The 57,474-nt window shown below is 68.3% G+C and carries 49 protein-coding genes and 1 pseudogene (1 of these 50 cut by a window edge); 23 read left to right on the forward strand and 27 right to left on the reverse strand.

What is annotated here, in order from left to right; genetic code table 11:
- Window positions 1-321: 321 nt before the first annotated feature.
- From ACFE6Z_RS07290 to ACFE6Z_RS07315, 6 genes are all read right to left on the reverse strand, one after another.
- Complete coding sequence (locus ACFE6Z_RS07290) at window positions 322-1,329, reverse strand: putative zinc-binding metallopeptidase (RefSeq protein WP_375385059.1); 1,008 nt, start codon at window positions 1,327-1,329, stop codon at window positions 322-324.
- Between the two features lie 33 nt (window positions 1,330-1,362).
- Window positions 1,363-2,286: a transglutaminase N-terminal domain-containing protein gene (locus tag ACFE6Z_RS07295; RefSeq protein WP_375385060.1), complete on the reverse strand. Its 924-nt coding sequence runs from the start codon at window positions 2,284-2,286 to the stop codon at window positions 1,363-1,365.
- Between the two features lie 40 nt (window positions 2,287-2,326).
- On the reverse strand, window positions 2,327-4,873 hold the full coding sequence (locus ACFE6Z_RS07300; RefSeq protein ID WP_375385061.1) for a circularly permuted type 2 ATP-grasp protein: 2,547 nt from the start codon (window positions 4,871-4,873) through the stop codon (window positions 2,327-2,329).
- Window positions 4,870-8,298 carry a DUF2126 domain-containing protein gene (locus tag ACFE6Z_RS07305; RefSeq protein ID WP_375385062.1) on the reverse strand — a complete coding sequence of 1,143 codons (3,429 nt, stop codon included), beginning with the start codon at window positions 8,296-8,298 and terminating at the stop codon, window positions 4,870-4,872. Before ACFE6Z_RS07305 ends, ACFE6Z_RS07300 begins: the two co-directional genes overlap by 4 nt.
- A 34-nt stretch (window positions 8,299-8,332) precedes the next feature.
- A complete protein-coding gene (locus ACFE6Z_RS07310; protein WP_375385063.1) occupies window positions 8,333-9,397 on the reverse strand; it encodes a GNAT family N-acetyltransferase in 1,065 nt (354 codons plus the stop codon).
- A gap of 358 nt (window positions 9,398-9,755) precedes the next feature.
- Window positions 9,756-10,427 carry a VOC family protein gene (locus tag ACFE6Z_RS07315; protein ID WP_375385064.1) on the reverse strand — a complete coding sequence of 224 codons (672 nt, stop codon included), beginning with the start codon at window positions 10,425-10,427 and terminating at the stop codon, window positions 9,756-9,758.
- 62 nt (window positions 10,428-10,489) lie between these two features.
- Between ACFE6Z_RS07315 and soxR the strand changes: the two genes are divergently transcribed.
- A complete protein-coding gene (gene soxR / locus ACFE6Z_RS07320; protein WP_375385065.1) occupies window positions 10,490-10,963 on the forward strand; it encodes a redox-sensitive transcriptional activator SoxR in 474 nt (157 codons plus the stop codon).
- Window positions 10,964-11,006: 43 nt separating this feature from the next.
- Here the strand turns inward: soxR and ACFE6Z_RS07325 are convergent, their stop codons facing one another.
- Window positions 11,007-11,546, reverse strand: coding sequence for a TnsA-like heteromeric transposase endonuclease subunit (locus ACFE6Z_RS07325; RefSeq protein WP_375385066.1), 540 nt, complete (start codon window positions 11,544-11,546; stop codon window positions 11,007-11,009).
- Between the two features lie 416 nt (window positions 11,547-11,962).
- On the opposite strand from ACFE6Z_RS07325, the gene ACFE6Z_RS07330 reads away from it, so the two are divergent.
- Complete coding sequence (locus ACFE6Z_RS07330; RefSeq protein WP_375385067.1) at window positions 11,963-12,385, forward strand: DUF488 family protein; 423 nt, start codon at window positions 11,963-11,965, stop codon at window positions 12,383-12,385.
- On the opposite strand, the gene ACFE6Z_RS07335 is transcribed toward ACFE6Z_RS07330, so the two are convergent.
- Complete coding sequence (locus tag ACFE6Z_RS07335; protein ID WP_375385068.1) at window positions 12,371-13,189, reverse strand: hypothetical protein; 819 nt, start codon at window positions 13,187-13,189, stop codon at window positions 12,371-12,373. The two genes, ACFE6Z_RS07330 and ACFE6Z_RS07335, sit on opposite strands and share 15 nt — an antisense overlap.
- A gap of 382 nt (window positions 13,190-13,571) precedes the next feature.
- Here ACFE6Z_RS07335 and ACFE6Z_RS07340 point away from each other — a divergent pair, with 382 nt between their 5' ends.
- The gene (locus ACFE6Z_RS07340; protein WP_375385069.1) at window positions 13,572-14,237 is read left to right on the forward strand and encodes an SDR family oxidoreductase; all 666 of its coding nucleotides are present in this window, start codon (window positions 13,572-13,574) and stop codon (window positions 14,235-14,237) included.
- 193 nt (window positions 14,238-14,430) lie between these two features.
- Here the strand turns inward: ACFE6Z_RS07340 and ACFE6Z_RS07345 are convergent, their stop codons facing one another.
- Both ACFE6Z_RS07345 and ACFE6Z_RS07350 read right to left on the reverse strand, forming a co-directional pair.
- On the reverse strand, window positions 14,431-15,054 hold the full coding sequence (locus tag ACFE6Z_RS07345; RefSeq protein WP_375385070.1) for a DUF1684 domain-containing protein: 624 nt from the start codon (window positions 15,052-15,054) through the stop codon (window positions 14,431-14,433).
- A gap of 35 nt (window positions 15,055-15,089) precedes the next feature.
- Entirely contained in the window at window positions 15,090-16,910 is a 1,821-nt protein-coding gene (locus ACFE6Z_RS07350) for a DUF2207 domain-containing protein (protein ID WP_375385071.1), read from the reverse strand.
- Between the two features lie 44 nt (window positions 16,911-16,954).
- Here ACFE6Z_RS07350 and ACFE6Z_RS07355 point away from each other — a divergent pair, with 44 nt between their 5' ends.
- The gene (locus ACFE6Z_RS07355) at window positions 16,955-17,395 is read left to right on the forward strand and encodes a MarR family winged helix-turn-helix transcriptional regulator (RefSeq protein ID WP_375385072.1); all 441 of its coding nucleotides are present in this window, start codon (window positions 16,955-16,957) and stop codon (window positions 17,393-17,395) included.
- Window positions 17,396-17,438: 43 nt separating this feature from the next.
- Here the strand turns inward: ACFE6Z_RS07355 and ACFE6Z_RS07360 are convergent, their stop codons facing one another.
- Window positions 17,439-17,729, reverse strand: a complete 291-nt coding sequence (locus ACFE6Z_RS07360) for a DUF4287 domain-containing protein (protein ID WP_375385073.1) — start codon at window positions 17,727-17,729, stop codon at window positions 17,439-17,441.
- A gap of 304 nt (window positions 17,730-18,033) precedes the next feature.
- Here ACFE6Z_RS07360 and ACFE6Z_RS07365 point away from each other — a divergent pair, with 304 nt between their 5' ends.
- The 6 genes from ACFE6Z_RS07365 to coaA all read left to right on the forward strand — a co-directional run bounded on the left by ACFE6Z_RS07365 (window position 18,034) and on the right by coaA (window position 26,841).
- Window positions 18,034-19,140, forward strand: coding sequence for a hypothetical protein (locus ACFE6Z_RS07365; protein ID WP_375385074.1), 1,107 nt, complete (start codon window positions 18,034-18,036; stop codon window positions 19,138-19,140).
- 310 nt (window positions 19,141-19,450) lie between these two features.
- Complete coding sequence (locus ACFE6Z_RS07370) at window positions 19,451-21,553, forward strand: prolyl oligopeptidase family protein (protein WP_375385075.1); 2,103 nt, start codon at window positions 19,451-19,453, stop codon at window positions 21,551-21,553.
- Entirely contained in the window at window positions 21,550-23,442 is a 1,893-nt protein-coding gene (locus ACFE6Z_RS07375; protein ID WP_375385076.1) for an alpha-amylase family protein, read from the forward strand. Before ACFE6Z_RS07370 ends, ACFE6Z_RS07375 begins: the two co-directional genes overlap by 4 nt.
- A 33-nt stretch (window positions 23,443-23,475) precedes the next feature.
- Window positions 23,476-24,606, forward strand: a complete 1,131-nt coding sequence (locus tag ACFE6Z_RS07380; RefSeq protein ID WP_375385077.1) for a P1 family peptidase — start codon at window positions 23,476-23,478, stop codon at window positions 24,604-24,606.
- Window positions 24,603-25,868, forward strand: coding sequence for a bifunctional phosphopantothenoylcysteine decarboxylase/phosphopantothenate--cysteine ligase CoaBC (gene coaBC / locus ACFE6Z_RS07385; protein ID WP_375385078.1), 1,266 nt, complete (start codon window positions 24,603-24,605; stop codon window positions 25,866-25,868). The genes ACFE6Z_RS07380 and coaBC overlap by 4 nt, the downstream gene beginning before the upstream one ends.
- A gap of 22 nt (window positions 25,869-25,890) precedes the next feature.
- The gene (gene coaA / locus ACFE6Z_RS07390; RefSeq protein WP_375385079.1) at window positions 25,891-26,841 is read left to right on the forward strand and encodes a type I pantothenate kinase; all 951 of its coding nucleotides are present in this window, start codon (window positions 25,891-25,893) and stop codon (window positions 26,839-26,841) included.
- 70 nt (window positions 26,842-26,911) lie between these two features.
- Here the strand turns inward: coaA and ppk2 are convergent, their stop codons facing one another.
- The 12 genes from ppk2 to ACFE6Z_RS07450 form a co-directional block, all read right to left on the reverse strand.
- Window positions 26,912-27,817, reverse strand: a complete 906-nt coding sequence (gene ppk2, locus ACFE6Z_RS07395; RefSeq protein WP_375385080.1) for a polyphosphate kinase 2 — start codon at window positions 27,815-27,817, stop codon at window positions 26,912-26,914.
- 104 nt (window positions 27,818-27,921) lie between these two features.
- Window positions 27,922-29,490, reverse strand: a complete 1,569-nt coding sequence (locus tag ACFE6Z_RS07400; protein WP_375385081.1) for a CoA-acylating methylmalonate-semialdehyde dehydrogenase — start codon at window positions 29,488-29,490, stop codon at window positions 27,922-27,924.
- 350 nt (window positions 29,491-29,840) lie between these two features.
- Window positions 29,841-30,641 (reverse strand): SDR family NAD(P)-dependent oxidoreductase, encoded by an 801-nt coding sequence (locus ACFE6Z_RS07405; protein ID WP_375385082.1) that lies wholly within the window; start codon window positions 30,639-30,641, stop codon window positions 29,841-29,843.
- 25 nt (window positions 30,642-30,666) lie between these two features.
- Entirely contained in the window at window positions 30,667-32,475 is a 1,809-nt protein-coding gene (locus ACFE6Z_RS07410; protein WP_375385083.1) for a glycoside hydrolase family 15 protein, read from the reverse strand.
- Window positions 32,476-32,545: 70 nt separating this feature from the next.
- Window positions 32,546-33,349 carry an enoyl-CoA hydratase/isomerase family protein gene (locus tag ACFE6Z_RS07415; protein ID WP_375385084.1) on the reverse strand — a complete coding sequence of 268 codons (804 nt, stop codon included), beginning with the start codon at window positions 33,347-33,349 and terminating at the stop codon, window positions 32,546-32,548.
- Between the two features lie 42 nt (window positions 33,350-33,391).
- Window positions 33,392-34,531: an acyl-CoA dehydrogenase family protein gene (locus ACFE6Z_RS07420; protein WP_375385085.1), complete on the reverse strand. Its 1,140-nt coding sequence runs from the start codon at window positions 34,529-34,531 to the stop codon at window positions 33,392-33,394.
- A 3-nt stretch (window positions 34,532-34,534) separates the two neighbouring features.
- Window positions 34,535-35,326: a crotonase/enoyl-CoA hydratase family protein gene (locus ACFE6Z_RS07425; protein ID WP_375385086.1), complete on the reverse strand. Its 792-nt coding sequence runs from the start codon at window positions 35,324-35,326 to the stop codon at window positions 34,535-34,537.
- On the reverse strand, window positions 35,323-36,516 hold the full coding sequence (locus ACFE6Z_RS07430; RefSeq protein ID WP_375385087.1) for a thiolase family protein: 1,194 nt from the start codon (window positions 36,514-36,516) through the stop codon (window positions 35,323-35,325). Before ACFE6Z_RS07430 ends, ACFE6Z_RS07425 begins: the two co-directional genes overlap by 4 nt.
- Complete coding sequence (locus ACFE6Z_RS07435) at window positions 36,509-37,483, reverse strand: NAD(P)H-dependent flavin oxidoreductase (protein ID WP_375385088.1); 975 nt, start codon at window positions 37,481-37,483, stop codon at window positions 36,509-36,511. The genes ACFE6Z_RS07430 and ACFE6Z_RS07435 overlap by 8 nt, the downstream gene beginning before the upstream one ends.
- A gap of 19 nt (window positions 37,484-37,502) precedes the next feature.
- Entirely contained in the window at window positions 37,503-38,267 is a 765-nt protein-coding gene (locus ACFE6Z_RS07440) for a 3-hydroxyacyl-CoA dehydrogenase (protein ID WP_375385089.1), read from the reverse strand.
- Between the two features lie 113 nt (window positions 38,268-38,380).
- Entirely contained in the window at window positions 38,381-38,983 is a 603-nt protein-coding gene (locus ACFE6Z_RS07445) for a TetR/AcrR family transcriptional regulator (protein WP_375385090.1), read from the reverse strand.
- 109 nt (window positions 38,984-39,092) lie between these two features.
- Entirely contained in the window at window positions 39,093-40,850 is a 1,758-nt protein-coding gene (locus ACFE6Z_RS07450; protein WP_375385091.1) for a PEP-utilizing enzyme, read from the reverse strand.
- Between the two features lie 246 nt (window positions 40,851-41,096).
- On the opposite strand from ACFE6Z_RS07450, the gene surE reads away from it, so the two are divergent.
- Both surE and ACFE6Z_RS07460 read left to right on the forward strand, forming a co-directional pair.
- Window positions 41,097-41,918, forward strand: coding sequence for a 5'/3'-nucleotidase SurE (gene surE, locus ACFE6Z_RS07455; protein ID WP_375385092.1), 822 nt, complete (start codon window positions 41,097-41,099; stop codon window positions 41,916-41,918).
- Window positions 41,915-43,339 (forward strand): 4-hydroxyphenylacetate 3-hydroxylase N-terminal domain-containing protein, encoded by a 1,425-nt coding sequence (locus ACFE6Z_RS07460; RefSeq protein ID WP_375385093.1) that lies wholly within the window; start codon window positions 41,915-41,917, stop codon window positions 43,337-43,339. The genes surE and ACFE6Z_RS07460 overlap by 4 nt, the downstream gene beginning before the upstream one ends.
- A gap of 39 nt (window positions 43,340-43,378) precedes the next feature.
- Here ACFE6Z_RS07460 and ACFE6Z_RS07465 read toward each other — a convergent pair whose 3' ends face one another.
- On the reverse strand, window positions 43,379-44,008 hold the full coding sequence (locus tag ACFE6Z_RS07465) for a hypothetical protein (RefSeq protein WP_375385094.1): 630 nt from the start codon (window positions 44,006-44,008) through the stop codon (window positions 43,379-43,381).
- 33 nt (window positions 44,009-44,041) lie between these two features.
- Entirely contained in the window at window positions 44,042-45,562 is a 1,521-nt protein-coding gene (locus tag ACFE6Z_RS07470; protein ID WP_375385095.1) for an AMP-binding protein, read from the reverse strand.
- A gap of 234 nt (window positions 45,563-45,796) precedes the next feature.
- On the opposite strand from ACFE6Z_RS07470, the gene ACFE6Z_RS07475 reads away from it, so the two are divergent.
- From ACFE6Z_RS07475 to ACFE6Z_RS07500, 6 genes are read left to right on the forward strand one after another with little or no spacing between them, the layout of a single operon-like run.
- Window positions 45,797-46,996 (forward strand): cytochrome P450, encoded by a 1,200-nt coding sequence (locus tag ACFE6Z_RS07475; protein WP_375385096.1) that lies wholly within the window; start codon window positions 45,797-45,799, stop codon window positions 46,994-46,996.
- Window positions 46,989-48,422: an aldehyde dehydrogenase family protein gene (locus ACFE6Z_RS07480; protein WP_375385097.1), complete on the forward strand. Its 1,434-nt coding sequence runs from the start codon at window positions 46,989-46,991 to the stop codon at window positions 48,420-48,422. The genes ACFE6Z_RS07475 and ACFE6Z_RS07480 overlap by 8 nt, the downstream gene beginning before the upstream one ends.
- On the forward strand, window positions 48,419-49,210 hold the full coding sequence (locus ACFE6Z_RS07485) for an SDR family oxidoreductase (RefSeq protein ID WP_375385098.1): 792 nt from the start codon (window positions 48,419-48,421) through the stop codon (window positions 49,208-49,210). The genes ACFE6Z_RS07480 and ACFE6Z_RS07485 overlap by 4 nt, the downstream gene beginning before the upstream one ends.
- Entirely contained in the window at window positions 49,207-50,688 is a 1,482-nt protein-coding gene (locus ACFE6Z_RS07490) for a pyruvate, phosphate dikinase (protein ID WP_375385099.1), read from the forward strand. The genes ACFE6Z_RS07485 and ACFE6Z_RS07490 overlap by 4 nt, the downstream gene beginning before the upstream one ends.
- Window positions 50,685-51,416, forward strand: coding sequence for a TetR/AcrR family transcriptional regulator (locus tag ACFE6Z_RS07495; protein WP_375385100.1), 732 nt, complete (start codon window positions 50,685-50,687; stop codon window positions 51,414-51,416). Before ACFE6Z_RS07490 ends, ACFE6Z_RS07495 begins: the two co-directional genes overlap by 4 nt.
- Window positions 51,413-52,459 (forward strand): 2Fe-2S iron-sulfur cluster-binding protein, encoded by a 1,047-nt coding sequence (locus ACFE6Z_RS07500; protein ID WP_375385101.1) that lies wholly within the window; start codon window positions 51,413-51,415, stop codon window positions 52,457-52,459. The genes ACFE6Z_RS07495 and ACFE6Z_RS07500 overlap by 4 nt, the downstream gene beginning before the upstream one ends.
- Window positions 52,460-52,466: 7 nt before the next feature.
- Here ACFE6Z_RS07500 and ACFE6Z_RS07505 read toward each other — a convergent pair whose 3' ends face one another.
- Window positions 52,467-52,907 carry an HtaA domain-containing protein gene (locus ACFE6Z_RS07505; protein WP_375385102.1) on the reverse strand — a complete coding sequence of 147 codons (441 nt, stop codon included), beginning with the start codon at window positions 52,905-52,907 and terminating at the stop codon, window positions 52,467-52,469.
- 239 nt (window positions 52,908-53,146) lie between these two features.
- Between ACFE6Z_RS07505 and ACFE6Z_RS07510 the strand changes: the two are divergent.
- The 3 genes and pseudogenes from ACFE6Z_RS07510 (at window position 53,147) to ACFE6Z_RS07520 (ending at window position 54,720) form a co-directional block, all read left to right on the forward strand.
- Window positions 53,147-54,038: pseudogene (locus tag ACFE6Z_RS07510) on the forward strand (SDR family oxidoreductase).
- A 63-nt stretch (window positions 54,039-54,101) separates the two neighbouring features.
- Entirely contained in the window at window positions 54,102-54,431 is a 330-nt protein-coding gene (locus tag ACFE6Z_RS07515) for an ATP-dependent DNA ligase (RefSeq protein WP_375385103.1), read from the forward strand.
- Between the two features lie 31 nt (window positions 54,432-54,462).
- A complete protein-coding gene (locus ACFE6Z_RS07520; RefSeq protein WP_375385104.1) occupies window positions 54,463-54,720 on the forward strand; it encodes a hypothetical protein in 258 nt (85 codons plus the stop codon).
- A gap of 1 nt (window position 54,721) precedes the next feature.
- On the opposite strand, the gene ACFE6Z_RS07525 is transcribed toward ACFE6Z_RS07520, so the two are convergent.
- Window positions 54,722-55,483, reverse strand: a complete 762-nt coding sequence (locus tag ACFE6Z_RS07525; protein WP_375385105.1) for an EAL domain-containing protein — start codon at window positions 55,481-55,483, stop codon at window positions 54,722-54,724.
- Window positions 55,484-55,650: 167 nt separating this feature from the next.
- Here ACFE6Z_RS07525 and ACFE6Z_RS07530 point away from each other — a divergent pair, with 167 nt between their 5' ends.
- Both ACFE6Z_RS07530 and ACFE6Z_RS07535 read left to right on the forward strand, forming a co-directional pair.
- The gene (locus ACFE6Z_RS07530; RefSeq protein ID WP_375385106.1) at window positions 55,651-56,463 is read left to right on the forward strand and encodes an alpha/beta fold hydrolase; all 813 of its coding nucleotides are present in this window, start codon (window positions 55,651-55,653) and stop codon (window positions 56,461-56,463) included.
- Window positions 56,460-57,474, forward strand: the 5' portion of a protein-coding gene (locus ACFE6Z_RS07535; RefSeq protein ID WP_375385107.1) for a diguanylate cyclase. It continues 374 nt past the right edge of the window; only the first 1,015 of its 1,389 coding nucleotides appear in the window; it begins with the start codon at window positions 56,460-56,462; its stop codon lies off the right edge, out of view. Before ACFE6Z_RS07530 ends, ACFE6Z_RS07535 begins: the two co-directional genes overlap by 4 nt.

Consider the following 57,474-nt stretch of genomic DNA (forward strand, 5'->3'; position numbering starts at 1 on the left):
CATGTCCGCCAGCTGGCGGACACGGACGCCCGACCCACCGGCGACGGCGAACCCCCTGTCCGACAGATGGTCGCCGGGGCAGCGCATGTCCGCCAGCTGGCGGACACGGACGCCCGACCCACCGGCGACGGCGAACCCCGCGTCCGACAGATGGTCGCCGGGGCAGCGCATGTCCGCCAGCTTGCGGACACGCGCGCACGATCGACCCGGCGCCGGGCGCACCCCCTGTCCGACAGATGGTCGCCGCGGCGGCGCATGTCCGCCAGCTGGCGGACACGGACACGGAGACCGACACGGAGACTGACCCGGACACCCCCCGAGTCAGGCAGGGGGCCGCAGCGAGGCGACGAAGTCGAGCTTGTCGAGCACCGGCACCGGGATCACGAACGGGTAGAGGTCTTCCTTGCCCATCGAACGGTTGATCATGTTCAGCGCCGTCGACAGGGGCACCCAGACGCCGGTCACGAGGTCGCGGAAGCGGGTGAACCCCGCGACGGCCACCGCGGTCAACCCGTACTCGGCCGCGGTCTCTACCGTGTCGCAGATGTGGAGGTAGTGCGCCCAGGTCTCGGCGAAGTCCTCGTACGGGTGCATCGTCGCGTAGTTGGTGAGGTACGACTGCGCCCACCCGGCCGGCGCGCCGTCGGCGTAATGCCGGTCGACGGCCGCCTGGTAGTCGGCCCGCTCGTCACCGAACAGCTCGCGCGCCTGTTCGAGAAGCTCGGGATGCTCCGCCACCTCGAGCAGCTGCCACTCGTAGTAGTGGCCGATCTCATGGCGGAAATGCCCGAGCATCGTGCGGTACGGCTCGTCGAGCTCGCCGCGCACGCGCTCGCGATACGCGGGATTGCTCTCCGCGAGGTCGATCGTGATCACGCCGTCCTCGTGGCCGATCATCACCCTCTCGTGCGTGCTCGAAAGCAGGTCGAAGGCCAGTCCGTTGACCGGGTCGCCTCCCGTCCCAGGATTGCGCCCGACGAGCGGGAATCCGAGCGAGTCGAGCTCGGCGATCAGGTGCCGCTTCGCCCGCTCCGCGATCGGGTAGTTCTCCAGGCCCACCAGGTCGGCGTCGTTCGGCCGGGTGCGCGTGAGGTCGCAGCTGAAGCACTGGCCGCCTGCGAGCGGGGCGAGCCACGTGCACCCCGACAGGTTCAGGTTGCGGCAGACGTGCCACACCAGCCCCGACGTGTCGACGTACTGGCCGGTCGAGTCGAGCGGGACGATCTCGCGCTCACCCCGCGAGTACCCGAGCGCAGTCCCGCACAACACGCAGACCGAGTTCTCGAAGAAGAGCGGGTTGCTGCAGACGCGACATCGATAGGCCTTCACGTGTGAATGCTCGCATGTGCGTCATGATCACGCTCAGGGTTGCGCATACTCCTCGAGGGGAGCTACGTCGACCGACACCCGCAGCGTCGACTTCTTCGCCTCGGTGAAGATGATGCCCTTCACCGGCGACACGTCGCCGTAATCGCGCCCCCACGCCACGGTGACATGCCGATCCGCGATCCACTGGTCGTTCGTCGGGTCGAACGCGAGCCACTGCCCCGAACCGGCCTGCCCGCGCCCCGAACCCGCCTTACCGTGCCCCGAACCAGGCAGCCACGCCGCGACCCACGCGTGCGATGCGTCCGCGCCGACGACCCGCTCCCGGCCGGGCAGCGGACGGGTGGCCAGATACCCGCTGACGTAGCGGACCGCTACGCCGTGGCTGCGCAGGCACGCGATCGCGAGATGCGCGAAGTCCTGGCACACGCCGGCCCTGGTCGCCATGACGTCGGCGACGGTGCTGGTCACCGTCGTCGCCTTGCTGTCGTACTGGAAATCGGCCTTGATCCGGTGCATGAGGTCGGTGACCGTCTCCCCGATCGCGCGACCGGGGAGAAGGGATGCTGTCGCATAGTCGCGCGCCTCATCCACATGCTTCGCCCTCGGCGATTCGAGCACGAACTCCGTCGCCGCCCATGCTCCAGGCACCCCCGGGTGCAGGAGCGGGCGCGATCGCTCCCACGGTTCGGCGAGCGCAGCCGGGTCGTATTCCGGCGCGACCACCGTCACTTCGCTCTGAGCCTCGATCGTGAGGCGGCGATGCGGCTCGGTCACGTGGAAGTACGACACGACGTTGCCGTACCCGTCGAGGTCTTCCGTGAGGTCTCCGGGCTCGGGGTCGACGGTTACGCGATGCCACGCCACCTGCTGCCACGGCAGGGGCCGCGGAACACCGTGCACGAGACCCAGGCTGTCGCGCACGTCGTCGTCGTACGAGTACTCGGTGCGGTGCGCCACGCGATACTTCACGACCTGCGCCCCGCCGTCATCGGAGGCTTCACGGGAACCCGCCCGTCGTCGCGCCGCCGACCTCGATGAGCGCGAGTGCCGACAGCGACTGCGGCCGCGGGCCGCCCTCGAAGTGCACGTGGCCGATCGCCTCGCCGAGCTGGTGCAGGTGGGCGCGGGTGTCGGACAGGAAGGCGGCCAGTCGCGGTCTGCTGCCCTCTTCGGAGGCGGCGAGCGCCGCGATGTCGGTCGACTCCAGCGAGTCTTCGAGGTGCTCGAGCAGGCGCTCGGGGCGCGTGGATCCGGTCGAGGCCGACAGCTTCCCGAGGTGCTCGCGCACCCTGGCGAGGCAGAACCCGACGGAGCGCGGGTTGTCGGGGTCGCTCAGCAGCAGCTCGAGCACCCCCGAGACTCGCACCCCACCCCGGTAGCGGCGACGATGGGTGACGGCGCTCTCGGCCGCCATGAGCACGCCGCTCAAGACGGCGCGCTCGACCCCTGCACCGGTCGGGACGGTCGTGGTCGCGGCGAGCAGACTGCACACCTGCACCGACCGCTCGAGGTAGCGCCCGATCTCGATCGCGTGCCAGCCATCGTCGCGCATCATGCTGGCAGTGACGCCCTGCAGCGAGAGCAGACCGCTGAGCATCCGTCCCGCCGACTCGGCGATCTGCAGCGAGCGGCGCGACACGCGCAGCAGCTTCATGGCCTGATCGGTGATGCCGAAGACGCGCCAGGTGTCGCCCGACAGCTGGTCGCGCACGCCTTCGAGAGCGTCGCGGAGCTTGTCGAGCGAGTGCGCCGACGAGCCCGGCCTGTCGACGTCCAGGAGCAGGGAGCGCAGCTCGGCATCCGCCTCGAGCCAGCGCGTGCCGCACAGGCGTCGCAGCGCCCCGATGAGGGCGCCGAGCACCGCGTCGCCCTGGACGGACGACGAGAAGTCGAGCTGCTCGGCGTGCGCGTGCGCGGTGATCACGAGGCGGATGAGGTCTTCCGCGCGCTCGGCGTACCGCCCTACCCAGAACATGTCCTCGAGCGCGCGCGGGCCGAGCACCGGAGCGACACGGGGCACCGCGAGCGGCGTGACACCCGCGAGCCCCTGATCTGGGTCGCCGGGGCTCGCCTTCAGCACCCACACGTCTTTCGTGCTCGGCGCCGTCTGCCCGTCGTCGACGAGGGTCGCGAGTCCTCCGACGAGCGGCCGGTAGGCGGCGCCGTCGCGGACGGTGAAGGTGCGCAGCACCACCGGGTGCGGCATCACGTGCCCGGTGCGGCGGCCCGCGTCACCCCACCCGGGCGCCTGCGAAAGCGGCAGGCGCTCCTGGCCGACATAGCGATGCGGAGCCGCGAGGATCAGGTCGCGCAGCTCGGCGTCGTCGCGGTCGACGAGGTCGGCGGCGTGTCCGTCGATCGTGCGCACGATAAGCCCTGCGCGGTCACGGGCGATCCCGTCGAGCACAGCATCCATGCCCTCTGCGCTTCCGCACCACCAGGTGGTCACCGACGGCAGCCGCAGCTGCTCGCCGAGCAGACGCTCGCAGACGGCAGGGAGGAAAGGCATGAGCGCCGGGTTCTCGAGCACCCCCGCGCCCAGGCCGTTGACCAGCCGCACACGCCCGCGGCGCACGGCCTCGGTGAGCCCCGCGACCCCGAGCTGCGAGTTGCCGCGCAGCTCGAGCGGATCGCACCAGTCGGCGTCGACGCGACGCAGGATCACGTCGACCCGTTCGACGGGTGCCTGACGCGGGAAGCCCGACGGCTTCATCCACACCCAGCCGTCGCGGACGACCATGTCGCCGCCCTGCACGAGGGGGAAGCCGAGGATGTTCGCGAGGAAGGCCTGATCGTAGGCGGTCTCGGAGTGGGTCCCCGGCGACAGGACGACGACCCGAGGGTCGGCCACCTCGGCGGGCGCCGCCTGCAGCAGGGCGGAGCGGAGGGCGGAGAAGTACGGCTCCATGCGGTGCAGGCCCGCCTCGTCGTACAGCTCGGGGATCACGCGCGAGATCACGCGGCGATTGGCCATCGCGTAGCCCAGGCCCGACGGCGCCTGCACCCGATCGGCGAGCACGCGCCATTCGCCGGCCGCGTCGCGGCCCACGTCGGTACCCGAGAGGATGAGCGGATGCGGGTCGAAACCCGTCGTGCGGGCGATCGGCCTCGTGTAACCGGCGTGACCGAAGATTGCGGCGGCCGGGATGAGCCCTTCGGCGAGCAGCCTGCGATCGCCGTAGACGTCGGCCAGGAGCGCATTGAGCAGTTCGGCGCGCTGGGCGAGCCCGACTTCGAGGCGGCCCCAGGTCGCCGCATCCAGCACCAGTGGCATCGGGTCGAGCTGCCAGGGCTGGGATCCTGCCTCCAGGCTCCCGTACGTGACGCCGTCGTCGGCCAGGAGCGCGGTGATCTCGCGGTCGACCCGGTCGAAGTCGCCCGCGGTGAGCTCGACCGTGAGGGCCGCCATCCCCTTCCATGCCGGGCGGAGGGTGCCGTCGGGCGCGACGACCTCGTCGAATCGCACGCCGCGATCGCCCTCGCCCGGCCCGAAGGGGAGCGTCGGCTGCGCCAGTGACGAGGCGTAGTCGCGTAACAGGCTCACGGGGCCGGCACTCTCCGCAGATCGAGCGTGTGCGGGTAGTCGGGGCTGAACGCCCGACGCGCGGCCTCTTGGAGAGCTGCCACATCGAGGTGTCCGGCCGTGTGCCCGTGCGGCTCGAACCGGCTCGCCCGCCGGGCCTCGGCCTCATTGGCGTTGATCGGCGGCGAGTGGTAGGCCCGGCCGCCAGGGTGCACGACGTGGTAGGTCGCACCGCCGAGGCTCACCGCCGACTCGGTGTCGACGACGTCGAACACGAGAGGGGCGTGCACGGGGATGCTGGGATGCAGGGCCGACCACGGCGCCCAGGCGCGGTAGCGGACACCGGCGTAGAACTCGCCGCTGTGCCCGGTCGGGATCAACGGCACAGGAACACTCTGGCACGTCACGACGTGGCGGTGCGGATCGATACCCCGCACCGTCACCTGCACACGCTCGACCGACGAGTCCACGTACCGCGACATCCCGCCTGCCGTGGCCTCTTCGCCGAGCACGTTCCACGGCTCGATCGCCTGCCGCAATTCCAGCTCGATCGACCCTGCCTCGTTCGGCGACAGCGCGCCGCCGAGACCGCTCGAGACGCGCGTCATGCCGATGCGCGGGAACCGGAATTCGGTGAACGCGTCGAGCCAGGTGTCTTCGAACGCGATGCCGTGGGCGCGCAGGTCGGCGACCACTTCGGCGATGTCGGCTGAGGCGCCCTGGGGCAGCAGGAAGTCTTCGTGCAGGCGGGTGCCCCAGCGGATGAGCGGGGCGCGGTACGGCTTCTCCCAGAACATGGCGACCAGGCAGCGCACGAGCAGCGCCTGCACGAGCGCGAGTTGAGGATGCGGCGGCATCTCGAAGCCGCGCAGTTCGAGCAGGCCGAGCCGCCCGCGGCTGCTGTCGGGGCTGTACAGCTTGTCGATGCAGAACTCGGCGCGATGCGTGTTGCCGGTGAGGTCGGTGAGGAGGTGCCGCAGTGCGCGATCGACGCCCCACGGTGACGGATGCTGGTCGATCGCGTTCGCGTCGGTGACGAGCTTGGCCACCTGCTGCAGCGCGATCTCCATCTCGTAGACCGCCTCGGGGCGCCCCTCATCGAAGCGCGGAGCCTGGCTGGTCGGGCCGATGAAGCGTCCGGAGAACAGATAGGAAAGGCTGGGATGCCGCTGCCAGTACGTGACGAGACTCGCGAGCAGATCCGGCCGGCGCAGCAACGGGGAATCGACGGGCTGCGTGCCGCCCAGGGTGATGTGGTTGCCACCGCCTGTGCCGGTGTGGAGGCCATCGAGATCGAATTTCTCCGTCGCGAGGCGGCTCTGGGTGGCCTCTTCGTAGAGCGTGAGCGTGAGGTCGCGCAGCTCGTTCCACGACGAGGTCGGCTGTACGTTGACCTCGATCACGCCCGGGTCAGGTGTGACGACGAGCTGACTCAGCCGCGGGTCCGGCGGCGGGCCGTAGCCCTCCAGCACGATGCGGCATCCGACGATGCGTACGGCCTGCTCGATCACGGCGAGCAGGTCGGCGTACGCCTCCAGCGTCAGGGTGGGCGGCAGGAACACGTACACCTCGCCGTCGCGCGCCTCGATCGCCAGCGCCGTGGTGGGTGCGCCGTCGGCCGAGACCACGGTCACCTCGGGCACACCGGGTGCGCGGCTCGGACCGGCCTCGAGATACGACGGCTCACCGGGATGCTCGGGGTCGACCCACGACACCGCGTCGAGCGGGAGGCGCAATCCGACCGAGCTCGAGCCCGGGATCAGCACGAGGCGGCCGCGGCGGAACGTCCACGACGGGCTCGACCACCGGTCGTCGTCTGTAGTGAGCGGCAGCACCCAGCCGGTCGGCTCACCGGCACGGTCATCGAGCGCTGCGACGTCGTCCGCCCCCGGCTCGGCCGTGCCCGGAGCGGGGCCGTCGGGCGTGCGCAGATCGGCGGCGATCACCGCGAGCGGGTCTTCGTACGCGGCCAGCAGCTGCCGATTGGGCAGACCCAGCACGGCCGTGAGCGTGCGCGCGAGAGACTCGGCCTGGAGTGCGGCAGCAGTGGATGCCGCGGCAGCGGCGGCCGCGGCGGAGTCGGCCGTGGAGTGCGCGGCGCGCAGGGCAGGGCCGGGGAGCTCGTCCTTCTCGGCCTTCGCGGCCGAGGCGGCGGCACGAGCGGCGACGGCGGCCGCAGCATCCTTCGCCCACGGGTCGGCGAACAGGGCGGGATCGTTCCAGAGCGGTACGCCGTCGGTGCGCCATTGCAGCGCGATGTTCCAGCGCGGGAGCAGCTCGCCCGGGTACCACTTGCCCTGGCCGCGATGCACGACGCCGCCCACCGCGTAGGTCGCGCGCAGCCGCTCGGCGAGAGAGCCGGCGAGCTCGCGCTTGTGCGGACCGTCGGCCTGGGTGTTCCACTCCTTGCTCGTGGCGTCATCGAGCGCGACGAAGGTCGGCTCGCCGCCCATCGTCAGCCGCACATCACCCGCGACGAGACGCTCGTCGACCGCGGCGCCGAGGGCGTCGATGCGAGTCCACTGGTCGTCGGTGTAGGGCTTGGTCGTACGCGGGTCCTCGTGGATGCGCAGCACCTCGTTGCGGAACGCGAAGCTCACCTCGACCGGTTCGGTGGCGCCCTCGATCGGCGCGGCGCTGGAGGGATGCGGCGTCGCGCTCAGCGGGATGTGGCCCTCGCCCGCGAACAGCGCGCTCGTGGGGTCCATCCCGATCCAGCCCGCGCCCGGCACGTACACTTCGGCCCACGCGTGCAGGTCGGTGAAGTCGGCCTCGGGGCCGCTCGGGCCGTCGAGCGACTTCTGGTCGGCGGCGAGCTGCACGAGATAGCCCGAGACGAATCGGGCGGCCAAGCCGTATTGCCGCAGGAGACTGACGAGCAGCCACGCGCTGTCACGGCACGATCCGATGGCGCGCGCGAGCGTGAGATCGGGGGTCTGCACCCCGGGCTCCATGCGCACGTCGTACGCGACATCCCGGTTCACCGCCGAGTTCAGCCCCGCGAGGAACTGCACCATCGGCACCCCCTGTTCGGGCAGGGCGGGCAGGCGCCGGCGCCAGGCGTCGGCATCCTCACTGTCGTCGACGGGCCGCAGGTACGGCGCGAGGTCGGCCTTGAGGCCCGGCTCGTACTCGAACGGGAAGCGCTCGGCGTACTCCTCGATGAAGAAATCGAACGGGTTGATCACCATGAGGTCGGCGACGAGGCCGACGGTGATCGAGAGGTGATCGATCTTCTCCGGGAACACCAGCCGGGCAATCCAGTTGCCGAACGGATCCTGTTGCCAGTTGACGAAATGCTCTTTCGGGCTCACATCCAGCGAGTACGCCTCGATCGGGGTGCGCGAGTGCGGAGCGGGGCGCAGGCGCACCACGTGCGGAGTGACCCTCACCGGATGGGCGAACTCGTAGCCCGTGAAGTGCGTCAGCGACACCTTGATCGACATGGCCTAAGCATCCCCCACAACTGTTGCGGGCGAGTTACCGACCCTCGCTCACGAATACCTGCCGACCAGGCCCCGCATCGTGCCCATCCCCCGCGACGTGACCGGCGAGCCGATCAGGTGCTCGATCGTCGGGGTCGCCTGCGAATGATCGTCGTCGTCGTTGCGCGTCACGGCCCAGCCCTGGCCGCTCGCGATGAGCTGGCAGCGGATGCCGGAGGCCGGCAGATCTTCGACGGTGACGCGCGGATCGAACACCGAGAACTCCAGACGCTGGGCCGTCTCGGGCGCGAAGCCCTCGACGATGTCGGCGACCGCCTCGAATGGGAGCACGAACACGGCGCGCTCGAGGCCGCTGCGCGCGGCGAGCGCCTCGCGTGTCTGCCGCGAGCTGCGCGGGGGCACCGACTGCCGTGCCGACGACGGTGCCGTTGCCCCGAAACCCCGCGATGCCCGTGAAACCGGCATCCGTCATCGCCTCGACCAGGTGCGAGGTCGCCGGGTGACCGCGCTGACCCTGGTTGACATTGCGGAAGAACGCGACGCACCTTCTGCCGGGGGCGGCGAGCTCGAACAGCTCGCAGGTCGTGTCGTAGTAGCTGGTGGTGAGCCCTCGGGGCGCCATTCCGATGCGCAGACAGACACGCTGGGATGCTGTGTTCGCCGGGTTCGTGACCGCCACCACCCGATCGAGACCCGCGTCGAAGGCGCGACGCAGCACCGCGGTCGCCGCCTCGCTCGCGTAACCGCGGCCCCACGCATCCGGATGGAAATGCCAGCCGATCTCGGTGTCGTCCTCACCCTCGCCCTCGCCCTCGCCCTCGGGAGCATCCGCCGACCACGGGATGCGCTTGCACAGCACGGTGCCGAGCCGGGTGCCGTCGTGCAGGGTGACGCCCCACACTCCGCGACGCCCGTCGTGCGTGCCGCGCCAGCGCTCCACGCGCTCGCGGGCCTCGTCGGTGCTCTGCATGAGCCGGGGTGTGAGGCCGATGTAGCGCTGCACCTCTTCGCGCGAGTACATGTCGAACAGGAACGCGAGGTCATCGTCCGAGTCGGCCCACGGGCGAAGGGTCAGGCGACGGGTCTGGAGAACGGTCACGTCACCAGACCATATGTCCGATGACAATGAATCTGTCGTTTGTGCCACTGATCCTGTGCTGAGATTCCGCAGGATCTCGGGGCCGGCAACCAGGGCAATATCGTCATCCACGCTTTGCGCGACATTGAATCTGTAGTTCGCCGGAGCTGACGCTCGTGCCCAGTTGGTGTTGCGTAAGACGTACCTGAGCGCAAATTTTCAACGGGCGGGGTAAACGCGACACCCTCGGGCATGTCAACCCTGAGATCCCAGTGACCGTGCGGGTGTGTCCGCTGATCGACCGCGTCTGAGACGATCGTCAACGATCCCGCGGGCACTTGATTTCAAGGACCGGCATTCTGTAGCCCGGGCCGGGCGTCTACCGTAAGACGGTCAGCAAGCAGTCGGGGCCAAGCGCGTAGGTTCCCGGGCGTGCGCCCACAGCGGCGATCGCGACCGGACTTTCGCGGACCACGCGATCTGCGGTAGGAAACCATGCGCGGCCCGGCGCCACCAGAATCAGCAGGCCGTCGGCGTCGCCGACCGGCGCGAAGGAATCAAACGAGTCACCGTACGGAGCCACCTGAGCGTCGCTGTGAAGCTTGGCGACGGTAGCGGGAACATCGGGCATGGCGACTCCGACCTCGCTGACACAGAGGAGGTCGGCGCTGGTGAATGGACCGGCTGTGGCGTTGCTCAGGTCGCGGCGAACGATGAACTCCAGAACGGCCCCGTCGGGGCCGTTGAAGTAGACGCTGCGCGCGTTCCAGAGCGGCGAGCACTCGAACTCGTCTGCGTCGGGCGCTCCGATTAGATCCGTGCGCTCTTGGAGCCACGTTTTCGCCTGGAGGAACTTGTTGCTCGGAATGGTGATGGCGAAGTGATGGTGCCCTTCGCTTGCGGCGTCCTCAACGAGTTCAAGGCGAGTCGCCCCAATTGTCACGGCGCCCAGACGGTGATTTCTCCCGATGGGGAGGCCAAGAACTTCCGCATAGAAAGCCGTTGCTTCTGCGATGTTTCGGACTCTGACTGACACTGTGACGATCTTCATGCCTTCAGTCAACCTGCTCAAGCTAACTTGAGGTCAAATCGGGGAAGTGTCACACTTCAGCCATGCCCCGAATCGCTCCGCTCGAACTCCTGTCGATCGGGGATCTCGCCCGACGGGCAGGCATCAGCGTCCCCACCGTTCGCTACTACGACGAACGCGGCCTCATCCAATCCAGCAGGACCGCCGGCAACAAGCGGCTGTTCCCGCGCCACACGCTCCGACGCCTGGCCGTGATCGCCGCAGGCCAGCGAGTCGGCCTGACTCTGCAGGAGATCGCCGCCGCCCTCGCCGACCTGCCCTCCACCCGCCCGCCGACGCAGCGCGAATGGCGACACATGAGCCAACAATGGGCGACGACAGTCGCCCGCCGAATCCGACAACTCGAGGCACTGCAATCCTCGCTCGACGGATGCATCGGATGCGGCTGTCTATCACTGGGCACATGCACCCTCTTCAACCCCGGCGACGAAGCCGCAAGCGAAGGCCCCGGATCACGCTGGCTACGCACCGCCGATAAGGCGGCCGCCGACGACTGACCGCGTTGGCCGAGCCAGTGTCGGCCGCTTTACCCGCCTCGGTTCACCAGCTAGGGACCGGCTTGCGACCGCGCCACCGGTCATACCGGTAGCCGGACAGGAAGCGAAGGTTGCGGCCTTCGCTCTCGCCGATGTCATGCACGACGAAGTAGTCCCACCCCAGCCCGCCGCACAAGGATGACGTCCAATCGAATGCTTCGACGTCATCCGGCTCGATGCAAGGGAGCGGCTTCACGTCGACCATTGCGGCCGATCCATCGCGGAAGCGGACGAAGAAGTCGGGCGCGTGGCGTCGAGGCGTTCCCGCCCAGTCGATCCACATCGGCTGAGACGAGATCGCCGCGAAAGCGGGATCGCGGTCCATTTGCATGAGCGCTACCCGTTCGTACAGCGACTCGAACCAGACATGCCCGCCAGTCGTGGCTGCCCAGTACTGGCCCGTGTAGTTCTTCTTGTGTTTCCATGACTTCGGCGTCCGAACCTTGTCGACGGCCTCGAAAGCCACATCGACCACGTCAGCCGAATCACGGCGATGATCCACGCCACGCAGGTCGTACTCGATCTGAGCGTGCGGCGCGTCCACCGCAGCCGCAGGTTCCCAAGGCTTCAACGACATCTGCTCTCCGATCTCGACGAGATGTTCAGTTGAAGAGTCCCTGACGCCGCCAGAGTGCGACCGACTTGCGCACCCAATGGGGTCGACACGCCCGCGGGAACGATCCACGACAACGCCATGATCGGCGCCGCCGACACAAGGTGGTGGCCCGGTTGAGTAACAGATAGATTCGTTACATGCAGTTCACCGGCAGGAGTGATGAGTCGCTCTTGACGATGGCTCGCGAGTTGCGGCAGGAGCAGCTCCGTAGACGCGGGAGTACACACACGTGCGCTGCGTGCGGGAAGGAGTTCGTCGCCCGTAGCGGCGCGCGAACATGCTCGACAGCCTGTCGAGTCCGGGCACAACGCGCCCGTACCCGCTCAACCCGGAAGGAGCGCCGCATGATCGGTGTCGGATACGAAGGACTGAGCGTCGACCAACTGGTTGAGCGGCTCACGGCGGAGAGCGTCGAGGTGCTGGTCGATATTCGGCTAACCCCTCTGTCTCGTATGCCGGGACTGTCCAAGCGGGCTCTCTCTGAGGCTCTTTCGGCTGCGGGTATCCGCTACGTCCACGACCGCCGGCTTGGCAATCCGAAGGACAATCGCCCTGCCTATGCCGACGCCACCTCACAAGCAGGCATCGCGGCGCGAGGAAGCTACCGAGAGATCATCAGTAATGGTGACGGCGCCGAGGCGGTGCGTGAGCTGGCCGCCCTCACCGAGCATCACACAGTGGCCGTGCTGTGCTTCGAGGCTGACGAGTCACACTGCCACCGTGAGCAGGTCATCGCCGCTGTGGCAGACGCATCAGTCCTGATCTAGGTCGAACAAGCCCACGCTGGTCCCGATACCTTCCGGCGGGTAATACGCGCCGAGCACGCTGAAGCTATGGCGCTTACGTGCGTCCTCGAAGTTGCCCATGAAGAACGAGGTCTGCCGCCCAGGAGCGAACATCTGAGTGAGGAACTTCCGCTCGATCTGAGTGATCGCCTCGGCATCGGGCTCGCGATGCAACCGGCCCTGCAGTGCCGTGAGTTCCCAGTCCAGAATCTGGCCGACGTGTCGAGGACATCCATCAGCCGTGCAGAAGTACTCGTAGCGGGCTACGAACCTCGGCGCCTTCAACTCCGGAGGCGTCCTCGCGGCATCGCCGAAGAGGGACAGCGGCGCGAGATTGGCGGCGGCTGCAATGCGGGCCTTCTGCGCAACGGTCCACTCGCCGAATGCTTCGACCTTCAACCGCTCAACCGCCCTGACCGTAACCATCCCGAGCGAGGGAGCGTCGTGGTGCGCGGTGGCCGCCGCGCTCAACGCGCACGTCGACGTGCGCGCGACTCGCTCCATGTACGGCTGCCGGTCCTTCCAGTCGTCGAGGTGGCGGACGACCTTGATGCTGTCGATATCGGGCCGGTAGCTCTCGGGGCGACTGTCCTTGATCTCGCGCCGCACCTCGACATCGATCAAGTCGAACTTCTTGAACTGCTGCTCAACACCCATCCAGCGAAACGCGAGCGGATAGAGACGTATCCACTCGGCACGCCCCCCATCGACGCGGATGCCGGCGACGCACACCGTGTCGCCGTACCTCGCCGATGGCTGGGGCGATGCCTTCACGGTGATGAGCACCCGCGCCGTCTCTGATCTGACATGCATGCGCAAACCATACGAGCGGGGTCGGACATCTCGAACTTACAGATCAGTTGGCGAAAACTACAGGTCGCCTGTCACAACCACAGAATCGATGGCAGAAAGTACAGATGGGTTGTCATCGGACACCATACCGAGCGCTGGGCAATCGCATAACGAGAAAATAACGACAGGGCTGGTGCTTCGTTACCTCGCCGTTATACAGTTCTGGAAGCGGAAGTTGTTTGCTGTGGCAGCGACCGTCATGTGATTGCAGGACCTCTTGGTGCAAAGGGACAAGGGCCGGTCGGATGCCTCTCCGACCGGCCCTCACCTGTGGGCGCGGGGCCGCGCACACAACGTCGGAGCGTATCGTCGAAGAATGCCAGTCGCGCTGATCACCGGGACGAACAGAGCCAACAGCATCGCTGCCGGGATCGTTCCCCGCCTCGAGGCGGACGGATGGCGAGTCTGCACCAGCGACGTCGACTCCGGCGACTACCCGTGCGACTTGGCCGATGCCTCAGCCGCCACAGACCTCGTCGCGCGCGTCCAACGCGACCACGGCACAGTCACAGGACTCGTTCTCAGCCACGCGCACGATGTCGAGTCGGGACTGCTCGACACCACTGCCGAGGTTTTCGACCTGCACATGGCCGTCAATGCCCGTGCGTCGCTCTTGCTCATCGCGGCGTTCGCCGCGCAACTGGATGACTCGGGAGGCGTGATCGTCGCCTTCACCAGCGATCACACGACGGGGAACCTCCCGTACGGAGCATCCAAAGGAGCCCTCGATCGAATCGTGATCTCGGCTGCGCGAGAGCTCGGCCCTCGCGGTGTATCCGCCAACGTCGTCAACCCCGGACCCATCGACACCGGCTGGATGGACGAGGATGCTCGAGCTACCCTTGCGCTTCAACAACCGCTGGGGCGCCTCGGCTCTCCGCGAGACATCGCGGCAATCACCTCGTTCTTGCTGTCAGACGAGGGTCGGTGGGTGAGCGGCCAACTTCTCCACGCGGACGGCGGATTCTCCGCAAGGTACTGAGGATGCCCGACCGCAGTAAAAATCACAGAAAGATAACGACAAACCCTTGCCGTCGTTACCTTGCCGTTATACAGTTCTGAGAGCGGAAGTTGTTTGCTGTGGCAGCGACCGTCATGTGAATGCAGGACACTCTTGGTGCAGGGACGCGGGCCGGTCGGAATCTCCGATCGGCCCTTCTGCATGCCGGGGGTCCTCAGCCGTACAGCTCGCCCACCGGCACGGGTGCGGCCAGGCGGTTGCTCGGCGGCGCCAGCGGGCACGCCCACGCGGGGTCGTACGCGCACGACGGGTTGTAGGCGAAGTTGAAGTCGACGACGATCGTGCCGGTCGCAGCATCCGCTCCGAGATCCGCGCCCTTGATCGTGTCGAGCAGGTAGCGTCCGCCGCCGTAGGTGCCGCCGGGGCGGCCGGCCAGTCCGTCGCGGAAGGGCACGAAGACGCCGCCGCCGTAGGAGGCGAGTCGCCAGACGTCGAGGGTGCCCACGTCCGGGATCTCGACCAGGCCGAGGCGTTCGAACGGCACGGTGCCGTCTGTGCCGGTCTCGAACCCGAAGCCTGCCGGTTCGGTAGGGATGATGGGTAGCTCGAAGCGCCAATCCGGGTCATACGGCGCGATCGACAGGCCGGTGAAACCCCAGCGGTCGGCCGGCATCAGGGGTGTCGCGGGGTGGCGGGCCATGAGGTCGTCGCGCTCGATGCGCCAGAGCTCGTGCGCGTCTTCCGGATCGTCCGCGGCGCGCACGGCGTCGTAGAGGGCGAACACGCGACGGCGCCAGTCGGCGATCTCGAGAGCTGTGCGAGCGGATACCTCGGCCATGCGTCCAGGTTAGGGCGCGTCAGCGACGCCGCGGCTCAGACGCCGCCGCCCCCGCCACCTCCGCCACCCCCGCCGGACGAGCCGCCGCCGCTCGATCCGCCGGAGGTCGACGACGAGGAAGAGGCGACCGCCGACAACGAGGAGATCCCGTCCGAGAACGACGAGGCGTTGAACCCGTACGTTCCCGCGTACCAGTACGGCGTCGCATCGGGGCCATAGAGCACCGCGAGCTGCTGCGCCCACTGCTTCTCCTGGCCGAACACGACGGCGAACGGCAGCAGCACCTCGTAGAGCTTCAGCATCTGCCGCGGATCGGTCGTGTCGATGCGCACGCGCTCGGCCCCCGACGGCGACTGGAGCATGCGGATGCGGTCGGCCTCGGCCCACTCGATGAAGACCTTGAGCCCCTCGAGGTGGTCTCTTACCTCGGCGCCGGCGGCCGTGAGCGGCGTGCGCGACACGATCCCGCAGACGATGACCAGGACAGGAACCGACAGCACCATGAGCACGATCGGGATCAGGGGCATGACGCCCGCTCCGAGAGCGAAGAAGCCGAGCACCCACACGAGGATGGCCGCGAAGAGGGCCAGCAGCACGGGGCGCGCGCGGGTGCGGGCCCCGACCTCGCGCCGCAGCCCTCGCCGGGCCAGCTCCGTGGTCGCTGCCTTGAGGATCGACTGCGCAGCGGCCGAGAACCGCGCATCGGTGCGGCCGAACTCGAAGGTCGCACCCGGCGACATCATGCCGAAGAGGCCGGCCAGCAGCATCCGTCCATCGCCGTCCGCGCGGGAAGGGTCGAGCAGCTCGGCCACGAGCTTGACGCGCCCGAACCAGCTGCGTCCGCCCTCGACGATGCGGATGCTGCCGACCACCGCCTGCTCGAGCACCTCGGCCGGGATCGCCTTGGCGTTCTTGCCGAGCAGCACCGCGCTCTCGAGGGCGTCGACGCCCGGGGGCGGGGTGTACTCGGCGATGATCGTGGGGCGACCGGGCGCATCGCTCAGCCGCCGCACCCGCACGACGATCGCCGACACGAGGGCCGCGAGCACGGCGAGACCGGCCGCGCCCTGCAGCCACCCCCACGGCGACGCGAGGTACGACGAATCGAACGGCACGAAGGTGCCCTTTTCGAACGCGACGGCCATCGTGACCGTCTGGTACGGGTACACCGGCCCCGCAGAGGCCTCGACGATCGCGCCGTCGTCGGGCGCAGCATCCTGCGCGATCTCGCACGACTGCGACGACCCCTGGTAGCCGACGTAGCACGAGGCGGCTCCGGTGAGGGTGGAAGCGAGGTCGGCGGCGACGTGCAGCCGGCCAGTCACCCGCCCGAACGTCTGCCCCCACTCGACGCCGTTGACGTCCCAGTAGAACTCGTCGGCGCCGGTGTCGGCGAAGGAATACGTGACGTTCTCGAGCGTGTACGTGAAGACGTAGGTCTGCGGACCGTGTACGAAGTCGGGGTCGCGCGAGGTCATCGCGTAGGTGCCGTCTTCGGAATCCGTCTCCGACGGGCGGGGATTGCCGGCACCATCGGTGATCGAGACGAGCTTGGGGAAGAGCGGGGAACCGTTATAGGTGTCGGGGATGAGGCGCTGCATCCCGTGGTTCTGGTCGGACGCCGGGAAGACGGCAACGAACGTCTCGACCACCGTCATCCGGCTGGTGCCGTCGTCTGCGCGCGACAGCGTGTAGTCGACGTCGAGGCTGTCGAATCCGAAGTCCTGCAAACCCGCGGGCGCGATGCGATCGGCGCCGACCTGCGCGGTCGCCGCCGATCCGCTGCATGCCGCAAGGGCGACGGATGCTGCCGCCACCGCCACCGCGCACACGAGCGCACGAAGAATACGCCGCATATGCCATAGCCTATGCGCACGCTGTGCACCTTATTCTTGAATTCATGACCGATCGCCGCCTCGCCGTCGAGGCATGGGAGAGCCTCTTCCGCGCGCAGCACGAGGTGTTCGCCGAGATCACCTGCGACTTCGACGACACCGGTCTCAGCCAGGCCGAATACGACGTCCTGCTCACGGTCACCCGGGGCGAGGATATGACCGCGCGCCTGCGCGACGTGACGAGGAACATGCTGATCAGCCAGCCGAGCGTCTCGCGGCTCGTCGAACGGATGGCAGCCCGCGGGCTCATCTCGAAGTGCGCCGACCCCGACGACGGGCGCGGCGCGCTCGTCCGGGCGACCGAGGAGGGCGCAACAGCATTCCGCCGCGTCGCACTCGCGCACGGCAAGTCGATCGCGGAGCGCATGTCGCTGCTCGACGACGACGAGCTGGCGCAGCTGCGCGACCTCACCGCGAAGCTGCGCAAGCCCGCGCCGAGCTGCTGAACGGGGTTCGTTCCGGTCGTCGAGCGGCCCAGCATCCCCTGGTTCAGCCGGCCGGGTGCGTCGCTTTCCCGTCGAGCCAGAGCGTGTCGGACGGGTCGCTGTGCGCACTGCCCGTGCCGACGTGCTTCGACGAGATCTGCGGGCCCTTCGTGATCACGTGCACGAGCGCCATCGCGTGGCCGCGGCCGAGGCCGTAGTCGTCGGCGAGCCACGTCACGATCTCGCCGGCCCTGGTGCCGTGACCGAAGCCTTTCTCGGTCGCGAGGTCGATGAACTGGCGCGGAGTCAGCCCGGTCTTGTCTTCGATGTTGTCGAGGTACGCCTGGAACGTCATGCTCGGCCTCCGTGTCGTTTCGCCGCCGACATCCTAGCGAGCAGCATCCCCTCGAGCTCTTCGTCTGTCGCATCTGGTCGGGTCAGCGACGCAAAACGCCGATTCGCCGCCACTGACCGCGAGCATCGATGTGCACCTGCCGCATATCGTCGTCACCTATCGGCTTGGCGACTGACCGGGCACCCGCATCCCGACTCGTCGGGGCCGGGATGCCCGCTCCTCCCCACTCGGGCGACCGACCCGCCTGTCCCCGTGATGCTCCCCGGGCGCACGATCGCAGGCGGGTGTCCGCCATCGTGAGGGGATGCCGCCCCGCCCTCGCCCGTTGCCCCGCGGATTCGACGACAGCTTTGCCGTCCGCGAAGCACGGCATGCCGGCGTCACCGAACGGCGGTTGCGGCATCCCAGCCTCTACACCCCGTTCCAGGGTGTGCGCGTCGTGTCCGCGGCGATCGCACCGCTGCATGCGCGTGCGGAGAATGATCAGGCACGCGACGCGAGTCCGACGGCGATCGCCGCGAGGTACTACCGGGCTGCGATGATGCTGCATATCAGAGCGTACGCGCAGAACGCCCGACCGGCGGTGTTCTTCAGTCACGTGAGCGCGGCTGTCATCTGGGATGTTCCCCTCCCGCTTCGCGTTCTCAGCTCGGCCGCCGCGGATCTTATTCAACGCGGCGCACCCCTCGCCCTTTCGATCGAAGCGACAGCGCCGCTGGATGTCGCTGTGCTGGCCCCGCTTCGTGCCCCACGCGGAGCGCAGGTCCACGGACGCCAACTGACAGCCGCCGCGCACCGCGTGCGCACGCACGACGGACTCCGGGTCGCAAGCCCCGCCTCGATGTGGGCTCAGATGGCCCCCATACTCACCGTCGATGAACTCATCGCGATCGGCGACTCACTAGTGAATGAACCGCGGCTCCCGGGCGGTCGGCGCGCTCCCGCAGGATCGGGGCTGGCGACCCTGACGGAGCTGGCTGCTGCTCTGCACGCCGGCCGTCGACCCCATGCAGCCCACCTGCGCGAAGCGCTCACTCACGTCCGGGTCGGCAGCGCCTCGAAGGCCGAGACCGACCTGCGCCTCCACCTCGTGCGCAGAGGTCTTCCTGAGCCGAGCCTCGATATCGACCTCTTCGACGCGCAGGGTCGCTTCTTCGGATTCACCGAGTTGGCGTACCCCGACTACCGTCTCTTGATCGAGCACGAAGGCGACCACCATCGCGTCGACCGCGGTCAGTGGAATCGCGACATCGAGAAGCACGCCCTCGCCACGGCTGGGGGATGGACGGTGCTGCGCACGACGGCGACGCAGCTGTATCCGAATCCGGATGCTCTCATCACACGAGTGCGCGAGGCGCTGGTGCGTGCGGGCTGGCCAGGGCCGTCCCCGTCGGTTTCCCGACGGTCGTAGCGACACGGGGCACCGGGTCGCGGCATCCCGAACTCACCTCACCTGCCGCACATCGTCGAACCACGGCGTCTACACGACCGAATGCGACCACCGACGCTCCGACACCCCGCTCCACTTGCCTCGAATGGTCGCTTCGCACACCGGATGCGACCATTCGGGGCAACTGAACCGGCGAGCCAAGGGCGTGGCCGATGCCCCTCGCGCCCAGCGAGCCGTAGAGCGCGCGGGTCAGGGGCGCTGGTAGGCGAGGAGCCCCGGGTCGTCGAGGTTGCGACAGCGTAGTGCGGGCCCGCGCGCCTAGGCTGACGGCGTGACACGCGCCACCACGAGCGAGACCCCCACGATCGCCGACGAGCCCGCCGACCCGTACCTATGGCTCGAAGAGGTCCGCTCCGACGAGGCACTCGCCTGGGCGGCAGAGCGCTCGGCCGAGACCGAGGCCACGTTCGCCTCGGCCACGCGCAACGCGCTTGAGACGCGGCTGCGCGGCATCCTGGACGACCCCGATCGCCTCGTCGTGCCGAGCCGCCATGGCGACTTCCTGTACGACGTGTGGCGGGATGCTCGGAATCCGCGCGGCCTGTGGCGTCGGGCGAGCCGCGACTCTTTCCGTGCCGGCACCCCCGAGTGGCAGGTGCTGCTCGACGTCGATGCGCTCGGCGTCACCGAGGGCACGACGTGGTCGTTCTCGCGCGCGATCCACGGACCGGCCGGCACCGACCGCGTCCTGCTCCAGCTCTCGCCCGACGGCGGCGACGCGACCGTGCTGCGCGAATTCGACCTGGGCTCGGCCGCCTTCGTCACCGACAACCCATTCCTGCTCGACCTCGAGAAGTCATCGGCCGCCTGGATCAGCCCCGACGAGCTGCTCGTCGCGACCGCACTCTCGGCGGGCGGCACCACCGACTCCGGTTACCCGCGCTCGGCCCGCGTCTGGCGGCGCGGCACGGCGCTGCACTCCAGCGTGACCGCCATCGAGGCCGAGGCGAGCGATGTCGGCGTGTTCGTGCACGTCGACCGGACCGACGGGGTGGTGACCGCGAACGTCGACGTCGCACACGACTTCTTCCACTCCGAGGCGTACGTCTGGGATGCTGCGACCGGCCGGGCCCCGCAGCTGCCCGCCGTAAAAAAGATCGCCGCCCCGCAGGACGCCCTCGTGGCGGTGCACGGCGACTCGGTTGCGATCCGCACCACCACCGCGTGGACGGTCGCCGGCCGCGAGGTCGCCGCCGGCGCGCTCCTGGTCGGCCCCCTCGCCACGGTCACCGACGGCGACGGCTCCGCGCTCGAGGTCGTCTTCACCCCGACCGCGACGACGGTGCTCGACTCGTGGCGGTGGACGCGCACGCGGCTCGTCCTCACCCTGCTCGACGACGTGCAGTCGCGGATGCTCGCACTCGATCCCGCCGACACCTGGCGTGCCACCGCGCTCGACCTCGGCGCTTCACCCGACGACCTGCTCAGCGCAGGCGTCGCGACGGCCGATGCCGATGAGGACGACGAGCTGTGGATCGTGGTGCGCGGCTTCCTCACGCCCGCGACGCTGATCGTGACGGATGCTGTGGCCCAAGGCCCCCACACCGTGTCGCAGGCCCGCCCGACGTTCGAGGCCACCGGCCTTGCCGCGACGCAGCACTGGGCGACCTCGGCGGACGGCACCCGCATCCCGTACTTCGAAGTGGGTCCGCGCGAACGCCGCGCCCCACTGCCCGTGCTGATGAACGGGTACGGCGGCTTCGAGCACGCGCTCACCCCGGAGTATCCGACGCTCGTCGGGCCGGCGTGGCTGGAGACCGGCGGCGTCTACGTCGTCGCCAACATCCGCGGCGGCGGGGAGTTCGGGCCGGCGTGGCACCTCGCCGCCCTGCGCGAGAATCGCCACCGCGCCTCTGAGGACTTCGCCGCCGTCGCGGCCGACCTCGTCACACGCGGCGTGACCACCGCCGACCGAATCGGCTGCCACGGCCGGAGCAACGGCGGCCTGCTCGTAGGCAACATGCTCACCCAGTACCCCGAGCACTTCGGCGCGATCGTCTGCGGCGTGCCGCTGCTGGACATGCGCCGCTACACGCGCCTGTCGGCGGGGGCGAGCTGGATCGCCGAGTACGGCGACCCCGACGACCCGGCCGACTGGGAGTTCGTCCGGACGTTCTCGCCGTATCACCTGATCGATCCCGCGAAGACCTACCCGCCGTCGCTCATCTACGCCGCGACGAGCGACGATCGCGTCGGCCCCGTGCAGGCGCGCAAGATGGCGGCGCGGCTCCTCGCCGACACCGACGCCGAGGTGCACTACCTCGAGCCGGTCGAGGGCGGCCACGCGGGCACGATCGACAACGCCGCCACGGCGGCCCTGCACGCCACGATCTACGCCTTCCTCCACGAGGTGCTCGTGCGGAGGCCGGCATGACCGCTCTGACGGATGCCGCAGCCGATTTCGACGCCGTGCGCTCAGCCGTCGAGGCGGAGGCGGGCGCCCTCGACGGATCGTTCCTCGAGCGGTTGGACGAGCAGTTCCCGCGCCTGCATGCCCTGTTCGCCACACTGTACGGCGAGCGCCCCGACGCGTTGGAACAGCTGGCCGCCGTGATCGGCGAAGCCGCAGCATCCTGGACCCGTCGACCCCTCGAGCTGCGCGCCCGAGACGCGCAGCGCGCGGCCGACCCCGACTGGTTCCAGTCGGAGCGGATGCTGGGCGGGGTCTGCTACGTCGACCGCTACGCCGGGGGGCTCGCGGGCGTGCGCGAAGCGATCGGGTACTTCCAGGAGCTCGGGCTCACCTATCTGCACCTCATGCCCCTGTTCGAGACGCCCGAGGGCAACTCCGACGGCGGCTATGCGGTCTCGAGCTACCGGCGCGTGAACCCCGCGCTCGGCACGATGGAAGAGCTCGGCGAGCTCGCCGCCGACCTGCGGCTGGCCGGCATCTCGCTCGTCGTCGACTTCATCTTCAACCACACGAGCAACGAGCACGAGTGGGCTCGGAGGGCGGTCGCCGGCGACCCCGATTTCGCCGACTTCTATCTGATCTTCCCCGATCGCACGATGCCCGACGCGTACGAGCAGACGGTGCGCGAGATCTTCCCCGACGACCACCCCGGTGCGTTCGTCCCCCTCGAAGACGGCCGGTGGGTCTGGGCGACGTTCTACAGCTTCCAGTGGGACCTCGACTACGCCAACCCCGCGGTCTTCCGGGCGATGGCCGGCGAGATGCTGTTCCTCGCGAACCAGGGCGTCGAGATCCTGCGGATGGATGCTGTCGCCTTCATCTGGAAGCGCCTGGGCACCCCGTCCGAATCACTGCCGGAGGCGCACCTGCTGCTGCAGGCGTTCAGCGCCGTGCTGCGCCTCGCGGCTCCCTCGATGCTCTTCAAGTCAGAGGCGATCGTGCACCCCGACGAGGTCGCCGCCTACATCTCGCCCCACGAGTGTGAGCTGTCGTACAACCCCCTGCAGATGGCGCTGACGTGGGAGGCGCTCGCGACGCGCGATCCGCGGCTTCTGCAGCAGGCGCTCGAGCGGCGGCATTCCCTCCCCGCCGGAACGGCGTGGGTCAACTACGTCCGCAGTCACGATGACATCGGCTGGACGTTCGCCGACGAGGATGCGGCCGAGCTCGGCATCCATGCGCATCCGCACCGCCGCTTCCTCAACGACTTCTACGTGAACCGCGTGCCCGGAAGCTTCGCGCGCGGCGTGCCGTTCCAGGAGAACCCGAAGACCGGCGATGCCCGCGTCACGGGGACAACCGCGTCGCTGGCCGGCATCGAAGCGGGCGACCCGGGCGGCGAGGACCGCGTCGTGCTCGCGCACGCGATCGCGCTCTCGACCGGCGGCATTCCGCTGCTGTACCTCGGCGACGAGGTCGGGCAGCTCAACGACTACTCGTTCCGAGAAGACCCCGATCGCGCGGGCGACAGCCGCTGGGTGCATCGCCCCGAGCGCCCCGCCGCCGCCTATGACGAGCGGACGGATGCTGCGACCACCGCCGGTCGCCTCTTCGCGCGCCTGTCGCGGCTGATCCAGACACGGCAGGCGACGCCCGAGTTCGGCGGCAACGCGCTGATCGGCTTCGACGCCCATCACCCGACCGTGCTCGGATTCCAGCGGCCGGGCCAGGCCGGCGCGGTGCTGGTGCTTGCGAACGTCGGCGACGACGTTGCCCTGATCGAGCCGATGACCCTCTCGGGCTTCGCGCCCGGTGCTGTCGACATCGTCACCTCGCTCGAGGTCGACCTGTCGCACGGCGTCACGCTCGCCCCGCACGGCTTCGCCTGGCTGCGCGTCACCCCGCGCTGACCGGGCCCCGCGGGCGCGGTCTAGGGTGAGAGCGTGGATCTGACCGACCTCGACTGGCGCCTCGGCGGCACAGGCCGATTGCGCATCGGTCCGCGCAACGCCATCACCGATGTCGCGGGCATCCGCGTCGGCCACGCGCAGCGCGTGGGCGACGGCTGGCTCTCCGGCTCGACGGTCGTCTACGGCGGCGAGGCCGGGGTGACCGCGGCGGTCGACGCGCGCGGCGGCGGCACGGCGACGCGCGAGATCGCCGCTCTCGACCCGACCGGAGTGGTGCAGCGCATCCACGCGGTGTACCTCGGCGGGGGCAGCGCCTACGGATTGGATGCTGCGGGCGGCGTGATGGCGGGGCTCGCCGAGCGCGGAGTGGGCTTCCAGGTCGGCCCCGAGCCCACGCACGTCGTGCCGGTCGTGCCGTCATCGACGCTCTTCGACCTCGGCCGCGGCGGTGACTTCTTCGCACGGCCCGATGCGGCGCTGGCCCGCGAGGCGCTCGAGGCAGCCATCGCGAGCGACGACCGCGCGCCGGCCGCGCAGGGATCCGTCGGCGCGGGCACCGGAGCGGTCGCCGGCGAGATCCGCGGCGGCGTCGGCACGGCGAGCGTCGTGCTCCCGGGCGGCGGGGTCGTCGGCGCGCTGGTCGTGGTCAACTCCGCCGGCAGCACGGTCAACCAGCGCACCGGGCTGCCATGGGGTGAACTCTTCGAGCTCGCCCACGACGACGGGACGCCCGAGTTCGGGCTCACCGCTCCCGATGACGCGACGCGGCAGCGCACCCTGGCGGCGCTGGCCGAACTCGCCGGCGGGCGGCTCCCGATGCGTCCCCTGAACACGACCCTCGCCGTCGTCGCGACCGACATCCCGCTCAGCCGCGGCGAGCTGCTTCGGCTCGCCGGGTGCGCCCACGACGGGATGGCGAGAGCCATCCGCCCCATCCATACGCTCTCCGACGGCGATGTCGCCTTCGCCGTCTCGACCGGCACGGGTGCGTGGCCGCCCGGCGAGGGACCGATCGAGTCGTTGCACCCCAGCGACCAGGTCAATCAGGTGCTGGCAGCGGGCGCCGACGTCATGGCACGCGCGATCGTCCACGCGGTGCTCGCGGTCGAGCCGGTCACCACCCCAGCCGGGACAGTGCCGTCTTACCGGACGATGTACACATGAGCACCGAACAGCCGGGCACCGGCCGCACCCTGAACGTCGTCGTAGGCGTCACCGGTGGCATCGCCGCCTACAAGACCATCCAGGTCGTGCGCGACCTCGTGCTCGCGGGCCACTCGGTCCACGTCATCGCCACCGATGCGGCGCTGAGGTTCGTGGGCGCGCCGACGTGGGAGGCGATCAGCCGCAACCCGCTCAACACGTCGATCTTCGACGACGTCTCGTCGGTCCGACATGTCGCCCTCGGCCAGCAGGCCGACGTGATCGTGATCGCGCCGGCCACCGCGAACACGATCGCCAAGCTCGCCGCCGGGATCGCCGACGATCTCCTGGGCACCACCGTGCTCGCGAGCCGCGCTCCGCTCGTGATCGCCCCGGCGATGCACACCGAGATGTGGCAGCATCCCGCCACCGTCGCGAACATCCAGACACTGCGGGCGCGGGGCGTCACGATCGTCGGCCCCGAGACGGGCCGGCTCACCGGCCCCGACGTGGGACCGGGTCGAGTGAGCGAACCCGGCGCGATCGTCGCCGCTGTAGTGGCGGCGACCGAGGCTACGGCACACGACCTCGCCGGCCTCCGCGTGCTGATCACGGCCGGCGGCACGCGGGAGCCGATCGACCCCGTCCGATACGTCGCGAATCACTCGAGCGGCAAGCAGGGCGTCGCGTTCGCGCTGGCCGCCGCCGCCCGCGGCGCCGATGTCACCGTCATCGCCGCGCACCTCGACGAGGGCCCGGCGGCAGCCCTGGCGGGCGCCGGGCTCGACACCGTCGAGATCGTGCGGGTGTCGACGGCGGCAGAGCTCGCCGCTGCCGTCGAAGAGCGTGCGGAAACAGCATCCGTTGTCATCATGGCCGCGGCGGTCGCCGACTTCACCCCCGAGGTCACCGCCGATCGCAAGATCAAGAAGACCGGCCAGGGCGGGCGGCTCGAGCTGGTGCTGTTGCGGACGCGCGACGTGCTGGGCGAACTGGTCGCGCATCCGGTCGCCGGCAGGGTCGTCGTCGGATTCGCCGCCGAGACCGCCGAAGACCGCGCCGAGCTCATCGCGCTGGCCAGGGAGAAGATCTCGCGCAAACCGGCCGACCTGCTCGTGGCCAACCCGGTCGGCGGAGGGCGAGGGTTCGGCACCGACGGAAACGACGCGGTCGTGCTCGCCTCGTCGGGCGAAGTGATCGCCGAGGTGTCGGGCAGCAAGCGCGAGGTCGCGGATGCTGTGCTCGACCTCGTGCTCGACGTGATCGCCGACCGGCAGGGCTGACATGCCCGATGACCATGGCGCCATGACGAGCAGCGCCGAGCCGGTCTCGGCCGCACTCACGCCGTATCGCCGGATCGTGCGGTCGGAATGGGCGGCACTGGCGCCCGAGATGCCGCAGCCGCTGACCGCCACCGAACTCGTGCAGATCAGAGGGCTCGGCGATCGCCTCGACATGGACGAGGTGCGCGAGGTCTATCTGCCGCTCAGCCGGCTGCTCAGCCTGTATGCGAGCGCGGCGAAGGCGCTGGGCGCCTCGACCAGCAGCTTCCTCGGTGAACCCGACACCACGACGCCCTTCGTCATCGGCATCGCCGGCTCGGTCGCCGTCGGCAAGTCGACGATCGCTCGACTGCTGCGCGAGCTACTCAGCCGCTGGTCGGACACGCCCCGGGTCGATCTGGTCACGACCGACGGATTCCTCTATCCGAACGCCGAGCTCGACCGCCGCGGCCTCATGACGCGCAAGGGCTTCCCCGAGTCGTACGACCGGCGTGCGCTGCTGGAATTCCTCACGCTCGTCAAGAGCGGTGCGCCTGAGGTGCAAGCCCCCATCTACTCGCACCTGCGGTACGACATCGTGCCCGACGCGCACCTCACGATCCGAAAGCCCGACGTCGTGATCGTCGAGGGCCTCAACGTGCTGCAGCCGCCGCCCGGGTCGCACGACTCGTCGATCGCCGAGCTCTTCGACTTCTCGATCTACGTGGATGCCGAGCAGGACGAGATCGCACAGTGGTACGTCGACCGATTCATGGCGCTGAGGAACGGCGCATTCGCCAGCCCCGCCTCCTACTTCAACAAGTACGCCGCGCTCTCTGACGGAGAGGCCATCCAGACCGCCCTGGGCTTCTGGAACGGCATCAACCTGCCGAACCTCCTCGAGAACGTCTTGCCGACCAGGCATCGCGCCACCCTCGTCCTGACCAAGGGCGCCGATCACAAGGTCGAAAGTGTGCTTCTGCGCAAGCTGTAGCCAGGATGCTGGAGCCCACAGCATCCTGTATCTGAGCGTTCTCCTCTCTCGGTGCGACAACGCCTGACGGCTACTCGTCGGCCGTCTCCTGCTTGCCGCGCATCACCAGCAGCGGATCGGGCTTGCCGACGACCTCGTCGTTGCGGCCCTCGTATTCGAACTGCCCCAGGAAGAACCGCATCGCGTTCAGGCGCGCGCGCTTCTTGTCGTTGGAGCGGATGATCGTCCACGGCGCGTGCTTCTTGTCGGTGCGCCGGAACATCTCCTCCTTGGCCTGGGTGTAGTCCTCCCACCGGTCGAGCGAGGCGAGGTCCATCGGCGACAGCTTCCACCGGCGCACGGGATCGAGCTGGCGGATCGCGAACCGCGTGCGCTGCTCGGTGCGCGAGACCGAGAACCACAGCTTGGTCACGTGGATGCCGGAATCCACGAGCATCTTCTCGAACTGCGGGGCCTGGTTCATGAAGTCTTCGTACTGCTCGTCGCTGCAGAACCCCATCACCCGCTCGACGCCCGCCCGGTTGTACCAGGATCGGTCGAACATCACGATCTCACCGGCGGTCGGCAGGTGCTCGACGTATCGCTGGAAGTACCACTGGCCCTGCTCACGCTCGGTGGGCTTGGTCAGTGCGACGACACGGGAGGTGCGGGGATTGAGGTGCTCGGTGAACCGCTTGATCGTGCCGCCCTTGCCCGCGGCATCCCGTCCTTCGAACAGGATGATCGCGCGCTTGCCGTTGTCTTCGAGCCAGTACTGGAACTTCAGCAGCTCGACCTGCAGCAGGTACTTGTCGTATTCGTAGGCGTCGCGCTCCATGCGATCGTCATACGGGTAGCCCTCCTGCCACGTGTAGACCGGGTTGCCGTGGGGGTCGATCAGATCCGGGTCGGGGGTATGGCCGTCGCGCACGGAGTAGCCATCCTGACGCAGCTGCTCGATGTAGTCGCGCAATCCGTCGCCGCGCTGATCGTCCATATCACTCGCCTTTCCGCGGACCGCCCCAGCGGCCGTCCCGCGCGCATTATCCCGGTTCCGAGTGACCGCCCGATGTACTCGCGTCGACGGCCTCGTGCGAGCACTCAGCTGTTCTGCGGGAAGCCGAGGTTGATGCCGGTGTGTTCGGTGTGGTGGCGGGTGGCGGGGTCGAGCCAGCGGGCGGTGACGGCCTTCTCGCGGGTGAAGAAGTCGAACCCGTGGACGCCGTACGCTTTGGCGTCGCCGAACAGCGACTTCTTCCACCCGCCGAACGAGTGGTACGCGACCGGGACGGGGATCGGCACGTTGATGCCGATCATGCCGACCTGCACCTCGTTCTGGAATCGGCGGGCAGCACCCCCGTCGTTGGTGAAGATCGCGGTCCCGTTGCCGAACTGCCCCGAGTTGATCAGCTCCACCCCCTCGTCGTACGACTCCACCCGGACGACCGAGAGGACCGGTCCGAAGATCTCCTCCAGGTACGCCCGCGACGTGGTCGGGATCTCATCGATCAGCGTCGGGCCGAAGAAGAACCCGTCCTGAAGTCCCTCCACCGTCAGGCCGCGACCATCGACCACGATCTTCGCGCCGTCCGCCTCCGCGATATCCACATACGAGGCGACCTTGTCGCGGTGGACGTCGGTGATCAGCGGCCCCATGTCCGGCTCCACGCCGTCCACCCCGGCACCGTCGCCGATCGTGAGCCGGCCGATGCGTTCGGTGATCTTCTCGATCAGCGCGTCGGCGACCGGCTCCACGGCCAGAACCACCGAGATCGCCATGCACCGCTCACCCGCCGCACCGAATCCGGCGTTCACCGCCTGGTCGGCGACCAGATCCAGGTCGGCGTCGGGCAGCACCAGCATGTGGTTCTTCGCGCCGCCCAGGGCCTGCACCCGCTTGCCATGACGGGATGCCGTCTCGTAGATGTACTGCGCGATCGGCGTCGACCCCACAAAGCTGATCGACTGCACCACCGGGGAGGTGAGCAGACCGTCGACGGCGAGCTTGTCGCCCTGCAGCACCGTGAACACACCATCCGGCAGACCGGCTTCCTTCCACAGCGCGGCCATCCACAGCGACGCGGATGGGTCTTTCTCGCTCGGCTTGAGCACCACAGCGTTGCCTGCCGCGATCGCGACGGAGAAGAACCACATCGGCACCATCGCCGGGAAGTTGAACGGCGAGATGATCCCCACCACACCCAACGGCTGCTTGAGCGAATACACGTCGATGCCGGCCGACGCGTTCTCACTGAACCCGCCCTTGATCAGATGCGGGAACCCGGTCGCCAGCTCCACGACCTCCTGGCCGCGGAGCACCTCGCCCATCGCATCCGACACCACCTTGCCGTGCTCGGCGGTGATGATCTTCGCGAGCTCCAGCTTGCGGGCATTCAGCAGCTCGCGGAACGCGAACAACACCGCCTGCCGCTTGGCGATCGAATACCCCGACCACACCACGAAGCCGCGCTCCGCCGACGCGATCGCCTCATCGATCTCGGCCTGATCGGCGAACCCCACCCGAGCCTGCACGGCACCCGTGGCCGGGTTGAACACCGGGGCGCTGCGGCCGCTGGACGACGGTCGCTCAGCACCGTCGATCCAGTGCGAGATCAGCCGGGCGGGGCTGGATCGGGTCGGGAGGGGGGCGGTGGTCTCGGCAGTGCTCATGATCGGGCTCCTTCAGTCATCGAGAGGTGCACGCGAACGAGGCTACCTCTCCGGCATGTGCGCTCTCGATACGCTCGCTGGCGCTCGTCCCCCGCGGAGATCGAGTAGGCGCGCCAGCGCCGTACCCCCGCGGAGATCGAGTAGGCGCGCCAGCGCCGTACCCCCGCGGAGATCGAGTAGGCGCGCCAGCGCCGTATCGAGATCAGTGCCTGCGTAGTACGTCGGTCCGGGGGATCTCGATACGCTCGCAAGCTCGCTACTCGATCACCGCAGGGGGCTCGCAAGCTCGCTACTCGATCACCGCGTGGGGGCTCGCAAGCTCGCTACTCGATCACCGCAGAGGGCGCTGATCACACCGTCGCGACCGACCCGGAATCGACGCGATAGTTCGATCCGTTGACGAACGAGGCCCGGTCGGAGCAGAGGAACGCGATGACGGCGGCGACCTCCTCCGGCTCGCCGCGACGCCCGAGCTCCATATAGGGCCGCTCCTCGGTGAGGAACGAGGCGATCGCGTCCTTGGTCGAGACGCCGAGCTCGCCGGCACGCTTCTGCATCATCGCGTCGGTCATCGGGGTGTGGATGAAGGCGGGCGACACCGCGTTCACGAGCAGCCCCTCAGATGCGTACGACCGCGACAATCCCTTCGAAAGGGCGAGGATGCCGGCTTTCGCGGCGCAGTACGGAAGCTCATCGTCGTACGGCTGAACGGCATCCTCCGAGGCGACGAACACGAGGCGGCCCCATCCGCCCTTGCGGAGGGACGGCAGGAACTGCCGCACGAGGCGGACCGGACCGAGCAGATCGACATCGACGGTCTTGACCCATCCCTCGTCGCTGATCTCGTGGAAGAGCCCTTGGGCTCCGGTCACCCCGGCCCCCTGAACGAGGATGTCGATGTCGCCGACCGCGTCCTGCACAGAGGAGTGCAGCGCCTCGAGCGAGTCGAGGCTGGTGATGTCGGCGGCGAAGGCGTGGAGCCTGCCGCGCTTGGGCTCCAGCCGCGCTGCGGCGGCGTCGAGCTTCTCCTGATCCTGGTCGGAGATCACCACGGTGGCGCCCTCTTCCAGAAGCAGCCGTGCCGTGTGCCACCCGATGCCCGAATCGGCGCCGGTGATAAGTGCGGTGCGGTGTGCGATGCCCAGGTCCATGGGAGTGGTCCTTTCTTGTGGATGCTCAGTCGGTGAGTTCGTCGATCGTGATCGCCGCGGTGATCAGGGCGAGATGGCTGAGAGCCTGCGGCAGGTTGCCCCAGAACGATCCGTCCTCAGGGTCGATCATCTCCGCGAAGAGTCCGACGTCGTTGGCCTCGGAGACGAGCGCGTCCATCAGCTCGACGGCCTCGTCGTGGCGGCCCACGCAGGCGAGCGCCGTCGCGCGCCAGAACCCGCAGGCGACGAACGCCGACTCCTCCTGCTGCACGCCCGAGTAGCGGTACAGGTGCGGGCCCACGCCCAGCCGCGCCGAGATGGCATCGATCGTCGCCGACATGCGCGGTCCGCGATCGAACCCGCTGATCGCGTGCAGCAGCACCGAGGCGTCGAGGTCATCCGATTCCGGATGCATCACGTAGGAGTTCGCCTCGTCCGACCAGCAGTTCTCGTGGATCCACGCCTCGATCCGGTCGCGCTCCACCCGCCAGCGGTCCGAGCTTCCCGCGACCTGGCCGACCTCGGCCAGATGGATCGCGTCGCCGAGAGCCTGCCAGCATCCCATCTTCGACGAGGTGTAGTGCTCCAGCTCCGGGAGCTCCCACATGCCGGCGTCGCGGTTGCGCCAGAGGTCGCACGTCCGGTCGGCGATCTCGGCCAGCATCCGTCCCGTCTCGATGTCGAGCACGTTGCCGGCGTCGACGTAGGTGCGGCAGATCGCGAACAGGTCGCCGAAGACCCCGAGCTGCAGCTGACCTTGCGCGGGATTGCCGGTCACGACGGGCCCGATGCCTCGCCAGCCCGCCACGTCGTGCTCTTCGACGCCCTCGGGAACACCCCCGTCGAGCCCATAGAAGATGTGCAGCGCGGGGCCGTTGTCGCGAACGGTGCGCAGCAGCCACGACAGCGCGGCGTGCGTCTCCTCGCGCAGGCCGAAGCGCACCAGCGCCGTCGCGGTGTAGGCCAGATCACGCACCCAGGCGAAGCGGTAGTCCCAGTTCTTGCCCCCGCGCGGGCTCTCGGGAAGCGAGGTGGTGCCGGCCGCCGCGATCGCACCGCTCGGGCTGAAGATCAGGAGCTTGAGGGCCAGTGCGCTGCGCTGCACGTGCGGTCGCCACGGTCCGTCGTACGAGAACTCCCGTGACCACCGGCGCCAGCTCGCGATGGTGCGGTCGATGCCCTGATCGACGATCGCCGGGTCGGGCAGGTGAAGCGGCTCATCGTGCGTCGCGACGATCACGACGAGGTGGCGTGACCCGGCGCTGGTCGTGAACGATCCGGACAGCTCGGGCGCAGCATCCTGCGCGTACGCGCGCCGCCGGGGCCCGTGATCACTGCCGACCGTGGCGATCGTGGTGCGGCCCGAGCGGATGATGGGTCCGCGCGTGGTCTCTTCCATCCAGGGGGACGCGGTGCCCAGGGCGGTGCCCGGGCGGACCCGCCAGCGGAATCGCATCGTTCCGCTGATGCCGTCGATGCGCCGCGCGAGCTCCGCCCACGGCAGTCGCCCCGCGACGCCCGTGACGAGCGCATCGGTGACGCTCGCCTTGCCGTCCGACGTGGTGAACGTCGTCCGCAGCACGTTCGTGCCGGGCAGGTAGCGGCGCCGCACCGAGTACTCGCCGACCGGCTCGAGTTCGATGCACCCGCCGGTCTGGTCGTCCAGGAGCCGGGCGAAAACCGGCGGTGAGCCGAGGTCGGGGATCGGCATCCAATCGACCTGTCCGCGGGTGCCGATCAACGCCACCGTGCGGCCGTCGCCGATCACGGCATAGCTGCGCAGGTCCGCACCCTCGGGGTGGGGCCGGGGCGAAGCATCCCGTCCGCTCTCCATGCGCCCCACGCTATGTGGCGGCGGCGGATTGACGTGGGGGGTTGCGCCGCCCCCGGGGCGGCCTCTACATCTAGCTCCCAGCCGATCGATCGCTCGCCGATGACCGCGAGCCGCCCGACGGCTCGAGGAAGGCGGCGATCCGCTCTGCCGCGTCATCGCCCTGCGCGAAACGTGCGATGGACGCGGCCTCGGCATCGAGATGCGCGAAGAGGCTGACGCGCTGCTCGTCGGTGAGCAGCAGCGCTTTCACGCCCTCCAATGCCGGCCGGCTGGAGCGGCGGATGTCGTCAAGCACGCGTGCCAGTTCGCTCTCGAGCTGCTCCGGATCGACCAGCCGGGTGACGATTCCGTCTTGGCGCGCTTGCTCGCCGCCGATCACCGGATTGGTGAACGCGATCTCGTAGGCGCGCCGTCGGCCCACCGTGCGAGGGAGGAACCATGAAGCACCGCAATCCGGCGTGAGTCCGACCGCCTGATACGCGAGGACGAAGCGGCTTCGCCCGCTCGCGATCACCAGATCCGCGCCGAGCACGAACGCGAACCCCGCGCCGGCCGCCGCACCATCGACGACAGCGATGACGGGGACCGGTGCGGAGGCGAGGGCCCGCACCGCGCGATGGGCGTGACCGGCCAGCTTCAGAAGGTGCGCGCCCCGGTCAGCGGATGCCGCCATCTCGCGAAGATCGCCGCCCACGCTGAAAGCGCGACCAGCGCCGCGCAGCACGACAGCGATCGCGGCGTCCCACGACACCGCCTCGAGCACGTCGGCGAGCTGCCGTGCGGTGTCCAGGTCGAGGGCGTTGCCGGCATACGGTCGATTCAGGGTGACGGTCACCACCCGATCGACCTCCGTGACGAGCACCGCGTCAGTCATGCGTGCCTGCTTCCGGTCCGGGCCCGGTCGAGCCATGGGATCTCACGAGGCCAGCTGACGTGCGATGACCAGACGCTGAATCTGGTTGGTGCCCTCGAAGATCTGCATGACTTTGGCTTCGCGCATGTAGCGCTCGGCCGGGTAGTCGCGGGTGTACCCCGCACCGCCGAGCACCTGCACGGCGTCGGTCGTGACTTTCATCGCGGCGTCGGTCGCGACCAGTTTCGCCACGCTCGCCTGCCGCGTGAAGGGCAGTCCGAGGTCACGGCGTCTGGCAGCATCCGTGTACATGGCTCGGGCGCCATCCACTGCCGCAGCCATATCGGCGAGCATGAAGGCGATCCCCTGGTGATCGAGGATCGCCCGCCCGAAGGCTTCGCGCTCCTTCGCGTAGCGAACGGCGAGATCGAGCGCGGCCTGGGCGAGTCCGGTGGCGATGGCCGCGATTCCCAGGCGTCCGGAATCGAGCGCTCCGAGGGCGATGGAGAGCCCGCCGCCCTCGTGACCCAGGAGCCGATCGGCGTCGATGAGCGCATCATCCCAGTACGCGGATGCTGTCGGCACAGCGCTGAGGCCCATCTTGTCGAGCGACGGGCTGAAACTGAGGCCCTCTGTTTCGCCGGGAGCGATGAAAGCCGACACCCCCCGCGATCCGTGCCCGGTGCGCGCGAACAGGATGTAGAGGTCGGCCTTCCCGCCGTGCGTGATCCAGGACTTCTCTCCCGAGATCCGGTAGCCGCCGTCCTGGGGTTGGGCGCGGCACTGCAGAGCGGCGACATCCGAGCCTGCGTGCGGCTCGGAGAGGCTGTACCCGCCGATTGCGCTCCCGTCGAGCATCCGCGGGAGGAACCGCTCCTGCTGCTCGGCGGTTCCGTGCTTCACGACGGCCGAGGTCGCCATGGTATGCACGCTCACCGCCGTAGCCACGCTCGACCAGTGCTGGGCGATCTGTTCGAGCACCTGCAGGTAGGACTCGTAGGGCTGACCCATCCCGCCGACGTCCTCGGCGAACGGCAACGACAGCAGCCCGATCTCGCCGAGCTTCTGGAAGAGGCCGTCGGGATAGCGGGACTCCCGCTCGTACTGATCGACGACGGGGTCCATCGTGCGCGTGGCGAAGTCTTCGACCGCGTCGATGAAGTCGGCGGTCTGCGGAGTCGGAAAGATGCGATCCACGGTCATGCGTCAGCGTCCCGTCCACTGCGGCGAGCGCTTCTCGGCGAACGCCGTCGCACCCTCGCGCGCGTCGTCGGTGGCGAAGACGGGCATGATCGCGTCGTCGTGTGCCGCCCACACTGCGTCGTCCCAGTCAGAGCCGAATCGATCCGCCTCACGAACGAAGCGCTTCGAGGCTTGAACCGCCAGAGGCGCGTTGGCGGCGATGATTTCGGCCAGCGACAGCGCGCTGGCGAGCACCTTGCCGTCATCGACCACCCGGTTGATCAAGCCCAGTTCGCGGGAACGTTCCGCCGAGAGGGGTTGTCCGGTCAGAAGTGCCTCCAGCGCGAGCTTTCGGGGGATCTGCCGCGGAAGCCGGATGACACCGCCCGCAGCGGCGACGAGTCCCCGGGTCACTTCGGGGAACCCGAGCATGACCGAACGCCCGGCGATGGCGAGGTCGCACGCGAGGACGAGCTCGGATCCACCACCCAAGGCGAAGCCGTTGACGGCCGCGATCACGGGCTTGTCGATCGCATGGCGGACGAACCCTCCGAAACCCCACTCCGGGTGCGCGGGGTCTTCCGCGGATTCCCCTCGAGCGAAGGCCTTCAGATCCATCCCCGCGCAGAACGCGCGCGTTCCGCTGCCGGTCAGCACAACCACGCGCACCTCGGGGTCGGCCGAGGCGCGCTCCATCGCCGCGCCGAGCGCAATCGAGAGCGCTTCGTTCACGGCGTTCATCGCCGCCGGACGATTGAGAGTGACGACCGCGACGTGGGCGTGCACCTCGTAGAGCGCCTCGTCGGCCACGCTCACACCCGCTCGATGATCGTCGCGTTGGCCATGCCTGCGCCCTCGCACATGGTCTGCAAACCGTAGCGCCCGCCCGTCGCCTCGAGCTGGTTGACCAGCGTCGTCAGCAGTCTCGTTCCGGAGGAACCCAGCGCGTGACCGAGCGCGATGGCCCCTCCCCTCGGGTTCAGCTTCTCCAGCGGAGCTCCGGTGTCATGAGCCCACGCGAGTGGCACCGGTGCGAAGGCCTCGTTCACTTCGAAGGCGTCGATGTCTGCGATTCCCAGCCCGGCCCGGTCCAATACCTTCTTCGTCGCGGGGATGGGGCCGGTGAGCATCAGGAGCGGATCATCCCCCACCACCGAGAACGACACGAACCTGGCGCGAGGTGTGAGCCCGAGTTGCTTGGCGCGCTCGGCCGACATGATGAGAGCGGCCGAGGCGCCGTCCGTGAACGGCGAGGAGTTTCCCGGCGTGATCACCCACTGCAACTGCGGAAACCGCCCAGCGTACTCGTCGGTGTAGAAGGATGCGGGCAGCTTCGCCAAGCCCTCGACGGTCGTGGCCGAGCGGACTGTCTCGTCGTGCGCGTGCTGCCGGATCGCACCGTCTCCGTCGCTGATCGAGATCGGGATGATCTCGTCGGTGAACAGGCCGGAGTCGACAGCATCCGTCGCAAGGCGGTGAGAACGTGCCGAATAGTCGTCGAGTTGGGCCCGGCTGAAACCCCATCGCGCGGAGATGAGCTCTGCCGAGATGCCCTGGTTCACGAGGCCGTCGGGATAGCGGGCGTGCACCTTCGGGCCGAGGAAATCCTCGCCGAGGGTGCTCAGGCCCATCGGCACCCGACTCATGGATTCGACCCCGCACGCGATCACGATGTCTTGGAAGCCCGAGATGATCGCCTGCGCGGCGTAGGTGGCGGCCTGCTGGCTCGACCCGCACTGCCGATCGATCGTCGTTGCGGGTACGTGTTCCGGAAACCCTGCTGCCAGCACGGCGCTGCGAGCGATGTTCGTGGACTGCTCCGCGGCCTGATGCACGCACCCCGCGATGACATCGTCGATCAGGGCGGGATCGATGCCAGTGCGAGCGACGAGCGCCTCCAAGGTGGCCGACAACAGGTCGACGGGGTGGGTGCCCGACAGGGCGCCACCGGGCTTGCCGCGTCCTGAGGCCGTTCGCACGACGTCGACGATGACGGCTTCACGCATTGTGGATTCTCCTTGTCAATCGAGCCAGGGCCTGTTCGGCTTCCGCGATGATGCGGGTGACCAGCACTTCGCAGGTGGGGATGTCGTGAATGAGGCCCTGCGACGTGCCGACCGTCCAGATGCCCGCCTCGATGTCGCCGCCTTCGTAGACGGTACGCCCGCGCGCTCCCGCCACGAGCTCTCGCACATCGGGAAACTGCCCGCCGTTGTCGAGGATCTCGACGACTTCGCGGCTGACCGAGTTCGATGCGACGCGGGACGTGTTTCGCAACGGCCGGAAGATGAGTTCGGTGTCGAGTTCGCTCGATGAGACGATCCGCTCCTTCACCGCGCGGTGGATGGGGGCTTCCACGGTCGACATGAACCGGGTTCCCATATTGATCCCGTCGGCGCCGAGCGCGAGGGCTGCAGCCAGTCCTCGGCCGTCGGCGAACCCGCCGGAGGCGATCATCGGGATGTCGATCTGGTCGGCCGCGGCGGGAATCAGGACAAGACCGGCGATGTCGTCTTCGCCAGGGTGGCCCGCGCACTCGAAGCCGTCGATGGAGATGGCATCCACGCCGAGATCCTGCGCCTTGACCGCGTGGCGAACGCTGGTGCACTTATGGATCACTTTGATCCCGGCGTCGTGGAAGTAGGGCAGATGCGGCTCCGGGTTGGATCCGGCCGTTTCGACGATCGTCACTCCGCTGTCGATGATGACCTGTCGGTACTCGTCGTACGGCGGCGGCGTGATCGACGGGAGGATCGTCAGATTGACGCCGAACGGCTTATCCGTCAGATCCCTGGCGCGCGCGATCTCCTCGCGGAGCAACTCGGGCGACCCGGGGGTGAGCCCCGTGATGATGCCCAGGGCACCGGCGTTCGAGACCGCCGCGGCGAGCTCCGCCCGCCCCACCCACATCATTCCGCCCTGCACGATGGGGGCGTCGATACCGAAAGCCTCGGTGAACTTCGAAGTGATCATCGGATGCCTCTCCCGACGCTCAACGCGCAGCCATGCGGATGGCGCCGTCCAGGCGGATGGTCTCGCCGTTGAGCATCGGATTGGCGATGATCTGCGTGACGAGCAGGCCGAATTCGGCGGGTGCGCCCAGGCGCGAGGGGTGAGGCACCTGCGTGCCCAGCGACGCGCGCGCCGCCTCCGGCAGCGTCGCCAGCAACGGTGTGTCGAAGATGCCGGGTGCGATGGTCACGACACGAATCTGGCTCGATGCCAGTTCCCGCGCGATGGGGAGCGTCATCCCGACGATTGCGGCTTTGGACGCCGAATATGCGGCCTGCCCGATCTGACCGTCGAACGCGGCCACGGAGGCGGTGTTGATGATCACGCCGCGCTCATCGGCGTCGGCGAGTTCGAGCTGCTGTATCCGTGCCGCGGCGAGACGAAGCACGTTGAACGTCCCCACCAGGTTGACGTCGATCGTCCGCTGGAACTTGTCGAGGGGGTACGGCCCCGTCCGCCCGACGACCTTGATCGCGTCGCCCAGCCCAGCACAGTTGGCGACGATGCGAAGCTCACCGAGCTCGGACGCCACATCGAGTGCCGCTTCCACCTGTTCCGCCGAGCGGACATCGGCCGGCGCGAACCGCACGTCGCCGGGGTGTGCGGCCTCGAACTCGGCACCTCGCGACTGCGGCAGATCGAGCACGACCACCTTCGCGCCGCCGGCGAGGAGCGCCTCCGCGGTAGCTCGGCCGAGACCGGATGCGCCCCCGGTGACGAGGGCGACAACACCGTTCAGATCCATCGAGAGTCCTTTCTCTCCGCTTCCGCGAACCAGATAACTTAGCGAGCGCTAGATAACCACACTTCGCACACCATGTCCAGCCCGCACCCGGATCGTGCGGCGTCGATCGTCAGTCAGTGCGCAGCGACCGGATATCCGACCATGCGCAGCACCAGCCGGGCATATCGCCGCGCGATGTCGGCGGGAGAGTCGCTGCCGTCTCGCTGGTACCAGCGCGGAATGGCCTGCGTGAGGCCGAGAATGGCTCGACGAGTCTCGGGGATGTCGTCGATGACGAAGAGTCCTCGCTCTGCGCCGTCGTGGAGGATCTGCTGCACCGGACGCTCCAGACGGTCGCGCACCTGCACGTACAGCGTGTGATTCTCCGGTCCGAGGTAGCGCGATTCCCCGGCATCGATCGCCGACGTGCCCGCGCTGGTGACGGAGAGCACGAGGCACTCGACGACGTTCGCGAGCTTCTCGGGAGGGTCACCGCCCTCCGCGGACGCCTGTTCGACCCGCTCGACGATGGGCTCGAGTGAGGAGGTGAGCACTGCGCGCAGGAGGCCTTCCTTGCTCGCGTAGTGGTAGTACAGCGAGGGAACCGTCAGGTTCGCGCGGCGGGCTATCTCGCGCACCGACGCGCCATGGAAGCCGTGGTCGTTGAACACTTCGAGGGCGGCGGACAGGATCGGTCCGAGCGCCGGAGGCTGCGCGTCACGCCAGTCGACCGCCATCCGCCCCTCCTCCGCTACGTGCTGAGCGACCAGCGTATAGGCCCGCACGGCGGCAGGTCCGACCGCGTTCGGGCGGGGCCACCTCTCGGCGCCCCGCCCCGCAGCGACATCAGCCGACGGGAACGGGCTCGCGCTCGAGCAGCCTCACCGTGCCGGCCGTGCCGTCCACCTCGACGAGGTCTCCGGTACGGATCCGCTTGGTCGCCTTGCCCACCGAGACCACACACGGGATGCCGAGCTCGCGACTGACGATGGCGGCGTGAGAGAACGGGGCACCGACGTCGACGATGACAGCCGCCGCGCCCACGAACAGCGGCGTCCACGACGGGTCGGTGATCGGAGCGATGAGCACCTCGCCCTGATCGAGTTCGTCGACCTCATCCGCGTTGAGCACCACCCGAGCACGCCCGCGAGCGACCCCCGAGCTTCCGGGGACGCCCGCGATCGACTCCCCCACCTCGATGGATTCAGCGCTGATCGAGGATCTCCGTTCCCATTCTTCGACGGGCGGCACATCGCCGGCGACCACGAACGGCGGGACGATGTCGAACAGGCCGACGTAGATCCGTTTGCGCTCGGCCAGTGTGGGGCCGAACGGCGCCGGATCGGCCAGGAACGCATCGAGTTCGTTCTCGAAGAGCATGAAAATGTCGTGCGCGTCGGCGATATCGCCGCGCTCGACGGCGCGACGACCCAGCTCGAGCCCTGCGAGACGGATCTCGTGGATCACCTTCGCTGCGGTGGTGCGGCCGCGTTCGCGGCCTCGCAGCCACAGCGCGGCGGCGCCCAGGATGGCCTCGAACTGACCGGCCGCCTCGTCATTGCCGGCCAGCGCCTCTCGAACGGCTGCCACCGTCGCGTCGCGCTCGGCGACGCGGCGCCCCCCGCCGACGGTCGGATCGGCATCCGCGCCGGCGCGACGCATCCGCTCGATCGCAGCCAGCGCGATCTCGGGCCGCACTCCCCATGTGTCGGCGTGGATCTCCCACTCGGATGGGCCGCGGAAATCCCACGTGGCCAGGAACTCATCCAGTGAGGAAGTGAAGCCGATCACCGACGGCTCGGCACTGGCCTCGAGCCGCTCGTACAAGCCGTCCACGCCCTGGTCGAAGAGCGCGGCCACCGCCCGGTCCTGTGCAGCGCGACTGAGGCGATACATGTCGACCGAAGGCCCGGTCGAGTCGACGTCACCGATTCCACTCACCAGAGTCAGTGCGATCTCGGGCTTGCCGATGGCGGCGGTGAACTGCGCGATGGCACCGAGCCCGACGCCCGACTTCAGGCTCGCCTCGATGTGGTGCTGGAGCAAGCGCACCAACAGGTCTTCGAACGAGACGATGCGTTCGCGCAGTTGCGCGTCCGTCAGCTGGGCGAGGTTCGGCCGGCTGGCGCGGATGCGATCGACCTCTGCCTTGTCTGTGTCATACGCCGCGAGGTCAGTCGCGCCGAGCACCTGCTCCTGGAGCCACGCGCCGGCCTTCTCGGAGAACGCAGGATCGTCATCGAAGTCGCGGCGTTCGCTCTCGTAGCTCGGGATGCCGGGCAGGTCACCGAAGTACTGCAGGTCGACGGCCTCGGCGGACATGCCAGGCACGCGTACTCCGAACAGGCGCATGAGCGACATGTTGATGTACAGATAGCTGCCGAATCCCGGGAGGATGTTCTTCTCGACCGATCGGTCGTACAGATCCTGATCCCAGACCCCGCACGCGACGAACGCCGCGCGCCATCCGGTCTCCAGGCAGTGCTGGAACCCCGCTGAGGCGTTGAGCGGACTGATGGGATCGGGGAAGATCTCGCCGACGTTCGCACGCGAATACAGCGGGAACACCTTCGAGGGCTCATCGAAAATCGGCCAGTTGGACACGGGTCCTTCTCCTTCGGATCGGGTCGAAGGCGGCGTCGGTAGGGGCGTTCATCCCCGGCGAAAGCGACGCTGCATTCGCATTTGAGTCGATACTGAACCGCAAGCGATGCCCTTGTCAAGCCTCTGATGCGGGCACAAACGGCGGTTTTCGGCATCCATCACGCTCGCACGACTGGACAGAACTGTGAACGATAAGTCACACTTACCTCGTGACGGCAACGAGGCACGAACCCGAAGAGGTGAACCATGCGCATTCTCCTGACCAACGATGACGGGGTGGGTGAGCTCGGCAACGTCATACTCGCGCAGGTGCTTCTGGATGCCGGGCACGATCTGATCGTGATCGGCCCGGCGAGCGAGCGGAGCGGCAGCGGCACGGCGATCGGCGCGATAGAGCACGGCGCGACCATCGCCCTCGAAGAACGCGTCATCGCGACTTCACCGCCCCTCACCGCGTACGCCATCGACGCACCGCCGTCGATGGCGGTCATCGCCGCCGTATCGGGAGTCTTCGGGCCGCGGCCCGACTTGGTCATCAGCGGCATCAACGCGGGCCACAACGTCGGCCGATCCATTCTCTTCTCCGGCACCGTGGGAGCTGCCGTCAGTGCGGCGGTGATGGGCATCCCCAGCATCGCGATAAGTTCCGGGTTCGCCCCGCACCACCGTTTCGACACCGCCGCGCACGTCGCCGAGCGCGTCGTGGACTGGTTCGCCGCGAGCGGGATGCCGCGCATCTGCGTCAACGTCAATGTCCCCGACGTGGATGTCGGGGAATTGCAGGGCTGCCGAGTCACCCACCTCGCACCCCGGAGCATGTTCTCGATCGAGCTGTCTCGCGAGGCCGACGCGCTGACGCTGCGGCGCAGACCCGACGGCAGACCCGTCGATGGCACGACCGACATCGACGCCCTGCTGGAGCGCAACATCTCGGTCAGCGCGCTGCGCCCTCTGGAAAGCGTCAGCGACCTCGCCTGCGCCGGACTGGCAGAGCATCTCAGCGGTGCGTATCTCAGCGAACTCGGCGACATGACACTCGGCTCTCCCCTGAAAGGTTCACTCACATGACACTGCGCACCGCAGCCCAATTCAGCGACGGTCTCCGCGACGGACGCCGGGTCATCTACCGCGGCGAGGCCGTCGCCGACGTGACCGAGTTCGAAGAGTTCGAGACGGCGATCGCGCATTCGGCGCACGGGTACTCGATCGCCGACTCGCACCCCGAGCTGGCGATCGCCTATGACGAGCACAACGCCCCATATTCCGCGTTCTATCGGGTGCCACGATCCCCTCAAGACCTGGTCGAGCGCGGCACGCTCATCGAGACGGTCTGTCGGTTCGGCGTCGGAACCATCGTGCTCAAAGAGGTCGGCAGCGATGCGCTGTTCGGTCTCCTGAGGGCGACTTCCGGGGAGGGGCACGACAACGCCGTCGCCTACTGGCAGCACGTCATCGACAACGACCTCGCGCTCGCCGTCGCGCAATCCGACGTGAAGGGCGACCGGGCGAAGGGTCCGTCGCAACAGGCCGATCCGGATCTCTACCTGCACGTGGTCGCCGAAGACGACGAGTCCATCGTCGTTCGCGGCGCGAAGGTGCACACCTCCTTCTCGGCCAACGCGGACGAATTGATCGTCATCCCGACCAGGGCGATGGGGCCGGGCGACGAAGCGTACGCCGTCGCGTTCGCGATCCCGGTGGACACCCCCGGACTGACCCTCTATGTATCGCCGTTCCTGGACGCGCCGCGGAACAGCTTCGAGCATCCGGTGTCCTCTCAGCAGAAGATGCTCGAGAGCCTCACCGTCTTCGACGACGTCCGCGTGCCCAAGTCGCGGGTTTTCCTCAACGGCGACATCGAGCGCGCCGGGCAGATCGCGCTGGCCTTCGTGGACTATCACCGCTTCACCGCGATCAACTACAAGCTGCCGCTGCTGGATGCGCTCGTGGGCGCGGCCTCGCTCGTCGCCGAGGCGAACGGGATCTCGCGCGCCGCCCACGTGCGAGCAAAGATGACGGAGCTCATCGCCTACACCGAGACCGTCCGCGGGTTCGCGCAACTCGCGGCCGTCCGTGCGTTCGAGGGCGACGGGGGCGTCTGGCTTCCCGACCCGCTGTCGACCAACCTCGCGAAGTACCATTTCGCACACGGGTTTCCCGAAGCGGTCCGCACCGTCATCGACCTGGCCGGCGGCCTCGTCGCGACAGGACCGGGCGGCGACGACTGGGCGAACCCCGAAGTGCGTCGAGTGCTCGAGAAGTACTTCGTGGGGGCCGTCCCCGCCGAGGAGCGCCTGCGGATCATCCACCTCATCGGCGACCTGTTCTCGGGCACCTGGGGCGGTTACCAGAACGTGCTCGCCACGCACGCCGAGGGCTCGCTCGAGGCCGAGAAGCTGCAGATCACCCGCTCCTTCGACGCAGAACCCGCACGCGCATACGTGCGGGAGCTGATCGCGCGCGCGACGCCGGTGCCCGCGCGGGTGTGACCGCGCGGGCGTGACCCGCGCGGTCGGCGCCGGCGAGGCTCAGCCCTCGTCGGCCTCGCTGCGCGCGCGCCCGGCGAGCAGAAGCAGGTCTTCGTGCAGTTCCATCCAGATGTCGTGGTAGCTCTCGCTCATCGGTCGGAGGAACGCCGTCGAGTCGCCCTCCTGCAGTCGAGCGAGCGCAGCATCCAATCGATTCGCGTACCGGCCCAGGCGGGGTTCCGCGGTCGATCCGGATCGCAGGAGTTCACCGACGCGGGTGTTCAGCGCCGCGACCTCAGCGATCACCGAGGCGTCATAGTCGGGGTCGTCGTGCGCGTTGGGGGTTCCGTCCGGCCTGGTCTGCCACGCCGCGCACACCCGCTTGAGATCGCCGTTGACCGGTAGGAACCCGTCGAGGGACTCTTGCACACCCCCGCGACGATCAGCGTCCGCCAAGCGCTCCGACAGGAGAGTGGCGTGCAGTTCTTTGCCCTCGGGAGTGAGGGAGGTGAACGCGATGCGTCCCTCCCGACGCTGCGCGAGGCCGGCATCGATCAGGGGTTCCCGCCGGCTCGCAACCTCTGCGACGGAGACGCCGAGCATATGGGCGTAAGCCTCATCGCTGGCACGTCCCTTCACACGGAGCGCGTGCAGGTCATCGAAGCTGATCGATGTGGGGAGCGTCGTCATCGACATGTTTTCCTCTCGATTCGGGTCGGGCTGCTACGCGGTGAGCAGCTCGTCCTGGAGTGCCTTCTTGTTCAGCTTGCCCGTGGGCAGACGCGGGAGTGAACTCACGATCATCACGCGCTTGGGCGCCTTGAAGGTCGCCAGATGCTCGCGCGCATGGGCGATCAGCTGCGCCTCGACATCTGATTCGGATGCGGTTTCGCCCGCGTCGGCGGCAAGCTCCACGACCGCGAGCACCTGCTCGCCGAATTCTGCGTTGGGTTCGCCCAGCACCACCACGTCTCGAACGAGCGGGTGCGATTGGAGCACGGCCTCGACTTCGTCGGGATAGATGTTCACACCACCCGAGACGATGGTGTACCCCTCGCGTCCTTTGAGATAGAGAAATCCGTCGTCATCGAGCGTCCCCAGGTCGCCCATGCTCTTCCACCCCGCGCGCGCGGTCGGCGATGCATCGGATTGATTCACGTACTGCTGTCCGGCGACCGCCTCGAACCAGACCGTGCCGACCGCATTCGCCGGCAGTTCGGTGCCGTCACCGTCTGTGACGTGCACTCGCGTGGCACCGAGCGGCCGCCCGACCGAGCCGACGCGCTCGCGCGCCTCCCACGGAGAGATGTAGGTGTGCCCATAGCCTTCCGAGCCGCCGTAGTACTCGTGGAGGATCGGCCCCCACCACTGGTCGATGCGCGCCTTGACCTCCGGCGAGCACGGACCACCTGAGGTCACCGCGGCCCGGTGGGTGGCGGAGAGCGGCACCTCGCCCGATTCGTGCAGGTCGAGCAGACGGATGAGCATGGTCGGCACCCACTGCGAGAGGGTCACGCCGTGATCCGTGATGGCGCGCATGGCCGCCGCGGCATCGAACTTCTCGAGGCAGACGATCGTGCCGCCGAGCGTGAGCGTCGCCAGCTGGAAGGTGAAGGGCGCGGCGTGATAGTTCGGGGCGGGTGAGAGCAGCACAGCCGACGGCCCGATGCCGAGGCGTTGCATGAGCTCACCGTGGCGCGCGGGGGCGTGCGCGGGGTGAACGCCCAGCAGCTTCTGACGGAATGCCTTCGGCTTGCCCGTCGTCCCACCGCTGTAGAGCACGCGCGCCCCGAAGGATTCGTCCGGGATGGGGGTGGTCGGCATGGCTGCCAGCTCGTCGTCGAAGCCGAGGAAACCTTCCGCCCCGCCACCGACGCACAGTCGCACGCAGGGGCGATCCCCGAGCGCCGCAGACACCGTCGCGGCAAGCTGCGGACTCGTGATGACCGCCGCCGGCTTCGCTTCGCTGATGAGCGCTTCGAGTTCGGCGGCACGAAGGTGGGAGTTGACGGGGGTGACGTACAGGCCTGATCGCATGCCGGCCGCGACCGCCACCGGCCACTCGATACGATTCTCGAGCACCAGAAGCAGCGTGTCGCCCTCCACGAGACCTGCCAGGCGCAGACGCTGCGCCAACTGGTTCGATGCCCGATCGAGGGCGAGGTAGGTCAATGCAGCCCCTGACCCGGCCATCACATACGCGAGGCGATCGGGATCGGTGCGTGCGATCGTTGCCGGATACATCGGACTCCATCGTCGTCAGCAGCTGAGACAGCTGCAGTGCAGAGCATCGGTTTGTGAAACTCTCGTCACTGTTTGAATCAGGGTATCTTGCTTGTCTCCCGGAGACAAGCGGAGGCGTTCGTGCCGCATTATCGTAGTCGATGAGTCACTCGAGTGTTCCGCGCGGGGCACTTCCCTCCGCGGTCACGATATGGTTTAGTGAAGAAGTAATCACAAAAGCAAGGAGGCGTTGTGATGGGTGATGCAGCAGTGGATCTCATGGATCTCGCGCCCTTCGAAAGCGGCACGGACGGTGAGCTGTTCGCCGCGCTCCGCGCACAGGCACCGCTCCACTGGAACGACGAGCCGAACGGCCCCGGCTTCTGGTCGGTCACTCGCTACGACGACGTGAAGAGCGTCGCGAGCGACCCCGCACTGTTCACCGTCGTGGACGGCACGCAGATCCAGAGCCGGCGGGCGGAGGGCGAGGGTGCGCGCAGCATCCACCACGTCGATCCCCCCGAGCACGGACCGCTGCGGAAGATCGCGGCAACCCACATCCGCCCCACGCGAATTCGCGAGCTCGAACCCGACATCGTCGACGTCATCGACGAGCTGCTCGATCGCGCCGAGAGCCGGGGATCGCTCGATTTCGTCGCCGACATCGCCGCGCAGCTTCCTCTGGTGATGATCGGACGACTGCTCGGCGCCCCCCTGGAAGACTGCCCTCACCTGTTGCGGTGGACCAACCAGATGGCCTCGGAGGACCCCGACTACTCATCCGGGCCAGAGACGGCGGCCACGGCGCGGGATGAGGTTTTCGACTACTTCCGTGGGCTGGAGAAGCAGCGTCGCGTGCATCCGACCGGTGATCTCGTCAGCGTCTTGGCCGCGGCCGAACTCGACGGGGTGCCGCTGTCCCGCGGATATCTCGACGCGTACTACCTCGTCATCATGGTGGCGGGCAACGAGACCACCCGCAACCTGCTCTCGGGCGGCGTCGCTGCCCTGGCGGAGAACCCGCAGTGGTGGGACTTCATGCGCCAGAATCCCGACCAGATCAGGGTCGTGGTCGAAGAGATGGTGCGCTGGGTGACGCCGGTGATCTCGATGCGACGCACCGCGACACGCGACGTCGAGATGCACGACACGCTGATCCACGCGGGCGACAAGGTGGTGATGTGGTTCGCCTCGGCGAACCGAGATGAGCGTGCGTTCGAAAATCCTGACACCTTCATCGGCGACCGCTTCCCGAACGAGCACCTGGGTTTCGGATGGGGAACACACGGATGCCTCGGTGCGAACCTCGCGCGCCTGGAGGCCCGCCTGTTCTTCGAGCGCGTCATCCAGCGCGGACTGGCGATCGATCTGGACGCACCGCCCGCGCGTTTGCGGAGCAACTTCTTCCGCGGCGTGAAACGACTCCCCACGACGATTCGGACCATCGATGCCTGAGCTGACCATCGAAGAGGATGCGGTATCGCTGATCGACGGCGCACCCAGCTCCGCCGTCGGGCGCCGAGTGGGGGTGCGCAGCGCCTACACGCAGCAGATCATCGGCGAGGTCGTCGAAGCGGACGACGCCGTGGTGGATCGCGCCGTGCGAGGCGCTCGGCACGCGTTCACCGACTGGAGTGCGCGCTCGCTGGACGAGCGGGCACAGATCGTGCGGCGCGCGGCCGACATCATCGATGAGCAGGGCGAGGGGATCGCCGACCTCGTGACGGCGGAGATGGGCATGCCGATCGAGCTGGCACGGGTGACGCAGTGGAGGCTCCCGGCCAGCGTCCTTCGCACCGCCGCGGACCGCGTCGCAGACGTGCACTGGACCGAGCAGATTCCCGGTGCGACCCTGCACCGCCGACCCAGCGGAGTCGTCGCCGCGATCAGCCCCTGGAACATGCCCACCTATCAGACCGTCGCGAAAGTCGCCGGCGCGCTCGTGGCCGGATGCACGGTGGTCATCAAGCCTTCCGTGCAGACCCCGTTCGACGCCGCGCTCTTCGTGCGGCTGCTTCACACCGCCGGCGTGCCCGCCGGCGCGGTGCAGCTGGTGCAGGGCTCCGGCTCGGTGACCGGAGCGGCGCTGTCGCGGCATCCGGGTGTCAACCACGTGTCGTTCACCGGAAGCGTCGAGGCGGGCAAGACCGTGGCAGGTCTCGCCGCCACCACGCTCGCGCGCTGCACCCTCGAGCTGGGCGGAAAATCGCCCGCCGTCATCCTTCCCGGCTCCGACCTGGAGCGGGTGGTTCCCGCCGTGCTCGCCAGCGGCCTGGTCAACGCCGGCCAAGCCTGCAATGCCACCACGCGCGTGCTGGTGCCCAGAGAGCATCTCGGAGCGGTCGAAGAGCTCATCCGGGCTCAGGTGAGCTCGTTCACGATGGGTGACCCGTTCGACCCGGCCACGCGCATCGGACCGCTGTCGAGCATCGCGCACGGCGAGGGTGTGCTCGGCTTCATCCAGCGCGCCCTCACCGACGGCGGCCGACTGATCGCCGGAGCGCCCGAGCGCGCCCAGGGGCTCGGGCCGGGTATGTTCATCGCGCCCACCGTCATCGCGGATCTTCCCCGGCATGCGGAGGCCGTCCAGGAGGAGATCTTCGGACCGGTGCTGGTCTTCCAGCCCTACGACGGGGTCGATGACGCGATCGCGACCGCCAACGACACGCGCTTCGGGCTGTCTGCCGAGGTCTGGGGTCTTCCCGACGAAGCCGTCGCGGTGGCGGGACGAATCCGTGCCGGTCAGGTGAAGGTGAACGGAGTGCGCACCCGCGAGCGGCCAGGCGTGCCGTTCGGCGGTGTCGGCGACTCGGGCTACGGACGCGAACTCGGCGCCCTCGGCATCGAAGAGTTCACCGATGTGTCGGCGGTGATGGCATGACTCGAACGATCCTCGTGACCGGAGCGGCGTCGGGCATCGGCTCGGCCCTGGTCGATCGGCTCGTCGCATCCGGCGACGCGGTCATCGGATGGGACCTCCGGGCGGGCGGGAACCCCCGCGCAGCATACGACGTGGTCGACCTCGCCGATCACGACGCGATCTCGCGGGCCGCAGCATCCCTGCCCACGATCGTCCACGCCGTTGCGAACGTCGCGGGCATTCCGGGTACGCATGACCCGTTGCAGGTGCTGCGCGTGAACGTGCTCGGCCCGAACCGCGTCGTGGAGGCGGTGCTCGATCGGATGCCGGAGGGCGGTGCCATCGTGAATGTCGCCTCTCTGGCGGCCGACCGCAACGAGGTCGAACCCGCCGGGATCGACGCCCTCCTGCGGGCGCGACACGAACAGGATCTCGCGGCCTGGCTCTCCGAGTGGATGCTGGACGGCCCGGCGGCCTACGACACGTCCAAGCGCGTCCTCGTCGACTACTCCACACTGCTCGCGAGCACCCTCGTGCCGCGGGGAATCCGGGTGGTCGTCGTGAGCCCAGGGCCGATCGAAACCCCCATCCTGGCCGATTTCCGGCGATCGATGGGCGAGGACGCCATCGCTCGTGCCGGCCTCGCCGTCGGTCGTCACGGCCGTCCGGACGAAGTCGCCGCAGCGGTCGCCTTCGCGCTGTCACCCGATGCGTCCTGGATCAACGGCATCGAGATCCGCGTCGACGGCGGTCTCACGGCGCTGCGCGCTGCGGACGAACTCACCTCGCACGAAGGAACTTCGAAATGACCCCCCACGTCTACCCACTCGACGGCACCGTCGAGCACACGCGCGCCGACATCGGCGGCAAGGCCTTCAGCGTGAACGAGATGCGACGACTCGGCCTGCCCGTTCCGCCCGCGTTCGTCCTGCCGACCGCCGAGTGCGCGCAGTACCGGAACGCGGGCAACACCCTCGGTGCCGAGGCGTGGGATCAGATCGTCGCCGCGATCGGCGAGCTGGAGAGCGCCACCGGCCGTCAGTTCGGCCGCGGGCCGTCGCCGCTGCTGGTGTCGGTGCGTTCCGGCGCAGCCGAGAGCATGCCCGGCATGATGGACACCGTGCTGAATCTGGGGCTCAACGACGAACTGGTCACCGCGCTGACCGCCGAATCCGGAGACGAGGCGTGGGCGGTCGACACCTGGCATCGGTTCCGCGAGAGCTATGCCACGATCGTGGCGGGCGACCCAGGAGCAGAGCCCCCCGCTGATCCGTGGCAGCAGTTGCGAACCGCGATCGGGGCCGTCTTCCAATCGTGGGACAGCACGAGGGCGGTCGCCTACCGGCACCGCCATGGGATGGAGAATCTGTCGGGCACCGCGGTGACCGTGCAGGCGATGGTGTTCGGCAATCGGGATGCCGACTCCGGCACCGGTGTGCTGTTCAGCCGCAATCCGTCGACGGGCGCCGCCGAGCCGACCGGCGACTGGCTGGCACGCGCCCAGGGTGAAGAGGTGGTCTCGGGCGCCCGAACGCCCGAGACACTGGAGGCATTCGCCGTCGCGCACGAGGAGCTGCATCAGGAGCTGTTGCGGGTGTCGTCGCTCGTCGAGCACGAGTTGCGCGACATGGCCGATATCGAGTTCACGGTCGAAAGCGGTCGGCTCTACGTGCTGCAGAGTCGCGTGGGCAAGCGCTCGCCGGCGGCGGCGGTGCGGATCGCGGTAGACCTCGTCCACGAGGGAACGATCGAACGGGCCGAGGCCGTCGAGCGGATGTCGGGCGAACACGCAGCTCGCCTCGCCGACACGAACGCCATCGACGCGTCGGCGCCGGTGATCGCCTCCGGAACCGGCATCGGCACGGGGATCGCGTCGGGTATCGCCGTGACCGACCTGGACGAGGCCGAGGACCGTGCGGCATCCGGGGTCGATGTCGTTCTCGTCCGCGGCATGACCGCCCCCGACGATGTTCCCACCATGTTCCAGTCGGTGGCCGTCGTCACCGAGACCGGCGGACCCACCTCGCATGCCGCTCTGGTCTGTCGTGAAATCGGCTTGCCCTGCGTCGTCGGATGCGGGGAGGGCACAATTTCTGCTCTAGTCGGAAAGCTCGTCACCGTCGATGGCACCTCGGGCCTGATCTACGAGGGGGTCTCCGGCACCGGCACCGCCTCGATCGATCCGAATCTCGCCGAATTCCTCTCCTACCTCAGCTGGCCGGTTCCCGCCGAGCACCCGCTCGCCCCTCTTGCTCACCTGGCGCCGACGATGGGAGTGGCACGATGACCGACCCGGTAGAGGGACGCACGCGCGCCTACGCGGAGCGGGTGCTCGTCGAAAGCGGACTGCTCGATGAGACCGCCGCCCCCCTCAAGCGGTCGAACCGGCGGGGAGAAGCCACGCGGGAGCGCATTCTCGCCGCGGCGGTGGACTGCTTCACGGAGTACGGCTACACGAAGACCCGCGTCTCCGACATCACCCATCGAGCCGGCACCGCCCAGGGCAATTTCTATCGTCATTTCACCTCGCTCGATGACGTATTCCTCGCGGCCCTGGCGCCCGCGCTCGATGAGCTCGCCACATCCTCCGGCCGTCAGGACCGCCGCCACGGCGAACTGCGAAGTCTGATCGAATCGAGCACCGCGTACCTGAATGCCTACGCGCGGCACCGGCACATGCTGAGGCTTCTGCGCGAAGCGGCAGCCGTCGGCGGCAACGACGGCTTCCGCACCCTGTGGCTGCGAGTGCGCCAGGACTACATCGACCGCACGCTGCGGTGGCTCGACAGGCTCGAGCAACGCGGGATTCTTCCCACCGGCGAAGACAAGTCGATGCTGGCCGAGATGCTCGGCTGCATGACCGAACAGGTCGCCTACGTGCACATCGGCATGGCCGTCACCGCGCCGCGCCGCGAAGAGATCGAACGGCTCGGCACGGCGCTCGGCTCCGCATGGTTTCGTGCGGTACCGAGGCTCGAAGACGACGGCGTGGCGACGGAGCAGGGGCCACGATGACGGTTCCCGCACGCGCCACCGCACGCCGGGTTCGGCAGCTCGGAGCCGATTTGGCGATCGCACGGGTCGTTCGCGAAACAGCAGATGCCGTTTCTGTCTCGTTCGAGGTGCCGCCCGAACTCGCCGACGATTTCGCCTATCGCGCGGGGCAGTTCGTGACGGTTCGCGTCCCGATCGGCGAGGCCGGCTACGCGCGGTCGTACTCGTTGTCGAGCGCCCCGGGTGTCGACGAACTCCTCACGATCACCGTCAAGCGTGCGCCTGGCGGCCGCGCCTCCGGGTGGCTGGTCGACAATGCAGAACCGGGCATGACGCTGCGGGTGCTGCCTCCTTCGGGATTGTTCACCGTCGGCGAGAGCGCACGTGACCTGCTCCTCATCGCGGCGGGCAGTGGTATGACGCCGGTCTTCTCGATTCTCAAGACAGCGTTGGCGACGGGCACCGGCCACGTGACCCTCGTGGCCAGCCACCGCTCCCCCGCTGACGCACTCTTCTCGGCCGAACTCGCAGATCTGGAACACCGTCATCCCGACACGCTCACGGTCATCGATCGATTCACCTCGCACGAAGGGCGTCTCACACCGGACCAGCTGCGGGATGCCATCTCGTCGGCCCGCTGGCAGGACGCCTTCATCTGCGGCCCGGAGACGTTCATGGCCACCGCCCGGCAAGCGCTCGGCTCGACGCCCACTCATCGAGTGCACCTCGAGCAGTTCACGAGCATCGAAGGCGACCCGTTCGAACTGGAAGAGGTCGCCACCGACGCGGCGACGGGGCTGAACGCGGAGGTCACCCTCGATGGCCAGACGCACTCGGTCCAGTGGCCCGCCGAGGCGACGCTCGTCGATGTGCTCCTCAGTCGCGGCATCCGCGTGCCCTACTCGTGTCGCGAGGGCGACTGCGGGTCGTGCATGTCGAAGCTCGTTCGAGGTCGCGTGGAGATGGCATGCACCGACGCGCTCGAAGAGGAAGACATCGAGGATGGATTCATCCTGGCCTGCCAGGCGCGACCCGTCGAAGGGCCTCTCCAGGTCGACTTCTGAGCGCCGGTCAGTTCGCTCGCACCGTGAGCGATGCCATCTCGGCGCCCGCCGCGTAGTTGTTGAAGAGTTCGGCACCATCTTCGGAGAGGGTGACGCCCCAGACGCTCGCGTCATCGGACAGGGCCGAGAGGTGCGCGATCACGACGGCCGGTTGCTCGTCGGCGCTCGCCCAGGGATAGTCGATCTCCAAGGTGTTCCCGGAACCGCCGATCGTGACGACCGGATTGCGCAGAGAGATGTCGAGGACTCCGCCGTACCCGAGGAGGCGCACCTCGCCACGCGCACGAAGGATCGTCGTGCCGCCCTCCGCGTCACGCGCGAAGGGCCATCGGAAGGTCTCGGCTTCGATGACGGCGCCGCCCTCGGCCAGAATCGCGCCGTCCGACAGCCGTTCCACATATCGGCGAAGACTGTCCTTCACCGGCCATTCCAGCCAGCCCTCGTCCACCCAGCATCCTCACGAAGCATCGACCGGTATCCAGGCGCTGCGGCCCTCCGGGAAGCACCCGTACCCCAATCCTAGCCCGCAATTCCGCGCTTCTCGGACCGCGGAGAGGCGCGGTCCGGGTCTTTCGACACCCGATCCGAGCCACGATGTGACGCAGCGGAAGAACTCGCCTTTAGACGACGGATCCCCGCCCCGCAACCCCGGTTCGGCCAATAGTGCGAGTGGGTAGCGTCGGCGCCATGGCTGACATGTACACCGCACAAGACCCGACGACGCAGTTCCCCCGGCCTCCGTTCCCGGCACAGCAGCAGGATGCCCCGGGCGATATCCACAAGATGGACCCGGCACCCGATCACGGAGAGAAGACGTACATCGGCAAGGGCCGGCTCCCCGGGGCGCAAGGCCCTCGTCACGGGTGCCGATTCGGGCATCGGGCGCGCCGTCGCGATCGCCTACGCGCGCGAGGGCGCGGACGTCGCCCTGAGCTATCTGGCCGCCGAGCAAGAGCAGGCCGAGGAGGTCGCCCAGCTGATCCGCGCCGAGGGCCGGACGGCCGTCCTCATCCCCGGCGACCTTCAGGTCGAGCAGGCCAACGTCGACGCCGTCGAGAAGGCCGCGGCCGAGCTGGGCGGACTCGACATCCTGGTGATCAACGCCGGCACGATGCCCACCGTCGACAGCATCGACGACTTCGAGACCGAGACGCTCGACCACGTCACGAAGACGAACATCTACCCGCTGTTCTGGCTGACGAAGGCAGCCTCGCCCCACCTCCAGCCGGGCGCGGCGATCATCACGACCTCGAGCGTCCAGGGCTTCCAGCCCTCTGCATCCCTCGCCGAGTACGCGGTGTCCAAGGCCGGGATCGCGAACTGGACCAGGGCGATGTCGCAGCAGCTCATCGAGCGCGGCATCCGCGTCAACGGGGTCGCACCAGGACCGATCTGGACGCCGCTGCAGCCCGCGTTCGTGCCGAACGAGAAGATCGAGGAATTCGGTTCGCAGACACCGATGGGCAGGGCGGGACAGCCCGTCGAGCTCGCCCCCGCGTTCGTCTTCCTCGCGTCCCAGGAATCGAGCTACGTCGTGGGCGAGACGATCGCGGTGACCGGCGGGATGCCGGTGCACTGACCCCATCAGCGACGTCCGCGCCGCGCTCGTCATGGCAGACTTGCGGAGGATTTGGGAGGACGAGTGGGAAAGCTCATCTACGGCGCGCCGACGTGGTCGGTGGAGTTCGAGGACCGCGCACTGGCGCACCTGCGGATCGTGATGATGGCGAAACTGCGGCGCGCGGAGAGTTTCTCGTTCTCGTGGAAATTCGAAGCGGCCTACGGGAGCGGCAGAAGCTCGCTGTGGCTTCACCCTGCGATCCCGCTGCAGTTCGAGTTCTACGGCGGGCGCGAGCCGGCGCTGAACCGCGCCTGGATCGAAGAGCTCATGCTCACCGCGAACAGCCCAGGGGGCCTCGAACTGACCCCCGAGCCCGGAACAGCAGCCGCACGCGCCGCCGGACGGGCGTAAGCGTGCACATCCCAGTGCGAGAGAGGTTCAGATGACAAGTGTGAACAGACTCACGGTCGACGGTCGTGACTATTTCCTGCCAGACCCGGTGACCGAACTCCGCGCGCAGATCCTCGACGCCGTGAAGGCCGGCGGAGGGTACGTCAACATCCCGCCCCTGCGCTCCGGCCCGGGCATCGACATCCTCTTCTCACCCGGCATGCCCGTCGTGTGGACGCGCATCGACGTGGGCGGCGACCCCGACTCGTCAGAGCCTGACGCGTCCGAGAACCCGTACCCCGAGATCTGAGTCAGGACCGCCCGAGCGTCTCGACCTCAGCGGTCTCCATCGGTTCGCCGAACAGGAAGCCCTGCGCGCGATCGCAGCCGAGGTCACGCGCGAACGCGAGATGCTCCTCGGTCTCGACACCCTCGGCGACGATCCGGAGCCTCAGCTCGCGCGCCCGGTCGATGGCCTCGGCCAGCACCCGCTTGGCCCTGCGACTCCCACTCTGAACGAGCGATTTGTCGAGCTTGACCTCGGTGAGGGGCAGCAGGCGCAGCTGCGCGAGCGACGCATGCCCGGTGCCGTAGTCGTCCAGTGATACGCCTACTCCGAGTTCGCGCAGTTGCTCCAGGCGCGGGACGATCACGGACATGTCGGCCACGGGCATCGACTCGGTGATCTCGATCGTCAGGGCCGACTCTTCGGTCGATCGCGCCGTCGCCTGGGCGATCAGATAGTCGACGAACGACGCCCGGGTCAGCTGCATCGGCGACACGTTCACCGACACGTCGATCGCACGCTCCGTCGCGGCGAAGCCGTCGCGCATGGCCAGGCACTCGTCCAGCATGAAGCGCCCGAGGTCGTGAATGATGCCGGACTCCTCGGCGAGCGGGATGAACACGTCGGGGCCGACCGAATCTCCCATCGATCGACGCCATCGGCATAACGCCTCGACGGCGCACACCTCGCCGCTGCGCACATCGATCTGGGGCTGGTAGAGGGCATAGAGGTCGCCGTGGGCGAGCGCCGTCGCAAGGTCTGCCGACAGATTCCCGAGATCGAGCATGCTTCACTCAGCCACGTTCGCCCCCGCGCGGACAAGACCGCGCAGCCTTCGCGAGATGAGCGTATAGTCCGCTCCTCACGTCCGGTCGGCACCCTGGGGATCATCATCTACGATTCCATATGAGTCCGTCTCGCACACGGCGATCACGTCGTTCCTCGGGAGAATCAGTGGCATCAGCAGTGGCCAGCGAGGTCAGGCGCCGCAACAATGTCGTCGTCAGCGGCAATCCGTCCGGTCGCCCGATCGTCTTTGCACACGGCTTCGGGTGCAGTCAAGCCGCCTGGAATCTCGTCGCCCCGCACTTCGAGCGCGACTACAAGGTCGTGCTGTTCGATCACGTCGGAGCCGGAGACTCCGACCTGACCGCGTACTCGCGCAGCAAGTACGACGCGCTCCATGGATACGCGGATGATGTGCGCGAGATCCTCGAGTCACTCGATCTCGAGGACGTCGTGTTCGTCGGCCATTCGGTCAGCGCCATGATCGGCGTGCTCGCGGCGAACCGAGATCCTTCGAGATTCGGAGCGCTCGTTCTGGTCGGCCCCTCGCCGCGATACATCAACGACGCGTCCTATCGGGGCGGATTCGAGGAGGCCGACATCGCGGCGCTTCTCGACACGCTCGATGCCAACTATCTCGGCTGGTCTGCAGCCGCGGCCCCGATGATGATGGGCAACGCGGACCGGCCGGCCCTCGGCGAGCGGCTGACGGAGAGCTTCTGCAGCACCGACCCCGACATCGCGCGCCACTTCGCCCACGTCACGTTCCTCTCGGACAACCGCGCCGACCTCGAGAGCGTCACCGTTCCCACCCTGGTCGTGCAGAGCACCGACGACGTCATCGCTCCGACGGAGGTGGGCCGGTACGTGCACAGGGCCATTGCCGGCAGCACCTTCGTCCAGCTGAGGACGACGGGGCACATCCCGAATCTGTCCGGCCCCGATGAACTCGTCGCGGCGATCCGCAGCTATCTGTCATGACCGGCACCGACTACGAGCGGCTTTACCGCCATGCGCCCTGCGGCCTGGTGAGGACCGACGTCACCGGCAAGGTGCTCGGGGTGAACGACACCCTACTGGAGTGGACCGGCTACGCCGAGGCACAGCTCGTCGGAGCCAATTTCACCGCCATGCTGGATGCCGGCAGTCAGATCTTCTTCGAAACGCGCCACACGCAGATCCTCCACCTGGAGGGATCCGTCAAAGAGGTCGCGCTCACGCTGCGCAAGGCGGACGGATCGATCTTGCCCGTCCTGATCAACTCCACCATCACGACCACGGGGGCCGGCCCCGTCGTGCAGACCGCCGTCTTCGATGCCACCGGTCGCCTGGAGTACGAGAACGAGCTGCTGCGCGCGCGCCGGTCCGCCGAATCCTCGGAGGAGCGCGTCCGCGTGCTGCAGGAGATCTCGAGCCTCTTCGGCGTGAGCGTGAGCGATGAGGACGTCGCCCAGGCGTTCGCCGACGTCGCGAAAGAGGCGTTCGCCGCGACCGAGACGGCGGTGCTCCTGCGCGATGTGGACGGCCTCTACCACCTCGCCGCGGGGGTCAACCCGCTCGCCGACTCGGTGCCCCCGATCCAATCCCTCCGCAACACCCCGGTGGAGATCATCGTGCACGCGACCGACGCGGAATCCGAGCATCCCGTTCTCGCGGCGGGGCTCCGCACGGCGCGACTGGAATCGCTCAGCATCACACCTCTTCTGGGCGACCACGAGCGACTCGGGGTGCTGGTCTGTTTTTTCGGCCGGCGTCGCGAATTCGACGAGCGCGCCTTCGGACTGCAGCGGGCGCTCGGCAGGCAGGCATCGCAGACGCTCGTGCGCGTGCGGCTGCAGCGCCGGCTCGAGCACCTCGCCCTGCATGATCCGCTGACGGGCCTGGCCAACCGGCAACTGCTGCAGCACGAGCTCGAAATGGCGCTGGACAGCGCCCGCACCACCGCTCAGCCCGTGGCCGTGCTCTTCCTCGATGTCGACGAGTTCAAATCCG

This window comes from uncultured Microbacterium sp. (assembly GCF_964244775.1).
In the GTDB taxonomy this organism is placed as follows: Bacteria; Actinomycetota; Actinomycetes; order Actinomycetales; family Microbacteriaceae; genus Microbacterium.

What these genes read in the sequence shown, in the direction of transcription:
- soxR (WP_375385065.1), top strand. Translation starts at nt 10,490, where the DNA reads ATGCCCCGAATCGCTCCGCTCGAACTCCTGTCGATCGGGGATCTCGCC.
- ACFE6Z_RS07400 (WP_375385081.1), bottom strand. Translation starts at nt 29,490, where the DNA reads ATGAGCACTGCCGAGACCACCGCCCCCCTCCCGACCCGATCCAGCCCC.
- ACFE6Z_RS07350 (WP_375385071.1), bottom strand. Translation starts at nt 16,910, where the DNA reads ATGCGGCGTATTCTTCGTGCGCTCGTGTGCGCGGTGGCGGTGGCGGCA.
- ACFE6Z_RS07345 (WP_375385070.1), bottom strand. Translation starts at nt 15,054, where the DNA reads ATGGCCGAGGTATCCGCTCGCACAGCTCTCGAGATCGCCGACTGGCGC.
- coaBC (WP_375385078.1), top strand. Translation starts at nt 24,603, where the DNA reads ATGAGCACCGAACAGCCGGGCACCGGCCGCACCCTGAACGTCGTCGTA.
- ACFE6Z_RS07485 (WP_375385098.1), top strand. Translation starts at nt 48,419, where the DNA reads ATGACTCGAACGATCCTCGTGACCGGAGCGGCGTCGGGCATCGGCTCG.
- ACFE6Z_RS07375 (WP_375385076.1), top strand. Translation starts at nt 21,550, where the DNA reads ATGACCGCTCTGACGGATGCCGCAGCCGATTTCGACGCCGTGCGCTCA.
- ACFE6Z_RS07440 (WP_375385089.1), bottom strand. Translation starts at nt 38,267, where the DNA reads ATGGATCTGAACGGTGTTGTCGCCCTCGTCACCGGGGGCGCATCCGGT.
- coaA (WP_375385079.1), top strand. Translation starts at nt 25,891, where the DNA reads ATGACGAGCAGCGCCGAGCCGGTCTCGGCCGCACTCACGCCGTATCGC.
- ACFE6Z_RS07465 (WP_375385094.1), bottom strand. Translation starts at nt 44,008, where the DNA reads ATGACGACGCTCCCCACATCGATCAGCTTCGATGACCTGCACGCGCTC.
- ACFE6Z_RS07480 (WP_375385097.1), top strand. Translation starts at nt 46,989, where the DNA reads ATGCCTGAGCTGACCATCGAAGAGGATGCGGTATCGCTGATCGACGGC.
- ACFE6Z_RS07415 (WP_375385084.1), bottom strand. Translation starts at nt 33,349, where the DNA reads ATGACTGACGCGGTGCTCGTCACGGAGGTCGATCGGGTGGTGACCGTC.
- ACFE6Z_RS07340 (WP_375385069.1), top strand. Translation starts at nt 13,572, where the DNA reads ATGCCAGTCGCGCTGATCACCGGGACGAACAGAGCCAACAGCATCGCT.
- ppk2 (WP_375385080.1), bottom strand. Translation starts at nt 27,817, where the DNA reads ATGGACGATCAGCGCGGCGACGGATTGCGCGACTACATCGAGCAGCTG.
- ACFE6Z_RS07405 (WP_375385082.1), bottom strand. Translation starts at nt 30,641, where the DNA reads ATGGACCTGGGCATCGCACACCGCACCGCACTTATCACCGGCGCCGAT.
- ACFE6Z_RS07355 (WP_375385072.1), top strand. Translation starts at nt 16,955, where the DNA reads ATGACCGATCGCCGCCTCGCCGTCGAGGCATGGGAGAGCCTCTTCCGC.
- ACFE6Z_RS07430 (WP_375385087.1), bottom strand. Translation starts at nt 36,516, where the DNA reads ATGCGTGAAGCCGTCATCGTCGACGTCGTGCGAACGGCCTCAGGACGC.
- ACFE6Z_RS07525 (WP_375385105.1), bottom strand. Translation starts at nt 55,483, where the DNA reads ATGCTCGATCTCGGGAATCTGTCGGCAGACCTTGCGACGGCGCTCGCC.
- ACFE6Z_RS07470 (WP_375385095.1), bottom strand. Translation starts at nt 45,562, where the DNA reads ATGTATCCGGCAACGATCGCACGCACCGATCCCGATCGCCTCGCGTAT.
- ACFE6Z_RS07360 (WP_375385073.1), bottom strand. Translation starts at nt 17,729, where the DNA reads ATGACGTTCCAGGCGTACCTCGACAACATCGAAGACAAGACCGGGCTG.
- ACFE6Z_RS07305 (WP_375385062.1), bottom strand. Translation starts at nt 8,298, where the DNA reads ATGTCGATCAAGGTGTCGCTGACGCACTTCACGGGCTACGAGTTCGCC.
- surE (WP_375385092.1), top strand. Translation starts at nt 41,097, where the DNA reads ATGCGCATTCTCCTGACCAACGATGACGGGGTGGGTGAGCTCGGCAAC.
- ACFE6Z_RS07500 (WP_375385101.1), top strand. Translation starts at nt 51,413, where the DNA reads ATGACGGTTCCCGCACGCGCCACCGCACGCCGGGTTCGGCAGCTCGGA.
- ACFE6Z_RS07330 (WP_375385067.1), top strand. Translation starts at nt 11,963, where the DNA reads ATGATCGGTGTCGGATACGAAGGACTGAGCGTCGACCAACTGGTTGAG.
- ACFE6Z_RS07445 (WP_375385090.1), bottom strand. Translation starts at nt 38,983, where the DNA reads ATGGCGGTCGACTGGCGTGACGCGCAGCCTCCGGCGCTCGGACCGATC.
- ACFE6Z_RS07410 (WP_375385083.1), bottom strand. Translation starts at nt 32,475, where the DNA reads ATGGAGAGCGGACGGGATGCTTCGCCCCGGCCCCACCCCGAGGGTGCG.
- ACFE6Z_RS07490 (WP_375385099.1), top strand. Translation starts at nt 49,207, where the DNA reads ATGACCCCCCACGTCTACCCACTCGACGGCACCGTCGAGCACACGCGC.
- ACFE6Z_RS07365 (WP_375385074.1), top strand. Translation starts at nt 18,034, where the DNA reads ATGCCGCCCCGCCCTCGCCCGTTGCCCCGCGGATTCGACGACAGCTTT.
- ACFE6Z_RS07460 (WP_375385093.1), top strand. Translation starts at nt 41,915, where the DNA reads ATGACACTGCGCACCGCAGCCCAATTCAGCGACGGTCTCCGCGACGGA.
- ACFE6Z_RS07315 (WP_375385064.1), bottom strand. Translation starts at nt 10,427, where the DNA reads ATGAAGATCGTCACAGTGTCAGTCAGAGTCCGAAACATCGCAGAAGCA.
- ACFE6Z_RS07475 (WP_375385096.1), top strand. Translation starts at nt 45,797, where the DNA reads ATGGGTGATGCAGCAGTGGATCTCATGGATCTCGCGCCCTTCGAAAGC.
- ACFE6Z_RS07420 (WP_375385085.1), bottom strand. Translation starts at nt 34,531, where the DNA reads ATGACCGTGGATCGCATCTTTCCGACTCCGCAGACCGCCGACTTCATC.
- ACFE6Z_RS07495 (WP_375385100.1), top strand. Translation starts at nt 50,685, where the DNA reads ATGACCGACCCGGTAGAGGGACGCACGCGCGCCTACGCGGAGCGGGTG.
- ACFE6Z_RS07435 (WP_375385088.1), bottom strand. Translation starts at nt 37,483, where the DNA reads ATGATCACTTCGAAGTTCACCGAGGCTTTCGGTATCGACGCCCCCATC.
- ACFE6Z_RS07520 (WP_375385104.1), top strand. Translation starts at nt 54,463, where the DNA reads ATGACAAGTGTGAACAGACTCACGGTCGACGGTCGTGACTATTTCCTG.